This is a genomic window from Noviherbaspirillum cavernae, from assembly GCF_003590875.1.
GTDB classification, from domain to species: domain Bacteria; phylum Pseudomonadota; class Gammaproteobacteria; order Burkholderiales; family Burkholderiaceae_D; genus Noviherbaspirillum; species Noviherbaspirillum cavernae.
In genome coordinates, this window is record NZ_QYUN01000002.1 from 1952318 (window position 1) to 2009988 (window position 57671).

Below are 57671 nucleotides of genomic sequence, written 5' to 3' on the forward strand. Positions count from 1 at the left end.
GCACGGAAGGAAGCTCCGCAATGCCGGGATACACCGGCAGTCCGTCAAGCATGTCGTATTTCGGATTGACCGGCATGATGGGGCCGGAAAAGCCGCCGATCACCAGATTGTGAAGCACCGTGGCACCGACGCTGTGCGGTTTGTTCGATGCGCCGATGACGGCAATCGACTTCGGTTCGAAAAGGTGGTTCAGATTGCGTATGCTCATGAAGCTCCTTCCTGCATCGTTTCGAACAATCTAGTGTCCTGAGTTACAAATTCGCTGCATAAAAGATGACGAGAATCGCATCGATACCGCGTCAAAAATGCTCGCAAGGCCTCGGCCTTGCTGCGCTTTTTTCCTTGTCTCGTCGCGATTTCATCACTTTTATTTGCAACGAATTTCCAACTCAGGACACTAGCGCACGATCAAGACCGGCACGCTTGCGGTCGCAAGCACCTTGGTCGCGGTCGATCCCATGACGAGACTCCGGAACGCGCCGCGTCCGTGAGACCCCATCACGATCAAGTCGATACCATGCTTTTTCACGTACGCATGAATCTCTTCCGCAACTTCGCCGACCTTGTAGCCTGCCTGAAAGGGAATCTTGCCGGCTTCGCATTGCCTTTCGGCCGCTGCCAGTGCCGCATGCGACTCTTCCCGATAGTACGTTTCCAGCGCTGCGCTGCCGGCCGCCGCGCGCGCATAGCCGGTCGGGATCGGCGTTCTTACGTGCAGCAGATGCAGTTCAGGCTCGCCACGGAACCAGTCGAGATGCGAAATCACATATTGCACCGCCTTGTCCGTATAGGCGGAACCATCTACTGCGACAAGAATTTTCATAAGAGCCCCCGGGGCCGAACGGTGAATGGAGCAAGAAACCGGGTGGATGTATTGATGCGCGCGGAATGCGCGACTCTCCCGCGCAGACCGGAGATCAACGTCGCTCTGGCGGAATGAGAATCGGCGCGACAATGCTGCAGCCGGATGCTGTCCACGCCAATGAAAGGCGACCCGCCTTCATCCATCTTGCGAACGAATGTAGCAAAGCGGGCCGGAAATTCGCTTGATGTGAATCAAGCGGTGCGGAATCGACGCATGCAGGCAGGCGCAAAAGGCTCCTGCATGCGTCATCGCTCAACGAATGTTGCCAAGGATTTGCAGCGGAGATTCAATGATGCATGCCGCGATGATTGCGCGGACCGCCCTTGGCAAATTCATCATTGAAAGTCTTCTGTTGCTCCGGCGTAAGGACGGCGTAGAACTCCTTCGTCGCGACGACACGTTCCGCCATCTTCCCTTCGGCTTCCTTCATGTGAGCCAGCATTGCTTCCATGCGCTCGGGCGCGGACATGGCGGCCAGCTGCGCGCGATCCTGGCGTGCCTGCGGCGTGCCTGGTTTCATGCGCTCGTTGAACTTCGTCCATGCGCCTTCCTGCTCCGGAGACAGCTTGAGCTTGTCGTGCAGCGCGGCCTGGCGTTTCGTGAAGCGCTCCTTCATGCGCGCCTCGAATTTGGCATGATCCTCGGCAGACATCGGTCTGCCGTCCCTGTGCTCGCCCCCGGGTTTCTGCGCGTAAGCCGCGAACGATCCCGCGCCGAGAGCCAGCACCGTCACGCCGATCAACAGATGTTTGCGAAAATTAGTCATCATTACTCCTTGCTTGTGTTTGTTCAACATTGATGTGTGCCTGCATGCTCTGCACGCTTCGCATCTTGCCGCCACGATGTATCGCACAGGTGTCGGGTACAGTATCTGTTGTAGCAGCGGGTATCAACCCACGCCAGTTTTGTATCGCCCTGTATCAACGCGGCCCCGGGTAACAGCGTGATACAAATTCATCCCCATCGGGCAATTCGCCTTGCCATAATCGAAGCCATGGACAATCCCGTACATATCCTTATCGTCGACGACGACCCCGAGATCAGCACGCTGCTGGCTGAATATCTGGAGAAGAACGGCTATCGCGCCACCACCGCCGGCGACGGCAAGGCGATGTGGAAGGCGCTCGACGAAACCCGAATCGACCTGATCGTGCTCGACCTCAACCTGCCGGGTGAAGACGGCTTGACGCTGTGCCGCAACCTGCGCGTGCATTCAAGCATCCCCGTGGTCATGCTGACCGCACGCGGCGAACCGGTCGATCGCATCCTCGGTCTGGAAATGGGGGCGGATGATTACCTGCCCAAACCTTTCGAGCCGCGCGAACTGTTTGCCCGCATCCGCAGCGTCCTGCGCCGCACGCACGCCCTGCCGCCCAACCTGCAGTCGCCGGATGCGCAGCAGATGCTCTTCGCCGGCTGGACCATGGACTTCACTGCGCGCCATCTGATCAACCCCGACGGCGTGGTCGTCGCCCTGTCGGGAGCGGAATTCCGTCTGTTGAAAGTCTTTCTCGACCATGCGAACCGCGTCTTGAGCCGCGATCAGCTGCTCAACTTCACACAGGGCCGCGATGCCGATCCGTTCGACCGCTCGATCGACCTCCAGATCAGCCGCCTGCGCCAGAAACTCGGCGAAGACGCACGCTCGCCGCAGATCATCAAGACCGTGCGCAACGAGGGTTATGTGCTCGCCACTGTCGTCGCCAAGGAAAAATGAAATCGATCTTTCAATCCATGACGAGCCGCGTCTTTTTCATCCTGTTTGGCGGCATCCTCGTCGCAATGCTGCTGACAATCGGCCTCGCCCTCGGCGAACGGCAACGGATGATCGGCGAATTCAGGGATTACCACGCGGTGGAACGGGTGGCGCAATTCATCGAGTCACTGGAAACAGTGCAGCCCGAATTGCGCGCCCCGTTTCTGGCAGCTGCCTCCGGCATCGGCATGCATGCGGAACTTGCCGGCACAGAGGACTCCGCCATGGAGCAACGATCGAGCCTGGCGGCCATGCTGGGTCGGCGGATGGGAGAAGCGCATCGGGTGGTGTCAACTCCCACTCGCGCATCCGATTGTCCGGCATTCCGACCCCGCCCTCAAAGCCGGAAGGCGGCCGAACGGCGCACGACCTGCGAGGCATTGTTGATCACACTTGGCGACGGCGAGCGACTACGCCTGTCCCTTCTGCCGCCACGTCCGCCGCCATCGCCACTCCGCCCGGAATACTGGACCTATGCCGCCATTTTCCTGCTGAGTATCGCCGCACTTGCGGCCATCATCGCGCGCATGACGATGCGTCCGCTCAAGCAACTGGCGCAAGCCGCGACCGCGCTCGGCAACAACATCGAAAGGCCCCCCTTGCCGGAGCGCGGCGCGATCGAGATTCGCCAGGCCGCCGCCGCATTCAATGCCATGCAATCACGCATCCGGCATCACATCCAGCAGCGTGCCCATATCCTCGCCGCCATCACGCACGATTTGCAGACACCGATGACGCGCCTGCGCCTGCGACTTGAAAAGGTGGACGACCTCGAACTGAAAGACAAACTGGTAGGCGACCTCTCGGCAATGCAAGGGATGGTGAAGGAAGGACTGGATCTGGCCCGCAGCATGGATTCCGCCGAACCGATGCAGCCGCTGGACCTTGACTCGTTGATCGACAGCGTTTGCACCGATGCGATCGACGCCGGTCAATCCGTCACGACTTCGGGACAGATCCATGCATCCCTGCGCGCACGGCCGCTGGCATTGCGTCGCTGCCTGACCAACCTGATCGACAATGCGGTCAAGTACGGGCAATCGGCGCACGTGAGCGCAGCACGCGACGGCGCGTTTGCCGTCATTCGCATCCGCGATGACGGCCCGGGAATTCCTGAAGATGAATTGGACAAGGTATTCGAGCCGTTCTACCGGCTCGAGAACTCAAGGTCGCGACAGACCGGCGGCACCGGACTGGGACTGACGATTGCAAGCAACATCGCCGAACAGCACGGCGGCAGAATCAGGCTGGCAAATCCGCGTGGAGGCGGCTTGGAGGTGACACTCGAGCTGCCCTTGCCTGCTCTGAAAAGCTGACGTATCGGGCGCGCATCGCGTCAGTTGCTGCTTGTCTGGCTGCTCGAAGGACAGGCAGGATCCGTACCCCAAATGCCGGAGCATACGCGCATGCGGCAGAGTTCACCCTCGAAGAATCCCATCGCGCGGCAGCGCTTTACCTGCGCTTCGACGGACTCGCCGGAAGCACGCACCATGACATCACTATTCGGCTCGCCCCGTTTTTCTCGTTTCACTGTTGCAGGGTCGACGTCCGCATGTGCCCCCGGCTGCGCAGCAGCGGATTTCTGATTCGCGGTCTTGCCCACCTCGCCCGGCCGCGGCGAGTACGCAAGCAATGCGGCAATCAGTTCCACGTCGCGGTCCTTGCTCGTCGGCACCTTCGCAGCGCTTGCCGCTGCGGCGCGCTGCGCGGATTTTTCAGCCGGCTTGTTCTCGTTTTTTCGAGCCACGCCATTTTGCTTCGCCTGCGACTTGCCCTCACCCCTTGTTTTGCCTTTCTCCTTGGGAGTCGTTCGTGATCCGGACGCAGCCGCCTGTGACACCTCCATTGCCGGCTTTGCATCAAGCTCGCCACTCGATTTCATCTGTGCGCCCTGCATAACCGATTCGTCGACCGGAACGACTGCCTGTGCCTGCAACGCATCTGATGAGGCCGCTTCGGTAATGATCGTTGCAACGCTCGGTTCTTCCGGAACCGGTGCAGCGGCAGTCGGTGCAGGCTCCGATGGCGAAGACACGGTGACTACCTCCTTTCGATTGAAGACGGAATCCTGCAGCGCCACAAGCGATGCACGTTCGCGCAAGGCCGGACTGGTTATCAGCAGGTAGGCAACCGACATGGCAAGAAGCAGAAGCATCGCTGCTCCAACCAGCCATTTATGCTTTTTCCCCTTTATGCGCGCCGGCTCCAGCGCATCAAGAATGCTGACGACATCCCGCGAAGCATGCCCTGCTCCCTCGGCATATAGCGAGGGCTGACGCCCGGCATATCCGACGCGCTTTTCCATTTGAACTCCAACCATGAAATAGATTGCCACGAGTAAATTGGCAATTAATTAATTAATTGTATTTATAATAACATTCGATATTGTTTTTCAGTAATTTCCAACTGCACAAACTGCACACCGTGTTTGATATCGTTTTCTTCCTCCTCCTGTCCATCCTCTACCTCCTTGTGCTTGGTGTCGGGGGCTGGATGGTCTTGCATGCAGGCCGACGGCAGCAGTGGCGCGATCGCATGCTTTCTTCATCGCAGAAGGCGAGAATCCGGCTTCAACGCTATGTGAAATTCATGGTCATGCCCTTGCAAGTCTTGTCGCCATCACGCCTTCATGCCGTACTGGCGACAGTTTCCGACTTCCTGCGCCGCCGCAAAATCGCAACGCTGATCACAAGCACGCTGCTCGTATTCCCCTTCCTGCTGACGATGGCCTTTCTCGGCGAGAGTCGGTTGGAAGGCTTTGACGACACCCCGCGGGCAAGCGATCCGGTGATTACCACCTTGCTCCACGGCGAACAATTGGTACCGCCGCCACCTCTTCCACCCGAGTATTTCGTGTCCAGGGAAGTCGAAGCCCACCGGCAGGAACTTGGCAGTGCCAGCCGGGAATGGCTGAAGCTGGATGCCGATTTCCGCCAAAGATTGCTCACTGCGTACGAGTTGATGGTCAGACGTGGCTACCAGATGACGCTGCTCGAAGGCTACCGCAGCCCCGAGCGGCAAGCCTTGCTGGCAAAACTGGGAGCGCACGTCACCAATGCCGGCGCATATCAGAGCTATCACCAGTATGGTCTGGCGGCCGACAGTGCCTTCTTGCGCGATGGAAAGATCATCATCTCCGAGAAAGATCCATGGGCCATGGAAGCGTATCGCCAGTTCGGAGAATGTGCGGAATTGGCGGGATTGGTCTGGGGAGGACGTTGGCGAATGATGGATCTCGGTCACGTTGAACTGAGAAAGTCGAACATACTTGGGCGGCGTTAAGAGTCAATATTGTCATTTTTGCACGTTTAATGTTATCATTATTACAATATTGATCCGCAGCATACAGACAACATGACGCAAGCATTCATTGTCATCGGCGATTCCACAAGCCATGGCGGCACAGTCGTTTCCGGCGCAGCAACCACAGACACCCAGGGAAAGCGGATTGCCCGCGTCGGCGACAAGGTCACCTGCCCCATCAAGGGACATGGAGGCACTACCGTCATTGCGAGCGGCGACCCGACGGTAATCATCGATGGCAGTCCTGCGGCCCGCCATGGCGACAAGACTGCATGCGGCGCGACCCTGATCTCATCCCAGTCATCGACAGGCAGCGCGTAACGGGCTTCAGAAAATCCATTCCAATCCAGCCACGCAATCGCATTCGACGCATGTGCGTGTCAAACAAGGCTCCTTAGTCCGGATCGCTCCACTCCGTGCCACTGCTTAGCAAATGAGTAAATTTCGTCAGTATCTGAAATGGTCTTTCGCCTCGCTCGCCATCGTTGCCATGACATGGGCGCTGGTGATTTTCTGGTGGCAGACAACCCGCCGCGTCGCCACCAACGACGATACGCTGCTGTATCTGGTGATACTGCCAGCAACTGCAGTGACGGCTTTCACTTTGGCGCTATGGCTGCGCAACAGGGCAAGGGCCTCCGACACGCAATCGAATCCGCAGGCGACACCGGCGGACAGCTTCAACCTCCAGGAACCCGGCTCGGCAGACGACCACGCCCTGACCACCTCCATCATGGCCGCATGGGCCATTACAAACGTGGCATCCAATGCCGATGAATTTCCAGGCTCCCTTGCAGAGCGCAAGATTCGTCCCGCCCCCGATGAAGTGTTGACCGATGCAGATGGATATCCGCTGCTCACAGGCCGAATCGCAACGCTCGATACCGCAACTGTCGACGCGTACCTGAAAACGGCAGTCAACAGCGGCAAGTGCGACGATGTGCCTCCGCAGGACGAATGGCGGGAGGCTTTCGTGCGCACCCTTGCGCTGCTTGCCGAACTCATGGAGGCGATTCAGGACGAATGGCCATTTCCGACTGAAACCTTTTCCCGCGCAAACGCCGAGCGGACCGCCAATCAAATCACCTTGAGGGGCGCTCCAGCGAGCGCCTCCGAAGAAGAACCGGCGTTGATGCTGCAGATCAAATTGCTGGTTCCCGACCATTTCCAGCCATGGGAAAAACGGCTTGTCCTGTCGTATTTATCCGAAAAGGCAAGCATTCTGCAGCCATCCAGACAGCCTCTTCAAATCGAACTGGTTCCGGCACAGAACGATACTGTCGCTCTGCTTTTGTCGGATCAATTCAACATCAACACCAGTCGTGATTCCGTGGCCCATGCCATGCTCGTACTGGCCTGCGATTCGACGCTGTGCGATTCGGTATCCGAATCCTGGCAAGCTGATGGACGGCTTTTCAGCGCCGGCAACCCGAGCGGCTTCATGCTGGGAGAAGCGGCGTTCGGCGTCTTGTACGCAAATGAGCGCGCGCAGGATGCGATCGCCGGTACGCCGCTGTGCAAGCTGGCGCGTATCGCCACAGCCACGCGCGACTTCTCCGCGGATATGCACGGCAAGCCTTCCAGCACATCCCTGATCACGACGGTGCACGACGCGCTGATCAAAGCCGGCATTGCGGCAGAATCGATCGGCGCAGTCGCCACCGATGCCGACCATCGGACCAGTCGTGCGCTGGAATGCATGGGCGCGATGTTGAGCGCCACCCCGCACCTTGACGCCGTTGAAAACCGATTCGCAGTGAACGAAGCCTGTGGTCACCTGGGTGCCGCATCCGTCCTTGGCGCAATCGTCGCGGGAGCAATGCACGCAACCGCGGCAGCCTGCCCTGTGCTTCTGTTCAACGTCAGTCACGCCACCGAACGTGCAGCCGCCATTCTTCTTCCGCTGGAAGACACCACCACTTGACTACACCACCGCCGCCTCGCCAGGCAGCTTATGGATATTCCAATGAATCGAATCCTCGACGTCCTCAAAGATGCACGCGTCATTTCCCCGTTAGGCTTGTTGCTCACGCTTGTCGCAACGTACCTGCTTGGAACCGCTTTCCAAGTGTCTTCAACATGGATTTACCTCGCCTTCATCCTCATTCTGCTCGCCTGGACCGGTTATTGGCTGCTCAAATGGAAGAGGCAGCGTCGCGCTGTTGGCGCAATGGAAAAAATGTTCCACAGCCAGACCGATGAAGCCGTCATAACAGCGGCACCGGACAAGAAACAGGACGTCGAAATATTGCGCAAACGTCTGCTGGATGCAGTCAGCAAGATCAAGAATTCCAAGCTCGGGCAAACGACCGGCAGCGCTGCACTGTATGAAATGCCGTGGTACATCGTCATCGGCAATCCGGCTGCGGGAAAAAGCACGGCCGTGATCAATTCCGGGTTGAACTTTCCGTTTTCAGACAAGAGCGGGCAAGCTGTGCAAGGCATCGGCGGCACGCGCAACTGCGACTGGTTTTTCACCACCGAAGGAATCCTGCTGGATACCGCAGGACGATATGCCGTCCACGAAGAAGACCGCAGCGAGTGGTTCGGCTTCCTGAGCCTGCTGAAGAAATACCGGCCCAAAGCGCCCATCAACGGCATTGTCATCGTTGCCAGCATCGCCGAACTTGCCGGCAATCGCCCCGACATCACGATCAATCTGGCAAAGCAGCTGCGCCAACGCGTACAGGAATTGACCGAGCGCCTCGAACTGTTCGTGCCGGTTTACGTCATGTTCACCAAGGTCGACTTGATCGCAGGCTTTGTCGACTTCTTCGAAGATTCGGATAGCGAGGAACGCAGCCGCGTGTGGGGTGCAACCTTGCCATACGACATGGACGGCAAGGCGAATGCAGTCACCCTGTTCGATCAGCATTTCGACACGCTTGCGGATGGCATAAAAGAACTCGGCACCACTCGCATGTCGCTCAATCGCGGCGAAGCAATGAGTCCCGGTATCCTGACATTTCCCATGGAATTTGTCGGCATCAAGCATCATTTGCGCAGCTTCATCGCCACACTGTTCGAAGACAATCCTTTCCAGTTCAAGCCGATTTTTCGCGGCTTCTATTTCACGAGCGCCATTCAGGAGGGCGTCGCCTCGCACGCCACGGGGCAACGCATCGTGCAGCAGTTCGGACTTTCGGCAGGCAGAAAAATGACCGCCAGCGTCAGTTCCAACGCCGGATTCTTTCTGAAGAACCTTTTTTCATCCGTCATCTTCGCGGATCGCGATCTGGTTCGCCAATATGCCAGCCGCAGCAAATTACTATGGCGGCAAGCCATCTTCTACTGCGCAGTATTGGTTCTGGGAGTGACTCTGGCGGGATGGAGCTGGTCCTACGTGACCAATCGTCAATATGCAGCAAACATACAGGCCGATCTGGACAAGGCCGTTCAAGTCCAGGAAAGCAAGTTCGACCTGATCTCGCGACTCGAAGCACTGGGCATCCTTCAGGACCGCCTCGAGCAATTGCAGCGCTATCGCAGCGACAAACCTCTGGCACTGAGTCTGGGACTCTATCAAGGCGAGCGTATTGAAAACAAGCTTCGTTCCGAATACTTCAAAGGCATTCAGCAAGTCATGCTGTCGCCGATGACCCTCAATCTCGAAACCTTTCTTGCAGAAGTCAACAACAGTTCGGAAAAATTACTCGCAGCTGCCGCCTCGCCACAAAAGACAGGTGCGATGGCAACGGCCTCAAGCGACAGTCCTTCCGTACCAAAGTCTAACGGTACGCCATACAAGGATCTCTCCCCGGCCAATCCTGAAGATGCCTACAACGCCCTCAAGACCTACCTGATGCTGGCGAACCGCGACCGCATCGATACCAGCCATCTGAGCGACCAAATCACACGATTCTGGCGCGGATGGCTGGAAGCGAATCGCGGCAATGCAACTCGGGAACAAGTGATCCGCAGCGCAGAAAAACTGATCACGTACTATCTTGCGCAAGCGGAAGAACCCGATTTTCCCTTGATCGAGAACAAATTCACTCTGATCGATCAAACCCGTGAAACCTTGCGTGTTGTCGTCAAAGGCACGCCCGCCCGAGAGCGCGTGTATAGCGAAATCAAGATGAGGGCATCAACACGCTTTCCTGCAGTTTCGGTTGCCAGCGTGGTCGGCGACCAGAACAGGGAAATCATTGCAGGCAGCCATGCAGTCGCCGGGACATTCACCCGTGAAGCGTGGGAGCAATTCGTCGAAGGTGCGATCAAGGATGCCGGCACCAAGGAACTGCAATCCGCTGACTGGGTGCTCAAGACGACTGCGCATGATGACCTTTCACTTGAAGGCAGTCCGGAACAGATCCAGAAGGAACTTACCCGCATGTACAAGGCGGAGTACGTGAACGAGTGGAAGAAGTTCGCCCAAGGCATCACGATCGGCGATTTCGGCACCTTCGAAAATGCGGCAGCAAGCATGAACCGATTGGGCGACCCCGTCTCGTCCCCGCTGAAGAGCGTGTTGCAGACCTTGTACAACCAGACTTCCTGGGACAATCCATCGCTGGTCAATCAGGGCTTGCAAAATGCCCGCCGCGGCGTCATCGACTGGTTCAAGGAAACCATCCTCCGCCAAGCCCCTTCCCGCGTGAATGTGAACCTGAACATGAACGCGCGACAACCTGGCATGCAAATGGGCGCTGTCGGCAAGGAGTTTGCGGCCATCGCGAAGTTGACTGTGGCACACGGTGAGAACAAGGATACCTCGCTCATGAATGGCTACTTGAGTCAGCTGTCCAGGGTACGCGCCCGCTTCAATCAGATCAAGAATGCCGGTGACATCGGCCCAGCCAGCAAGCAACTGATGCAGGCAACGCTGGACGGCAGCAATTCGGAACTGGCAGAAGCACTCAAGTACGTCGACGAGAGCATGCTGACAGGCATGTCGGATTCGGAACGAACAACCATCCGTCCGCTTCTGGTCCGACCGCTGATGCAGGCATTTGCGGTCATCATTGCTCCCGCAGAACAGGAACTGAACCGTACATGGGCCGCCCAGGTTCTCGAACCTTTCGATAAATCCCTTGGCACCAAATACCCGTTCTCCCCCGATTCGCGGATCGAGGCCACCGCCCCGGAAATCGCGCAGATATTCGGCCCCGACGGCGCCATCTCGAAGTTCGTCCAGACCGGCATGGGGCCGCTGGTCATCCGACGCGGCGATACCTTGTCGACGCGGACATGGGCGGATATGGGGCTGCGTCTGAATTCGGCATTCGCAGGCAACCTCGCTCGCTACGTTACCGCGCATGGAGGCACCGCTGCCACCACTGCCGCCGTGGCAGATCAACCGCAAACCAGCTTTCAGTTACAGCCGATTCCAACAGCCGGTTTGACCGAGTACACCATCGAGATCGACGGACAAATCCTGCGGTACCGCAATGGCTTGCAGGACTGGACGAATTTCACCTGGCCAAACGCGAACGGGCAACCCGGCGCAAAAATCGTGGCAGTGACGTCGGATGGTCGCGCAGTCGAGATTGCGAATTTTCCGGGGCAGTTCGGCCTTGAAAAACTGGTGAACTCAGCCCAGCGCAAAAAACTGGACAACGGCTCCTTCACCATGACATGGATCGGCGCCGGCCATCAAGTGAGTGCAAATTTCAGACTGATCAGCGATTCGCGCGCCGGCAGCAACGCCCCAGGCGGCAACTCGAGCGCAGGCCTTCGCGACTTGAAGCTGCCGGCTACAGTGGCGGGCGTGGCAAGCGAAAATGCACAATAAGAACAAGATTCGAAAATCATCATGAGCGCACACAAGACAATAAAGCTACGCAATCCCGGCTCCGTCTATTTCGGCAAGATTTCATCGCGCGGGGATTTTGTCAAAAGCACGAGCGGCACAAAGCTGATTTCCCTCATTGACAGCTGGGCAGCGCAAGGCATGGAACTGCTCATCGCCGATCCCGATTGGAAAGCAAGGTACGACGATGGCGCAGCAATCGATTTTCTGTTTGCAGGAACGCGAAAGCACCATGCCGTCTGCGGCTCAATGATTCCGAGCTGTGACAGTTCGTCGCGACGTTTTCCGTTCATCGCCGCAACGATGTTCGAAATCGATGACGCGATGGACTTTCTGCCCCTCAGTCCGCTTTTTCTGGAAAGGCACATCAATCACCAGCGCGCCTTGATTCATCACATTGCCAAGACGCACGATGCTGCCGACGCGTTGAGCGCACTGAACGAGATTTCGCTGGAATCGGAGGTCGACGGCAACAAGCACGTCGGCAGCTATGAACATTTCCTCGCCAATACCACATTGACCAATTTGACCAACTCCCTGGCCTTCGATCGCGAGCAGGCGACGGTGCGTCAAATGATTCTGGCGATCGGATACCTGCTGCAACCGGTGTTGACGAATTATGCAATTCCTCCACAGAAGGGCCTTGCCCTGCCGATGACGCGCGATCCATCGCAAGCCGCCTTCATCAAGGCACTGTGGATCGACCTGATCAGTACATTCCTGCCACGCGCCGAATTCGAACTCAGTATCTTTTCGTGCATGCGCAGGGGAAATCCAAAGCTCATCGTGACATTGAACGGCGCAACGCCTTCCGTTTTTCAAGTCCTCTTCTCCGAACGATGCGAGGAGGATTATCTGATCAATGTCGAACATTCTGCGGCGTGGATCGAAGAATGCGCCTCACAGGAGCCCGCCACGTTCAAGCTGTCCAGTTATCTGGAGCACGACGCACTTTCCTTGCGTCAGCTCGTTGACACGTTTCGCCAAAGCTTTTCAGGTTAGCCAGACGTTTGGCAACGCCAATCACCAAGCAATCACGCCATCGACATGAATACACCGAGTCTCTTCTCTTCCATTGTCCTCTGCGGCGCGCTGACTGCCGCCACATCGACGGTCACGCACGCAGCATCCACACAGGTGTCAATACCGCCCGACCGCGTTGTCATTTCGGGAGCGGTTCCGGACGAATCGACCAAGGCAGCACTTCTTGCAAGGCTGCAGGAGGTGTACGGCACCGGCCAGGTCATCGATCAAATGACGGTCGGCGGGGTCATTGCGCCACCGAACTGGTCAACGCATGTACCGAAGCTGATAGGTCAAAATCTGAAGTCCATTGGCAAGGGACAGCTCGTGATCGAAGGGACCACCATTACCATGCGCGGAGAAGTAGGTAACGAGGCCACGCGGCAATCCATTGCGAGCGAGTTTTCCAACGTGCTGTCTCCCGGCTATGTCATCAAGAATGCATTGCGCGTCACCGCGGCCAGCCAGGCGCTGCTCGATCAAACACTTGCAAACCGTGTCATTGAGTTCGAACATGGCAGCGCCTTGCTCACAGAACCAGGAAAGCGGATTCTCGACGAAATGTCGGAAGCGCTGAGGAATATGAACGCAAAGAAGATCGAAGTCATTGGTCACACTGACAATCGGGGTGACCCGGCACTCAATCACGCCCTGTCGCGTTCCCGTGCCGACTCCGTCAAGACTTACCTCGTCGCCAAAGGCATCCCTTCAGCTCTTGTCGCAACAAGCGGCATGGGTTCCGATCAACCAGTCGTGCCGAACACTACGGATGAAGGGCGAAAACGCAACAGACGTATTGAGTTTCGCGTCGGCCAGTAAGGGGACTCCTTCAGCGCGGATCACTGAACCCGCACTTTCTCGCCGCTGCAGCAAGCCGCTCGAAAGCATGGCGGCTTGGCCCGCCTCCCAAGTTCACAGGCATACTTGTGGTGAATGCAATGATTTGAAAGTCTTTGCCGTTTCGCAGGCACTGGTAACACCCTTCAAAACGCCTGTCTTGTCGGCTGAAATTACGAGACGCATTGCAGGAAACCGACATCGGCAGTAAACGATCTCCAGCCGTCAACTCTTCTCGCCGGAGGTATCCATGTCCAATCCGAGCATTTCCTCGATATTGGAAAGCGTACCCTGATCCTTTACCACACTACGCAGCCAGGAATGCAGAGGCATGCTTCCCCAATGCGCAGCCTTGTCCGCAAGATAGGCAACCGGACTATGTGGCTCGGTATTACGAAAAAAGATAGCGACTTCCCGCAAAAGAGCAAGGGCCTGCGCCCGATTCCTGACGCCCCCGGAGATCGCATTCTGTACTGGAAAAACAGGTCCGGCATCCGTCTCGCCCCCTGAAGCGCCTCGCTCGAGAACCGTAACCGGTGCCAAGATCCCCACTTCCTTGCCAATCGTCTGCAGACGAAAACGTACCGCGTCAAGACTTTCGCTCAAGGACGTAAACGATGGCCCCTCCATACCGAAGAGTGCGTCGGACGATTGCGTCAATTGCTTCAATGCTGCGATGCATCGCTCAACATCAGCGTTCCACTGAACATAGCGGGTCTTCCCTGTCTTTTGCACTGCGCTGGAGAATTTCTCGAGTGTGATCCTGCTCTCGATATCGGAGATCGCTTCGGGATCGCGTTGCAACTGTGTCTGTAAAAGTCGCGCCGATTCATAGTCGTTCAGACTGAAGGATCCCGGCTTTGCATCCGTTATCGGCGTCTGGCGCACCAGTGCCGCCATGCGCGTCACGAACCATGAAAGATTTCCAATGCGTCGCTCCTGGTCGCCGGCTTCCGCCTGTGGATGCATGTCGTTGCCAAACGTCGCAAGCAATTGCGACATGATCTCCATGCCCAGAGCAAGACCAGACAAGCCGGAAGTCTTGATCATGCCTTCAGCAAGCCAGGCAGACAGTCGCAAATCCTTGCTGCGTTTTTTCAGCAATTCGGCGCAGCATTCGACAACCATCGGCCAGTCCGCTTGCTTCAAGGTTGTTTGCCATTCGCCATAATCAACCGTTGGATCATCTTCGCGCCGCGCTTCCTGGATTCGATCGAATTCAGGAGAAAAAGACATGTCCTCGCCGCAAGGCTGTTCAGGGGAAAGCGGCATCAGAATGCCATCAGGAATTTTTTCCATTTTCATTTATCGGCTAGCTGACCTTGTAGCTCAATTGACCGCCTTTCGTGACGGACACCTTCACTCTCTTGAGGGGTGTTCCTTCAGAAATACGCATCAGCACGCTTTCCGCAATTTCAGGAAGCACTGTTCCATTGAGAATATGGTCCACATTGCGGGCTCCGGAATCGACCTCCGTGCAACGGGCGAGGATGAGTTCCACAACATCGTCGCTGCAGATGAATTCGGCCTTGTGATTCGCTTCGACTCGCCGTTTGATACGGTTCAACTTGAGTCGGATGATGTCGGCCAGTACCGCATCCGGCAACGGGTAGTAAGGAATGACTTTCATGCGGCCGAGGAAGGCCGGCTTGAACGCCTTGTAAAGTTGCGGCCGTATGCTTTCACTCAAACTTTCGGCATCGGGCAATTCATTCGCATTCTTGTTCAGGCATGCCTGCATGATGGTTTGCGATGCGACGTTGGAAGTCAGGATGATGATCGTATTCCTGAAATCAACTTCGCGCCCTTCCGCGTCATCCAAGACCCCCTTGTCGAACACCTGGAAGAAGAGTTCCAGCACATCCGGATGCGCTTTCTCCACTTCATCAAGCAGCACGACGCTATAAGGCTTTCTCCGCACCGCTTCGGTCAGCACTCCGCCCTCGCCATATCCTACATAGCCAGGCGGCGAGCCTTTCAGGCCGGAAACCGTATGCGCCTCCTGATATTCGGACATGTTTATCGTGATCATATTGCGCTCACCGCCGTACAAGGCTTCGGCAAGCGCAAGCGCGGTTTCCGTTTTTCCCACGCCGGATGGTCCGACAAACAGGAAAACCCCCTTCGGTTTGTTCGGGTCTTCGATATTTGCCCGCGCCGTACGTACACGCCGCGCGACTTCCTCGATTGCATGCGGTTGGCCAATCACACGCTCCTCAAGCAGCGGCTTCAAGTTGAGCACGGTCGTAATCTCATCCTTGACCATTCTTCCAAGCGGAATCCCCGTCCATGCAGACACGATTTCACCAACCACCTGGGCATCAACGCAGACAGGCACAAGCGGTATTTCCTTTTGCAGTTGTTTCAGCTCGTCGCGCAATGCGGCCAATTCCTTGACTTGCAGTGTGTGTTTTCCGCTTTTCCTTGTTTTCGCGCTTGCTGAAACAGCAATGTCGCCGTCATTCGGCGTTGCCATGACCGAGGAAAGACCTCCGGTGTCACCTTCGGCGGCCCCTCCCGTTTCCAGCTGTGCGATCAATCCCTGTATCTTCTCGACCAGTATCTTTTCCCGTGCCCAGCGCTCTTCATGACCTTCGAGACAATCTCGATTTGCCGTGCGTTGTGTGCGCAACTCGGCAAGACGCTCGCCATGCGCCGCTCCCGTGGAAGCCTCCCTCTCAAGCACGGCGATTTCCTGTGCAAGCGCGGCATCCAGCCGTCTTGCATCATCAATCGTGGCCGGCGTGGATGATTGTCCCAACGCCACGCGCGCGCAGGCAGTATCGAGCACGCTGATTGCCTTGTCCGGAAGCTGGCGGCCGCTGATATAACGTGCCGATAACCGTACCGCATCAATGACAGCCTCATCCAGGATACGCACATTGAAATGGTTTTCCATTTTCGCGGCCACAGCACGCAGCATGGTGCAGGCTGCCGACTCAGACGGCTCTTCCACCTTGACGACTTGAAAGCGCCGAGCCAGCGCGGCATCCTTTTCAAAGTATTTCTTGTATTCACTCCATGTAGTCGCGGCAATCGTGCGCAACTCGCCACGCGCCAAGGCCGGCTTCAACAGATTCGCGGCATCGTTCTGCCCAGCCTGTCCGCCTGCGCCGATCATCGTGTGAGCCTCATCGACAAAGAGAATGATCGGGTGAGGATTGCGTTTCACCTCCTCGATAACGTTACGCAAGCGGTTTTCAAACTCGCCCTTTACGCTCGCTCCGGCCTGCAGTAAACCAAGATCCAGAACATGAAGCGCAACACCTTGCAACGATGCCGGAACATCATTGTCCGCAATACGTAGTGCGAGACCTTCAACAACTGCGGTCTTCCCGACTCCGGCCTCACCAGTCAATATCGGATTGTTTTGACGGCGGCGCGCAAGAATGTCAATGACCTGCCGTATCTCTTCGTCGCGACCGATCACTGGGTCTATCTTTCCTTGTCGCGCCCGCAACGTCAGATTGTCAGTGAATTGGTCCAGTGCCGGAGTTTTCTGGCGCGTAGCATCAACTTCTGCACCTGTATCTGTATGATCAGCGTGTGCAAATCCCGATTGAGCGGATGCAGCATGCGCCCTGTCCATATTCCCGATTGACTCCAGCGCCTCCGGAAAGCCCCCGATGATCTCAGCAAGATTGTGCTTCAATTCATCGACCGAAAATTTCGCAAATTGCCTGGATCCCCGGTAGGCAAGTTGCGAAAGCTCAGGTTCCGTGAGCAGCGCCAGTAACAGATGGGCACTGCGAATCCTGGTGACCTGAGCATCAAGAGAAGCCAGTAGCCACGCATGTTCAAACAGCTTTGGCAAATGCACTGAAAAGACCGGTGTGCGCGAATTGCCTTTCTTGAACTTCTCCATCTCGTCAAAAAAATCCCTTTCGAGCGCACTCGAACTGATGTCAAAACGTCGTGCAAGCAGCGCAAAATCGCTCTCGGTATTTTCCAGCAACGCAAGGAAAAGGTGCTCCAGATCGACTTCGTAATGCCCGCGCGAGACGCAGTAATTAATTGCACGCTCCACCGCCGTTTTGCTTGTGGCGTTCAACTTTCCAATAAGGACTTTCAAGTTCGCAGTCATGGTCGTCAATGAGATAAAAGAAAATCAGTTGGCATCTTCGGCCTTTATCAGATAGGCCGTATCGTGTGCATCGTGTTCGATGGGGCGAGAGGAAAGCCAGCTATTCCATCCCAGGTGCACCCCTTCATCTCCATGCAGGGATGCAATCACCACATCGCGCTTATCGAGCAGTAGTCGGACTTCGCAATCAAAGGTCGCCCCCACCATCAAGCGAAAGAGATTGCCAAGCTTCGCGCCTGCCGTGCCGGCCGGCAGGAACTCTCCGAACTGAGCCTTCGACATCGGGCCAATCGTCAGTCGGACACATGTTTGCCGATCCCACACTCTGCAACCGCAGAACGTAGTCTGCCCGAGTGTGCAATTAGCTCCCCCCAGGCGGGTTAAATCATGCGATGGAATTTCAATCCATTGCCCGACAAACTGCTTCGCCGAGCATTTGACATGGAAATAATCGGTAACCACGCGCGCGAACCATTGCACCGACTGCGGTCTTTCTCGCAGAGGGCCCGCATAGTACGCAAGCGATTCGCTTGAAAATGCACCCGGCGAGTCTATTGGTTGTTGCGCCTTGTCGGTTCCCAATCCGGCAAGACTGAGAAGCATGGGTAGGAAACGTTGCGTCCTGTCCGCTTCATACTGCAAATGCAATCGACACTTGAGCCATGCCTGATAAAAGAGCGCCACGGCACGGCTGGTAAAAATATCGAGAAACGCACGCGTGGCATGATCGCGCTGATAGGTCTCGCGTTCCGCCACTTGCTGCGTGTAGTACCTTGGCATCACCCCCATCGGCCCGATCAAGCCGATGAATGAAGGCGTTAGCGTTACGCTTTTGAAACTCAAATGCGCATTGCCAATCGTCCCGACTTCGGTTTCCTCGGTGTCATCGCTATCCCATTCGAATTCAAGCGATTCGATCTCGCTCGGGGGAAAAGCAAGAGAAACCGAATTTCGAAATCGGATCACCTGCCCCAGTATGTCCAGGTCATGGACGGTTGAATCCTTCCGATACTTGGCCAGCAATAAGCGAACCGCCTGAAAAAATTCAAAGCGGTACGGCTCATCCTTCAGGCGCTGGATCAAGCCAGTATCGATTCGCCGCTTCGTGGCTGGCATCTGACCAACTCCTGCCCGGATTGACTGGAAACAATCACGAGCTGTGTAAAACTGTTCGTGTGAACATAAAGACCAAAGAAATGATCAAGAACCTGCGCGAACATGAAAAGTCCGATACCGGCGTAATGCGCCTCATCGAGGCCGATGCGTATTTCCAGTCCACGCACGAAGGTCGGATACGGATTGCCCTTCATGCGTGCCGTCACCGGCCGGTTTTCAATCGATACGATCCCGTGAATCTGCTTGCTATTGGACGGAGACCTCGTGATGTCGTATAGCGCAAGCATTTCCTTGATGACGTCAACACCTTCGCTTGTCAGGGAGAGATGATTCAGTGAAAGACTGGAAATCAAGCGCCATTGCGCCCCCCTCCCCCGCATGAAACGAAAAGTCGGGGTGGGCTTGCGAAGAAAGCGGACAGTCTTCGCAATCGATCCTCCCTCGATAAACAAATCCCCCTCGACCAAGCCGAACGGCAACTGCGACGGCAAATCGCGATTGGTACAGGTCAGTCCCAGACTCAAGGTACTGGTCTCCGGTCGCTGCGGATTCAGTGTCTCGTCAACCAGCGATATTTCCATCAGGCAGTCGTTCGATGATTCGCCCTCTGCATAATTGACATGCCAATAACGCGCCGGATCTTCTTGCTGCGCACCGTGACGAACCGAATAGAAGGGCCGAAATTCATTCACCTCCTCGCCGTCTGTCGTCTTCTGAACCTTGAATACCCGATCGATGCTGTAGATATCGAATGCCTGAGATCTTCGGCTATCAACGATGATGGGATAGCTTGATGAGGTTTCGGTAACGCGAATCGGTTCAGGCATCTGACTGAACAAATTGACGACGGGTGTGCATCCCAATACAAAATTGTCCTTGCTGATTCGATCCAGAAGGCCGCTGGCGGGATTGTTCTGCGCCACATCGCCCTTGATCCCGATACGAATTTCAAGTTCACGCACCTGCAACGGTAAACGCGTGTACAAGCCGTCGAAGTCAATATCAATGAAATTGAATTTTTCGGGAAAGGCAAAGTATTCGAGCAGGAGTTGATACGCGTGATGCGTACGGACATCCTGATCAAGCAGAGTGTCCTCTGCCGAGAATCCGACTGGTCGAATTGCCGTCAGTGGCAGCTCGATCTTTTCCGAACTGAATGGAGTTGACACCCACAGTCCGACAGCCTTGGAAAAAATGGCTTCGCGAATCAGTGAAACGACCGAGGCATCGCCATTCAAGAAGAGTCTCAGCCTTTCCATTCCAATCCCGCCGAAGCCGACGCTCTCGGATTGACAGGCAAGATCGAGGCGAATGACCGAACTGGTCGACTTGATCAATTCGTTACGCAGTCCGGCTGAATCAATGATGGTTTCATGGCTTGCCCGAACGATACGCACCGGCAGGATATCGACGTCATAAGTCGTTCGAAAACGGCAGGAAATGCCTCGCACTGGTTGCGTATGCAGCATCGTCCCTCGCGGAATATGCGCCGACTTTGTCAGCTGTGCTGATGCGCTGCCGGCGTCGAAATGCGCGATCGATGTCGATGGAAACGGTCGTAAGTATTGAGGATATATAACGCTCAACAACGAATCCGTTATCTCCGGAAAATCATCATCAAGCTTCTTGTGAATACGGCTCGTCAGGAAAGCGAATGATTCGATCAACCGTTCCACATGCGGGTCGTCGCAGGTTTCCCCGGACAATGACAAGCGATTGGCTACCTTTGGATATCGTCTGGAAAAATCATGCGAAAGTCTTCTCAGATAGGAGAGCTCGCGCTCATAGTACGGCAGCAGGGATTCCATGGGCGTCAAGACAGCACGGTGCGTCTGGATTTACTGACCGAATACTGGAGAGTTGAGGGCTGCAGCAACGCATCAAATAATACCGGTTCGGTGGAAGGATGGACGATGAGCAGCGCATTGATCACGAACCTGAGCCGGTTCGTGCTGCCCTCGTCCAGTTCGAGCGAGGCACGAACTTCGGTCAGGCGTCGCTCGTGAATTGCGATGGTTCTCTCAAGTGAACGACAAATGAAATTCCTGTCGGCAGGACTCGCCAGGCTCAGTCCGACAAAATCACCCATGCCATAGCTGAAAATGGAATGCAGGGACTCAGGATATTTCTTGAAGGTTTCCTCGCTGAAGGCACATCTGCTGTTAAGCAGCGACTCAAGGTCTCGCGCAACAGATTCCTTCACTTCTTCAGCCGTGATCTGCCGTAATGCCTGCTTGTCGGCAGAATCGCCGAACGCATCGTCCGCCAGTCTTTCAAACAGCGTCTGAGGAAATTTGGATTTGGCAGACAGAACGGTAGGCATCAGGTAGTTTCAGAAGTGCATTAAAGCGGATTGCGGCGCATGGGGACGCCGCATTCACGTGAAGGAGGATAAAACGAAAATCAGACGGCTTCGGTCGCCTTGTTCTTCGCCAGGCTCCACATTTGAGGATTGCTGCCGCCCTTCTTGCCATCGATGCCCTGGACCGTGTATGTCCACTTCACCGACGCATACTTCAGCGCGACGGTTTCCGTCGGCAGTCCTTCTTCCCTGACGCTAGGCGTCACGGAAGAAACGATGACGTGATTGAGAACGATTTCAAGGTATTTGACCTTGTCCTTGCCGCTGGCTCGCATGAACTCGATGGTGACTTTGTTAAAGGTATCGCCCTGGCTGCAAGCCAGCCAGAGAGACGGGCTGGTCGAGTCAATGTCTTTGGTAAAGATCATGTCGCCATGTTCGCAACGCTCTGCAGTATGACCACCGGAAGTACTGGCCGTCGCGGATTTCGGCTGACGGATCAAGTGGCTCCACGACAAGGCTTCGAGCCATTTTGCATGACTTTCATCACGCGACTCGCCTTCGATTTTCGTATCACCACCCTCAAACTTCAGGTAAATATCTTTCATGCTTTAAAGCTCCTTAAAAATGAGACACGCAATGCGTGTTATGGGGGATTACAACTACTACAGCTAAAACTACGCTTTCGCCGACTGCGGAAGCTCGGCTACCAGACGCAACGACACACTTAGTTCATCCAGCTGGAAATGCGGTCTGAGGAAGGTGACCGCGCGGTACACTCCGGGCCGCCCCGGCACTTCGGAAACCTGCACCGATGCTTCGCGCAGCGGATACTGAGCCTTGACTTCCTGCGAGGCAGAGTCATCCATCACCACATACTGCGCCAACCAGTTATTGAGAAACTGTTCGACATTCGACGCCGCAGCGAAACTGCCTATCTTGTCGCGCATCATCGATTTCAAGTAATGCGCTATGCGGCATGATGCAAAGATGTATTGCAGCTGGGTCGACAGCACCGCATTCGCATTGGCGGCATCCGTGTTGTATTTCTTTGCCCGTTGAGTCGATTGCGCACCGAAGAAAGCTGCATAGTCGGTGTTCTTGCAATGAACCAGTGGAATGAAGCCGAGATCGCTGAGTTCCTTTTCGCGGCGGTCGGTGATCGCAATCTCTGTCGGGCACTTCAACGCGATTTCACCATCATCGGTTTTGAATGTATGGGTAGGCAGGTCTTCGACAAGCCCGCCGCCTTCGACACCGCGAATCGCTGCACACCAGCCGAAATGCTCGAATGCGCCTGTCAATCTTGCAGCAAATGCATATGCGGCATTCACCCAGAGATACTTGCCGTGATCCGTGCCATCGACGTCTTCGATGAAGTTGAATCCCTCGACCACCGTGCCTTCTTTCGGATGGTATGGCATGCGCCCCAGGAAGCGTGGCACGGTTAAGCCCACGTAACGGGAATCTTCGCCTTCCCGGAATGACTTCCATTTTGCATACTCGAGCGTGTCAAACACTTTGGCCATGTCACGCGGCTTGCCGAGATCGGAAAACGTCTCCAGCCCCAGAAGTTCGGACGAGGCGGACGAAATGAACGGGGCATGCGATGCCGCCGCAACATGCGACATCTGTTCGACAAAGTACATGTCTTCCGGCTGCCGCGTAACCTCATAGTCACCGATCAGCGTTCCAAACGGTGCGCCGCCGAAAGTCCCGAATTCTTCCTCATACACCTTCTTGAACAATGCGCTCTGATCAAAGTCGATCGCATTGTTGAAGTCTTTCACCAGATCTTTTTTCGATGCGTTAAGCATCTTGATTTTCATCATTTCACCGGTGGAGGTCTGCTTGCACAGATAGTGCAAGCCACGCCATGTGCTCTCCATTTTCTGGAACTCGGCAGCATGCAGAACCTCGTTGAGCTGATCGGAGATGAGCGCATCGAGTTCGGCAACGCGGGCATCGAGCGTCGCCGACAGATTCTTCGACAGGATGACCGTGCCATCGAGCACTTGCGTTGCCAACTCACCGATCAAGTCCCTGGCGCGCGCGCGTTCGCTATCCGAACGCGCAACCTTGCTTTCACTGATGACCTGGTCCAGCAACGATTCTGACGCTGGCGCATCGGCAAATGCGCTCAAGGCTTGTGCCTGTGCTCCCATATCAGTCCTCCTTGTGTTTGGTTGCAGCGCCTAACTGCTGCAAATTCTCGGTGTTGGTCAACACCTCACTCAATATGTCTTCCAGCTTGTCGTTGCCCGCAAGCTTGTTACGCAAGTCCGACAGCTTTGTTCGTGCCTCCAGCAACTTGCGTAGCGGTTCAACTTGTTGCACCACCGACTCCGGCCGGAAGTCGTCTATCGACTTGAACTTCAGGTCAACCGCGAATTCACCACCTTGTTCGCTCAACGTATTGTTCACACGGAAGACAGCTCGAGGCTCGACACCTTTCATGACGTCATCGAAGTTATCCATATCGATATTGACGAACTTGCGGTCCTTCAATTTCGGCAGCGGATTCTCGGAGTTTCCCGAGAAGTTGCCCATCACGCCAACGACGAACGGGATTTCCTTTTGTTCGATAGCATCGCCAATCTCGACGTCATAAGTCAGTTGTACGCGCGGTGGCCGGATTCGTTGGAGCTTTTTTTGTACGCTTTCTCTCTTTGACATAAGCGACTTTCTTCAATTGTCTGAAATCTGAAACGGTGCAGAACGGGGTGAGTGATACTGAATTACTTCAGAGACTTGAAGGGATCTGCGGAGCCCTTACTCGAGTTGACATTCGTCGCCGCGGCATTCGGGACCGGGGCAATGGATGCTTTTGCGCGTAGCGGCCTGGAGCGGACTGGTGGAGCCGGCTGTTTTGTTTCCGGCACGACAGCAGGGACCAAGGCTTTCTCGCCAAGGACATTGCGCAGCGAATTCGTCAAGTTTTCGGCTTCGAGGCGTGCACTTGGGTTGACCGCATTTGGCGATCGCAAACCACCTACCGCCCCCGCCGCGACCCGCAGTCCGGCAACGACAAGAAGGCTTTTCGCTTCCTGATTGGCGGGTTCGCGTTGCAGCACTTCATTCGCTGCCAATATCGATGACGGATAGTTGGCCGCATCGAACCAGATATTGGCGATCTTGAGCCACGGCACCATGCTGGTCGGATTTTCCTTCGCACTTTGGGTCAGGACTGCAACCGCCTTTTCGCGCTGACCTTTCGCCAACTCGGCTTCTGCCTCCTTGATTGCGACTTCGGGACTGTTCGGCGTCTGTCCGGTTCCGCCATTTGTCGTGGCGCAACCCACCAAGACAAACATCGCCGTCAGCAATGTAGCAGTGCTGCGTTTGCCAACAAAAAACCCTTTGATGAAATTTGCTCTACGGAAAATCATTCTTCGTTCCTGATTGTTAAAAGAGATGTTTGTGCATGCGTTTTGGCTGTTGAGATGAACAATTTCGGGCAGTCCTGCAGTCTGTTCACAAAGCCGAAATTCCCATTAGCACAGTTATCATATTTGCAACAAGTGCGTTATACTAACCGAACAATTGCTTAAACGACAATTGTTTTTTTAATATCAAAATTATCCAATGATTTTTTCAAAGCAACTTGTTCTATTCTGGAGTGGGAGGCGTCGCCAACAAGCTGGTGCGAACTTTGTCAGCCACGGACAGCTTTTTTTCAGAACATTCGCCATCAGCAGACCATGGGGCGCCCTTCCTGAACTTTCCGTATTTACGCTCTTGCTGCTTGCTCTCGCCGGTTGCGGCGTCGCCCCGATCGCTACGGGAAAGGTTGCGGAAATCGCTTTGCAGGCAGTCGGCATTGCCTTGTCCGACAGCGCCAAGGCACCACGCGGACCCAAGTACGTGCAAATTCGCCTGAAGGGTGCCGATGACATGAATGCCGGCGAAGACGGCAAAGGCCTTTCAGCCATCGTGCGGCTATACAAGCTGAAGGACCAAAACAGTTTTCAGGCAATGCCGTACACCACGTTCGGCCGTGCGGAAAAAGAAAGACTGGCGCTGGGCGATGATCTGGTCGAAGTAAAGGAGTTGATCCTTTCTCCCGGCCAGACCTTGGAATTAAAGGAAAAAGTGGAAAACGATACCGCGTATCTGGGTGTCGTCACACTCTTTCGCTCCCCGAATGCACGTCGCTGGCGCTTCTCCTTTGCCGCATCTGAAGAAACGCAAAAGACGGGCATCACTCTCGGCATCCATGCCTGCGCAATGTCGGCAACCAGCAGCGCTCCCATTGGGATGGCGCTGACGGAAAGCTCCTTGCTTTCCCCTGTCAAATGCAGCCAGGCCTGACACATCAACCAGACACTCTCGACAATAAAATGAACCGTTCATCAAAAATCCTGTGGGGCGAAGGACTTTTTCTGCGCCCCCAGCACTTCCAGCGGCAGGACCTCTATCACGAATCACGCCTTGTTGAACTTGGACGCGCCGTGCATCCATACCTTTGGGGCGTTCGCAGCCTGAAGTTCGACGTGGAAGCGCTTGCGGCAGGCATTCTGCGAGTCACACAACTCCACGCGCTGATGCCCGATGGTGAGTCGGTCAGCGCTCCGGATAGCGATGAGGCACCGGATGCGTTCAATCTTGCATCGATCGAGAATTTCGGGAACGGCGTGACTTTCCACATCGCCCTCCCCCATCTGAAGGATTTCGGGCCCAACTTTTCAACGCAACGCATGACTTCCGGCCAACTCTATCGCTACTACCAGCACGATGAAAACGCCCCGGACATGTACACCAACGCGATCGAATCAGACTTGTCGACATTGAAGAAGTCGCTGCGTCTGCTATCGGAGCGGGACAACCATGAACAGTTCGTATCGATACCGATTGCACGCGTGCGCGCCACAAGTTCGGGCGGCTACGAGCTGGACCCCGCCTTTGTGCCGCCCGCATTGACCATACGGTCGTCCGCCTGGTTGTGCTTGATGGTTCGCCGGTTGATGGAAATCCTGCAGGCCAAGGCGCAGGCGTTATACGGACATCATCGCGAACCGTCTGCCAACATCATCGAGTTCCGCTCAGGCGACATCGCGTCCTTCTGGCTTCTGCACACGGTCAATGCAGCATATGCATCTCTGCAACATCTGTTCCATCATCCTGCTTTGCACCCGGAGCGGCTCTTCCACGCCATGCTCGCTCTCGCCGGTCAGTTGCTGACCTTTTCCAAAGCATATTCGCTGTCCGATCTACCGGTTTACAACCATGCAAATCCGGGTCCGGAGTTCGCGCGGCTCGACCTGATCATTCGCGAGCTGATCGAAACAGTCATTTCTTCGCATTACTTCCTGATCGCACTGACCGAGGTCAAGTCCGCGTTTCATTTGGGCAGACTGGATTCGGAAAAGGTCACCAGCAATGCGTCGCTGTATCTTTCCGTCGCCGCCGATATGCCGCCAGCCGACCTCGTAGAAAAAATCCCTCAACGCATCAAGATCGGAGCGCCGGACGATGTGGAAAAAATGGTGTCCTCGGCACTGCCCGGCGTACGCCTGATGTCAGCACCGCAAGTGCCACCATCGATTCCGGTCCGCCCGGGCTGCTATTACTTCTCGATCGAACCTTACGGCTCCCTGTATGAACGCATGATTCAGTCGAACTCGGTCATGATCTATGCGCCCGCCGGCTTCCAGAACCTCAAACTCGAATTGTTTGCCGTAACCCAATGAACAAGAACCCACTTTTTCAGAACACCATCTCGATGGCCCCCTCCCTCTACGCAGAGGGCACACCGCTTAGGCAAGAGCAAAACCATTCGCCGCGCAACCTGATCGAGATGATGCATGACGGATTCTATTTGCTCCTGTTGCTCAAGAATCGCTATGTCCCCAGCGATGCCGATCTATTTTCCTCGCAAGTTCGCCGTTATCTCGATACTTTCGAAAAAAGTGCGCGACTTGCACACGTATCGCCCGACGATATCCATGCCGCGAAATATGCGTTCTGCGCCGCCGTCGACGAATCGATTCTTTCATCCGCCATGCCGATCAGGGAAGTGTGGGAACGCGCGCCGCTACAGCTGATGCTCTTCGGCGATCAACTCGCCGGCGAGAATTTTTTCGTGAAGCTGGAAGAAGTGCGTCATCGTGGTGCGGCCAGCGTGCAGGCGCTCGAAGTGTTTTACATGTGCCTGCTAATCGGTTTTCAAGGCAAGTACATGCTCGAAAGCAAGGAGAAGCTGAACTATCTGATCGCGACACTGGACAAGGAAATCGCGCATCTGAAAGGCAAGCGCGCACAATTCGCACCGCACTGGAAGTCTCCCGACAGCATCAAGCACTTGATGAAGACCGAGATCCCGATGTGGATCGTCTGCGCCGCATTGCTTTTGCTAGGCATCGCGACCTATTCCGGCCTTGGCTGGATGCTGGCACGCCATACCAACACGACGCTGGGCGCGTACTTTGACGTCATCAAGCTTGCGCCGAAAGTAGCCAACATCACGATCAGCCTGCCCTGATATCCGGTCAGCCATTTACTATCCATTCCAGTAAAAGATGCACAACGTACCGAGTCCGGCCTCCACGGCGGATGCCCGTCTTGCCGGCCTCATCGGCGAAGGGCGTCGCGCCTTTTCACGCAGCCTGTCGCAGCATGCCCGGCTGATTTCGATTGAAACCCCGTTAGAAACCGACGCGCTGGTCGTCGAGCGCTTCACCGGACACGAAGCGATGTCCGAGTTGTTCCGCTTCGAAGTCGACTGCCTGGCCACCACGGCGCATTACCCTATCAAGGACCTGATCGGAGAGGAAGTCTCGCTTCGGCTGCTGCTCGCCGACGGCAGTACCCGCGCGTTCCATGGCATGGCAGTGGAAATCCGACAAAAAGGCAGCGACGGAGGTCTGGCGCGCTACCGTCTGACACTCGCGCCATGGCTGCATGCGCTGACCCTGAGACGCGACAGCTACGTGTTTCAAGACAAGAGCGTGCCGGAAATCCTGAAGGATATCTTCAGCGACTATGCGCTCGCCAGCTATCGCTTCGAACTCAGTACCACCCTGCCAAGGCGATCACTGACCATCCAGTACCGCGAAACCGACTACGACTTCATCCATCGCTTGCTGGCCGAGGAAGGCCTCAATTTCTACCTCGAGCATTCCGAAGATCATGATCGTGACAAGCCCGCATCCGCGGAATGCGACGCCGCGTCGTCCGAGTCTGCCAGAGTGCAGCATGCCAGACATACGCTGGTAGTATTCGACGACAACGCCTCACTTATGCCCGGCCGGCAACCCTCTATCCGCTTTCACCGTGCTGCAGCCACCGAGGCAAGCGATACCGTCACCCTGTTTGCGCAACGGCTGCAGGTGCAGGCCAACCGGGTTGCGCTGGCCAGCTGGGACTACAAGGCGCTGACCGCCGTCGCAATCGAAGAAAGCATGGATGCCGGCACACCAGATGTGCCCATTCTGGAAACCTTCGACGGCACACGGGCGTATCGCTACACCGATACCGCCGAGAGCACCCGCATCGCCCGCGCCCGCTCGCAATCACTTGCGATGGCGCACCAGACGATGTATGGCGAGAGTTCGGTGCGCGCGCTCACCGTCGGTAGCTGGTTCGGTCTGACCGGCCATGTACATACCTCCGGCCTCGGCAACGGACCGGCAGACGCCGAATATGCCGTGCTCTCCATCGAACACAACGCCGCCAGCAATGTCACAGCCGCCATCGGCGGCACCGACGATGCCGGCATCGAGGCCGGCACTTACCGCAATCATTTCACCTGCGTGCCACGCACAATCCCGATCCGCCCCGTCTGCCGACCACCCAAGCCCGTCGCGCCCGGCGCACAGGTGGCGCTGGTGATTGGGGTGGCCGGTGCGGAAGTCACCACCGATCGCGATCACCGCATCAAGGTCCAGTTCCCGTGGCAGCGCGGCGACCGCGCCGCACCCGGCCAGCTAAACCATCCCGCCACCTCGAATGCACCGGGCAACGAGACGGCCGGCACCTGGGTACGCGTGGCCGAGCCGGCTGCCGGCGCGAACTGGGGCGGCAGTTTCATTCCGCGCATCGGCCAGGAAGTGATGGTGGGGTTTGTCGCCGGCGACATCGACCGCCCGATCATCACCGGCCAGTTGTACAACGGGTCGGATGCACCGCCGCTGCATGGCGCGGACAACCATCCCGGCGCGCTGGCCGGCATCCGCTCGCAGGAGTTCGCCGGCGGCGGCTTCAACCAATGGCTGATGGACGACACGCCCGCACAGCTGCGCACTGGCGTGGCATCGAGTCATGCCTCGAGCCAGTTGAACGCGGGTTATCTGATTCGCCAGAATGGCAACCTGCGCGGCACCTACCGCGGCACCGGCTTCGAACTTGCGACTGACGCCTGGAGTACGGTGCGCGCGCGGCGCGGCATCTTCGTCACCACCGCGCAGCGCCACGTCGCAGCCTCGACGCAGCTCGACACGAACGAAGCGCAACGCAGACTCGACACCGCCGCCGACATGGCGGGCGCGCTGTCGGACGCGGCCACCCGGCACCGGGCCCCGCCGCTGGCAACGCCACAGGGAACGCAGCAGCTGCGCGCCACGATCGACGGCGGCGAAAGCGTCGACGGACAACAGGCCGCCGCCTTCACCCAGCCGGTGACGCTGTTCGACAGCGAGGGCTCCGCCAGCCTCGCCACTCCCGCGTCCGCTGTGCTGTTTTCCGGTACAGACCTGACGCTGACCGCAGCCTCGGTCATGCGGTTCTGCGGCGGGCAGGCGGCTTCCATCGTGGCAGCGAAGGAAGCTTCGCTCTTCACGCACGCCGGTGGCGCAAAGGCGATCGCCGCCAACGCCCCGATGTCGCTGCGGGCGCACACCGGACCGATGGACGTGACGGCGGACCAAGCGCTGACGCTCACGTCCGTCAACGGCAATATCACGCTGCAAGCCAGACAGGACATCCTGCTGGCCGCCGGCGGCGGCTTTGTGCGGCTGGGCGGCGGCAACATCGACATCCACTGCCCTTCCTCCGTCTCCGTCAAGGGCGCCGCACATGACTTCCTCGGCGCGGAAAGCATTGCCGCCACGCTGGAGAAGATGCCGGATACGCGAATCAAGGCATTCGACGAACAATTCCTCGCACTTGACAAGGCGACCGGCAAACCGATTGCCGGACTGCCGTACCAGATCAAGATGCCGGACGGCAGGGTCTTGGCCGGAACAACGGATGATCAGGGCCGCACGATGCGCGTGGCTTCCGCTGATCAGGAAGCATTGCAACTATTCTTCGGGCCGATCGCCGATGAAGATTTCCTGCTGGACGAGGACAACTGAGATGGCACAACAAAAACCGGCCGCGACTGCGCAGACAAATTCCCTCGAGGGCTCGGTCGTCCAAGTGCAGGTCAGCGCCAAGCGCAAAGTCACTTACGTCTTCAACACGGCAGCCACCAAGAAGGACCTGACGCTCCCCTATGCTGTCGCCGTGAATGGAAAGGTGCTCAAAGAATTCGACGACAAACCCCGTCAATTGAAATGCAGCGGCGGCAAGATCGAACTCATGGTGAATCCGGGATCGAAGGTCGCGCTGCTGCTCAACAGCGATGCCCATCCCTCGTACCGCAAGCATCCGGTCTACGAGGTCACCCCGGATGCGCACGATGTGCTTGTCACCATTATCGAAAAACTCGGCAAGCATGGCGATCCCGATACGCCGGTGCTGTCGCCGCCGAAGGACGGAAGCAACAAGGCGATCGAATACTATGTCGCGCCGCTGACCGGCGGCATCTGGATGAAGGTGTCGCACAAATACACTACGGCTGAAGCGGCCTCTCTGATTCCGCCCGGAACCGATGCAGTCGTTCGCGACGCCGTGCTGTCCATCTACAAGGGCTTGCCGTCCAGGCAGCTTGCGGTCACGATAGCGGCCGCAGACCCGGCGCCGAAGGAGGCTTTCATGCCGGCTCCCTTCAGCATCGCGATCAACTTTGAGGACGCCGACAATCCGAAGAGCAATATCACCGGTTACACCCTGCTCGGCGAGGGCCTGCCGCGCGTGCATCCGCTGGGCTATGTCGCGCTGCTGAACGCCGCGCGGGATGCGAACGTGACGAAACTGCGGATGAATTCGGGCTGGCGGCCGTTGCTCGGGTCGATTGCGCATCGGGCTGGTCTAGGGCTGGACGTCGATTACCTGGAGGGCAAGGACGGGAAAGTGCAGGTCAACCGCCAGCAGTTGCGCGACAAAGGGCCGCAGACGGATAACGTCAGCCAGGAGGAAAAGAAGTTGTTCAGGGAGTATGAGGCGGCGAAGGTTGAGGTCGATCGCAGCAAGGCTGAGCACGTTACTGCGCAGAGCGACTACAGGAAGGGGAAAAATGATCCTGTGAAAGTTGTCGAATTAAAGCAGCAGCTAGATGCTGCAGAAAAGCGTGCGGATAATGCGTCGGCAACGAGAGACAAAGCCAAACGTGAATGGAACAAAGAACTCGACAAGAACGAGCCTGTCGCGATGCGCACCCTGCGCACAAGACTGGAACGAGCCGATGGCGTATCCCAGCTTTTTGATCCTTGGTATATGGATGCCAATACCAAGGATGACGTTCCCGCTAAACCCAATGAGCAACGCAAAGAGGGGAAAAGCGAATCCAACGAGACTTTACACGCGCATCATCTCCATATCACCGTCAACGAACCGAAAATTCTATGAGATCGAGAAACCCAATCGTCACTTTTGTCTTCTTGCTGTTCTTACCCATGCTGGTATTGGGACAAGAATCTGATCGTCAAAACATCGAATTGGACGCATCCCTTGATTGGATAGAGCGCCCTTGGAATATTCGTTATTTCCTTTCCGTCAGAAGTGAAAATAGTTTGCGAATAGCAACCGAAGCGGCGAACGAGCGACGTTTTCTATCCAAAAATAAAGAATTCCCGCCATATCGAGAGTATGAAGAAATTTTTAATGCGACATCGATCATTCCGATAAAGGGGGATGACGATCCATTTGCCGTCATCGCAATGAAATTCGACCACAACGGCGAGACGCTTACCTCGCACAAGGAACAGCAACCCTTGGTGGGAAAACGGAATCGCCTGAGAGAAATCGTCCTGACACCAAAAACTGCTACTGAAGGGCCCCTGTATCTCATCGGCTATTGGTTCATGGGCTTGCCTGGCGATGAACAGCTATTCTCACCGGCATTGTGCTCTTCATCGGACGATGACCGCTACCTCAAAAACTTCAGCCGCAAATTCGTATCGAAGCACAGCCTTGACGGAAACTTCGGTTGCCGCGAATGGACCTATCAACTCTACGACCGCGACCGCCCCTTTATCGACGTCACGTCGTATCAAAAAGACGGTACCTATATCAAGGAATTCATCGGCTGGTCGCGCTTCGAAGATCCACCCAAACCCGTCATCGGCAGGCACGAGAAAACCTGGTACTGCCTGCATGAATGCCCGAACTCCGAGGCGCCCGGCACCATCCCGGATATCGCTGCATGGACCAGAAAGCATGGCTTCCCGGTGCCCAAACGCCCGAGGAAGCAACCAATGTTTCCGAACGCGGATTTCGCCGATTATGTGAACGATTAAGGAACGAGGCAGCGGCAAGATCGAATTCATGGTGAATCCGGGATCGAAGGTCGCGCTGATGCCTGTCGCTTGCGCTTCATAAATGTGCCGACACAGCCCACGTGTTGAAGGTCATGAGCGAGCAGAAAATCCCTGAAAGCATCTCCAGCGACAATTTGTCCTTGCGCCCCTGGCAAGAAGGACGGCAGCGGAATCCTGAGCACCCCTTTCTGGAACGCGTCGAAGGCACACGGAGATACACCAGCCGCGCCCCCATTGCCAGCGCTCAGTCCTCGTTCACAACTTCCCGGCCTTCTTCAAGCGATACGTCAAGCCCTCTGCGATATCCGTATGGTTATGCATCGCAGCGATGTCGATAGCGCTCAGGCCGAGTTCGTTTCGCAACGTGGCGTCGGCACCTTCATCGAGCAGCAGCTTGACCGTGAGGATATGGCCGCCAAGCGCAGCCATCATGATGGGGGTGGTTTTATTGGGAGACGCGGCGTCGATGTAGGCGTGGTTCTCGATCAGCAGCCGGACGATGTCGTTGTTGCCGATCAAGGAAGCATAGTGCAAGGGTGTCCAGCCTGGGCGGTTGACCTGCGCGCCTTTTGCCAACAGCGCTTCGACTACCGGCTTGTTGCCTGTGAATGATGCAATCATCAAGGCGTTGTCACCGTTCCGAGCCTTGATCTCCAGGTCGATGTCTCGCGCATTGAGCAGCACGTCGAAGACCTTCATCGAATTTTCGCGAATCGCCAGGATCATTCCGGTCTCACCGCGCTGGGGCTCGATGATGTTAGGGTCCAATCCGCGTGCGAGCAATGCCTTGATTTCGCTGGCGTTGTCGACTTTCGCCGCTCGAAAAAAATCGTCGTAGGCACCGGCATGGCTCGTGACCGGGATCATCAGCATGCCAAGCACTGTCGCAATTCGCATGTACTTGCGGCGGCTTGGCAGGTGGAATTCAAATCGAGTGGTTTGCGGATTCATCACCGGAATGAAAATCTATCGTTCTATTTTGAACAGCTTGAAAAAATTATCCGTGGTCTGCTCGGCCACTTGCTCCAGGGGGATGCCTTTCAGTTCCGCCAGGAATTCCGCCACATGGCGAACCAGTCCGGGCTCATTCATTTTCCCGCGATGCGGCACTGGAGCGAGATATGGCGAGTCCGTTTCAATCAGCATTCGCTCCAGAGGAACGGCGTGCGCAACCGCTTGCAACTCTTTGGCGCTCTTGAAGGTGACGATGCCAGAGAACGATATGTAGAAGCCCAGTTCCATGGCGGCATTGGCGACTTCTAGCGACTCGGTGAAGCAATGCATGACCCCGCCCGCTCCACCGGCGTCGGTCCCCGCACCTTCATCCTGCATGATGCGGATGGTGTCTTCGGATGCCGAGCGGGTATGAATAATCAGCGGCTTGCCGGTCGCCCTCGATGCGCGGATATGGGTGCGGAAGCGTTCGCGCTGCCATTCCAGATCGCCTTCCAGCCGGTAGTAGTCCAGTCCCGTTTCGCCGATCGCGACAATCTTCGGATGTTTGGAAAGGGCAACCAGTTCATCCACGCTGGGTTCCGGCGTGTCCTCGTAGTCGGGATGTACGCCCACCGATGCATAGATGTGCGGATACTTTTCTGCCAGGGCAAGCACTTCGGGAAAATCGGGCAAATCGACGGAAACGCATAGCGCATGGCTGACGCGGTTGTCCGCCATCTTGTCGAAAATTTCAGGAAGACGGGCTGCAAGCTCGGGGAAATTGATGTGGCAATGGGAGTCGATGAACATCGGCATATTGTACGCCGACGGGCATTCTCAGGCTTCAGCCAACGCGTTTCCCGAGGATGATCAAATCGCGTTCAACGCCGTCAAGCGTGGCCACGCGCGGCAGATGCGCCCATCGCTCAAAACCGAATGCATCAAACAATTTCAGGCTCGGCAAGTTGTGCCCGAAAATGAATCCAAGCAAGGTATGGACCTTGATTCGCGGGGCGAAATCGATCGCATGTGTCAGGAAATAGCGCCCAAGGCCTTTTCCCCGCGCATCTTCGTGGATATAGATCGACAGTTCCGCCGTACCGGCATACGCTGGACGTCCGTAGAAATTCGAATAAGACAGCCAGCCGATGATGCGTCCTTGCTCTTCAGCGACCCAGAGCGGCCGCTTGTCAGCAGTATGTTCGGCAAACCAAGCGTGACGCGATTCAACCGTGACAGGTTCGGTATCGGCAGTCACTTCGCGCGAGGCAACGGTGTTGTTGTAAATGGCAACGATCGCGGGCAGATCGTCCATCGTGGCGATGCGATGGGTATACGGCATGATTGACACGAAAATCCGCTTACAAGGTATGGGTCGCACGCGTCGAGCGCAGCGCAGCGCCAAGCAATTCCTCGATCCTCAGTTTCACGCGCTGCCCGCCTTCGTCAGCGGAAAAATGGACGCCGATACCCTGTGCCTTGCCGTTGTTGGCGCCGGCGGGTGTCACCCATGCGATCTTGCCGGCGATGGGATATTTGGTCGGGTCGTCCATCAAGGTCAGGATCAGATAAATTTCATCACCGACCTTGTATGGCTTGTTGGTCGGCACGAAAATGCCGCCGTTCGTCAGGAAGGGCATGTATGCCGCGTACAGCGCCGCCTTTTCCTTGATCGGGAGAGACAATACTGAAGGACGTGCTACCGTTGCGCCGCTGTTCGATCCTTGTGCTGCCGGAGCTAGTGGTGTTTCGGCCATGACTATCCTTTGTTGGTTGCAATCGTCACGAGGAAAAAAGCGTTGAATATTCCAGCAGCATGTCTTCGATGAAAAGCCGTGCCGACAATGGGTGCTCCGCGATGGCGCGTCGCTCATTGAGCGCTTTCAAGGCCCGCAGCAGCTGTCCGGGATCCGCCTGTTCTGCCAGCGCCTCAAGCTCTTTCCGGTAACGGGGATAATACCGGATTCTGCCCGAAAATTTGAGCGAGAACACGTCATATAACCAGCGCTGCATCCATGCGACGAGATCGACGACGGGTGTTTTCTGCAGGCGCTCCGCGGTCTTCAGCGCACCCTCCGCACTCGGTCGCGCTAGCTGGCGCAGGAAATCGTCCATGATGTCGCGCGCATCGGTTTGTGCCAGGGAAAAGGCTGCAAGCGGCGCTCCGCCCTGCTCTGCCAGCCAGGCGTCCGCATCCTTGATGCCCTGCTGCTGAAGCCAGGACAAGGCTTCGTCCTGTCCTGGCATCGCAAGGGCGAATTTGCGGCAGCGCGAAAGGATCGTCGGCAGCAGGCGGTCGAGTCCGTTGGATACCAGCAGAAAGAGCGTATCGGGTGGCGGCTCTTCCAGTGTCTTCAGCAGCGCATTGGCGGCGGCGGTGTTCAATGCCTCGGCGGGATACAGCACGATGACGCGCATGCCTTGCCGATGCGTGGAGATATTCATGAAATCGGCCAATGCGCGAATCTGGTCGATCTTGATTTCCTTTGACGGCGCCTTGGCCGACTTGCCGGCCTTCTTTCCATCGCCTTCCTCGCCCCCCTCTTCTCCGCCGCCGTCTTCTTCCAGAATCTCCGGCCGCACACGGCGATAGTCGGGATGGTTGTATTGAGAAAACCAATTGCACGATTCGCACAGGCCGCATGCGTGACCGTCTGCGACCGGGGCCTGACACAGGGCTGATTGCGCAACTTGTTCCGCGAATGCCGTCTTGCCGATTCCCTCCGGGCCGTGAAACAGGATTGCGTGCGGCAAGCGTTCGCGCAATTGCTGCAGCTGTTGCCATGCCGTGTTTTGCCAGGGATAGAGAGGGCTAGTCATTCAAGTCCGCAATGTCAACGACGAAAAATCTCAAGTCGAGTCGCTCGAAGCGATCAGATACACGCAATGATCTGTCCAAGTTCGGCGTGCACGTCCGCAAATGTCCCGGTCGAATCGATGACGCGAAACCGTTCGGGAAACTGCTCTGCGCGCCGCAAATATTCGGTTCGCGTGGCGGCGAAAAAATCGGCCTTTTCGCGCTCGAATTTATCAAGTTCACGGCTTGCGTCAAGACGCGCTCTGGCGACTTCCAGCGGCACATCGAACAGCAGCGTCAAATCGGGCTGAAAGCCGGGATGCACCCATTCCTCCAGGGCTGAGAGTTTGATCAGATCGAGCTTCCGCCCGCCGCCCTGGTAGGCGAAGGTGGCATCGGTGAAGCGGTCTGAAATCACCCACTCGCCTCGCGCCAGCGCAGGTTCGATGACATGCGCAAGATGCTCGCGGCGTGCGGCAAACATCAGCAGCGCCTCGGTTTCAAGATGCATTTTTTCGTGCAGCAGCAGTTCACGCAATTTTTCGCCGAGCGGTGTGCCGCCGGGCTCGCGCGTCACGATGACCGTCTTGCCGCTCGATCTGAGCAGATCGGCAACATAGGCGAGATGTGTCGATTTGCCCGCGCCGTCAATGCCTTCAAAGGTGATGAATTTGCCTCGTGCCATGAATGCGTATTTCCGAATGGATACCTGAGCATTATCGCTGGTATTTATTCACTGCGCGATTATGGTCGCCGAGGTTGCTTGAAAACTCGCTCGTGCCATTGCCGCGCGAGACGAAATACAAGGCATCGGTTTTGGCCGGATTGACCGCCGCCGCCAGCGACTCCTTCCCCGGCAGGGCGATCGGCGTCGGCGGCAAGCCGGTACGCGTGTATGTGTTGTAGGGTGTATCGGTTTCCAGATCGCGCTTGCGGATATTGCCCTGATAGTTATCACCCATGCCATAGATCACGGTCGGATCGGTCTGCAGCAGCATCCCGCGCTTCAAGCGGTTCACGAACACGCCGGCGATCATGGTGCGCTCGGACCTCTGTCCCGTTTCCTTCTCCACGATCGATGCCATCACGAGCACCTCGTATGGCGACTTGTACGGCATCGACGGGTCCCTGCTGGCCCAGGCATCGTCCAGTTTCCTCAGCAGGAGCGCATGCGCCTGCCGGTAGATTTGCAAGTCGCTCGCGCCTTTGGCGAACAGGTAGGTATCGGGGAAAAACAGGCCTTCCGGCATCGAATAATTCGGTGCAATCTTCGCGATCAATTCCTTGTCCGACAAGTGTGCAGTATCGTGCTTCAACGCGGGATGCTCCGCAATCGCCTGGCGCATCTGCTTGAACGTCCAGCCCTCGATGATGGAAAGCGACTCCTGCGCGAATTCGCCGCGTACCAGCTGGTCGATCAGACTCAGCGGCGTGGTGCCCGGCTTCAATTCATAGTTGCCGGCTTTCAAGCGACCGCCCTTGCCTCCGAATCGCGCCAGCAGACTGAACATCACCGGGTTCAGCGGCACGCCGGCGTCAGCGATCTGCTCCGCGCTGCTTTTCACGCTGCTGCCCGATTTGATGGAGAATTCAATCGATGGTGCACCCTGCGCGATGATTGGATTGTGCGCCCAGAAATAAACGCCGCCTGCGCAAACCAGGGCAAGAGTGACAATGATGGAAAGAAATTTTTTAATCAAAACGATGTCCGGATGGTGGGTTGCAAGAGCGGACGCGCTTTCCGCGACGTCACTATAATCAAGCCGTGATGATACTGGCTAAACAAATAATTACCTGAAGATTACCTGAACTTTTATGACCGAATTCACGAGTACATGGTTGCAATTTCTGGCCCGGAATGGGGCTCTGCTCCAAGGCGAGGACGGCTCCGGAATTGTCGGATTTGCAGCCGGCGATGCATCGGACGCAGCCCTGACATCCTTTGTCGCGCCATTGCCTGATCTTGGCTTGATCGCTGCGACCGGCGAAGATGCCGCATCATTCTTGCACACGCAACTGACCAACGACGTCGAGCACCTCGGCTCCGGCGAAGCACGCCTCGCGGGATATTGTTCGCCCAAGGGACGGCTGCTGGCCACTTTCCTGATGTGGAAGACTGCAGACGCGATCATGCTCCAACTGCCGCGCGAGATTCAGCCTGCGGTGCAAAAGCGCCTGCAAATGTTCGTGCTGCGTGCGAAAGCCAAACTGAATGACGTTTCGGACAACCGTGTCATCCTCGGTCTCGTCGGCCATGCGGCGAGCGCGGCGCTGCCGGCATGGTTTCCGTCCATGCCGGCAGCGCCCTATGCGAAGATCGATTCGGCAGCCGGCACGCTGATCCGCGTGGCGGATGCATTCGCCGCGCCCCGTTATCTTTGGATCACCGATGTGGAAACGGCGCAGCAAGTCTGGCCCGTGTTGACGAAGTCACTACCGCCCGCAGGATCGCATGCATGGCAGCGCAGCGAGATTCACGCCGGGGTTCCGGCGGTGATGCAAAAAACGCAGGAACAGTTTGTGCCGCAGATGGTGAATTTCGACATCATTGGCGGCGTCAATTTCAAAAAAGGCTGCTACCCGGGCCAGGAGATCGTGGCGCGCACGCATTATCTCGGCAAGGTCAAGCGCAGGATGATGCTGGCGTCGGTCGATGCTGGTGATGTGAAACCGGGCACCGAAGTGTTCCTGAGCGCAGAGCCGGATCAGCCGAGCGGAATGGTGGTCAATGCGGCACCCAACGCGCATGGCGGGATGGATTGCCTTGTCGAGATCAAGACAGCCGCTGTGAGCGAGGGTACGGTTCATGCGGGATCGCCGGACGGAGCCGTGCTTCGTTTCGGCGCGTTGCCGTACTCTCTGCCGGATGCAGCACAAGTCGAATCGCAGATCCGATGACAACAGATTTATACATTTACTACCGCGTGCGCTGCGAGGATGCCGAGTTGCTGAAAGCAAAAGTGGGCGCCATGCAGCGATGCATATTTCAGGAATATGGTATCGTCACCGGACTCAAGCGACGTCCCGAAGAAAAGGGCGGAAGGCATACGTGGATGGAGATTTATCTTGCGGTGCCGGACGACTTCGAAGCGATACTTGAGCGTGCCGCGACCCAGGAAAAACTGGATGCCTTGATCGACGGCCAACGCAACATCGAATATTTTTTGGATTACTCCACATGTGCTTGATCGTTTTTGCCTGGCAGGTTGTTCCGGGCGCGCCGCTGGTGGCGGCAAGTAATCGTGACGAATATTACGATCGGGCCGCAATCCCCGCGCATTGGTGGAGCGAGCATCCGGATGTCTATGCCGGCCGCGATCTGCAAGGCGGTGGCACATGGATGGGGATCACGCGCAACGGCCGCTTTGCCGCGGTCACCAATATCCGTTCTCCTTTGGAAAAACGTCTCGACGCGCCATCGCGCGGTGTACTGGTTGCCGACTATCTGAAGGGACAGGCAAGCGCGGCGGAATATGTCGCTGACCTGTCCGTGCGCGCACACGAATTCAATGGATTCAACCTCGTCGTCGGCGATTCGACCCAGCTGATCTGGTACTCCAACGCGCAGATCGACGACGAGCGCAACGGAAAGCCGCTTGCTCCTGGCATCTACGGTCTGTCCAACGCGTCTCTCGATGCACCATGGCCCAAGGTGGTGCGCACCAAGGCGCAGTTTGCCAGCCTGCTGTGCCAGGGCGCACCGGAGGATGCCTATTTCGAAATGCTGACCGACACCACGCGCGCATCCGATTGCCGCCTGCCGAAGACCGGTGTCAGCATCGAATGGGAAAGAATCCTGTCGGCTGTGTGTATCGAATCGCCGGAGTACGGCACGCGCGCCTCAACCGTTGCGCAGCTCTATGCGGACAATACCGCCGCGCTGCATGAACGCGCGATACGCTGATCTTGTTCAACCGGCCCGCAGCGGTTTCCGCTAACGGCTATTCGAAGTCGTGCCGCATTTGCACATGCGGAATACCGGCTTCCATGAACTCTTCCCCCTCCTGCACGAAACCGTAACGCCGGTAAAACGGCGCGGCGTGCGTTTGCGCATTGAGCATGACGGCACGATCACCACGATCCCTGGCCTGCTGCATCAGCGCGTCAAGAATCGCACCGCCTATGCCGCTGCCGCGCGCCTGACTCCTGACCGCCATGCGCCCGATATGGCCGTCAGGCAGCAGGCGGCCCGTACCGACCGCCGCGCCCTGATCATCGTACGCAAGCGCATGCACGCATGCAGCGTCCATATCGTCCCACTCCAACTCGACCGGGACGTGCTGTTCGATCACGAATACGTCGTAGCGAATCGCCTGGGCGTCTTTCTTCTGGCTCGCCCAATCGCCAAGTGTCAGGCGGTATTTCATGCTGCGAGCGGCGCAAATTTCTCGAATCGCGTCATCACCTCACGCCAGGCTTCCGGCAGCGGCACGCTCTTGCGAACGGCGGTATCGGCGTAGACGTACACCAGTTCGCCGGAAATCAAGTGCTGCTCGCCGAGATGAATCTCGAGAATGAAGCGCACGGAAGACTTTCCGAATCCGGCGCAACGCACACCGATATCGACTACATCGTCGAAGCGGGCCGGGCTCTGATATTCGATCGTCGCCTTGCGGGCAAACATTTCGCGCCCTTCCCTGGCCTGCTCGACGACACCGGGCAATCCCGTCGCCCGCCAATACTCGGTGAAGGCAACGTCGAAATACGTCAGATAGTGCCCGTTGAACACGATGCCCTGCATGTCCACTTCAGCCCAGCGAACGCGCAATGAATGAAAAAAGTTGAAGTCTTCGCGTGCCATGAGTATCAAAAAATTTGTGATGCACAATGATGACCGGTATCCCGCGCCCCCGGTCAAAAACCTATTCGGACAGAAATCCGCGTATCAAGCGATTGATCCGTTCGGGCTGTTCATGCACAACCCAGTGACTGCCTTCCGGAATGCGTTCGACCCTGAGATCATCAACGAAATTGCCGAGGCCGTCGAGCAAGGACTTCGGCAATGCCACGTCGTTTTCACCCCAGATGACGCGGGTAGGCACCTCGACGCGGAAATCGTCCGGATTCAATTCCAGCTTGAGCGGGCCTGCATGAGCATCGGTCGGCGGATGCAGGGGTGACGCGCGGTAGTAGTTGACGCCGCCGGTCAGGCCGCGCGCCCAGCATTCATGGTACTTCTGCCGCACTTCGGATGTGAACCACGAGGTCGAGGTCTGTCCGTATCCCGTCAGGAATCTTTCCATCAGGGCAAAATTGTCCTTCGCCAGCGCCGCTTCCGAACCCGGTGCGCGCAACCAGTTCATGTACGCGCTTGCCTCTCTTTGCTTCGGGTCTGAGGTCAATGACTGTGCGAATAAATACGGATGCGGCGAATTGACGATGATGAGTTTGTCCAGCAAGCGCGGCAACGCAATCGCGAAGTTCCATGCAATCGCCCCGCCCCAGTCATGCGCCACCAGCACGAAGCGGTCGTAGCCGAGATGCTCCGCCAGCAGGCGGATATCCTCGACGATATGTCTGGCCTTGTAGGCGGACGGATCGCTCGGCATGTCGGACAGGTTGAAGCCGCGCAAATCCGGTGCAACTGCAAAACAGTCGCTGCCGAATTCCGACAGTTGCGCCTCCCATTCGTACCAAAACTCCGGGAAGCCGTGCACGAACAGGACCAGCGGCATGCCCTTCTCACCCGCGCTGGCGTAGTGCAGGCGCGTGCCGTTGGGCAGTGTGGCGAATTGATTGCTTTGGATCGTGGCTTTCATATTGTTGTCCGCTCCTCTCAAGATCAATCAAGACCGTCGACGCAACCGCTGTTCACGCCACGTTCAGCTTCGCGCGCAACATCTCGCGGATGTGCGGCGCTGCTTCGAACGGATCGCTCGGATTGCGTTGCTGCACGATGTCTTCCATGCGCGTCTGCACATTGCCCAGCGCATGCGGGTGCGAGAAGATGTAGAACTTGTTATCGCGGATTGCATCGAATGTGCGCTGCGCGACTTCCGCGGCCGAGACCTTGCCGGATGACACGGCCTTGTCGGAAATTGCCTGCGCGGCGCGCTGGCTGGCCGTCATCGTCGCATCGCCCTTCACATCATCGGGACGGCTGCGCTCCGAATTATTGATGCCGGTCGGCACGAAATACGGACACAGCACCGATGCCCCGACAGGCGCATTGATCAGCTGCAAATCCTGATACAGCGTTTCTGACAACGACACCACCGCGTGCTTCGAGACGTTATAGACCCCCATGTTGGGCGCATTCAGAATGCCGGCCATCGACGCCGTATTGACGATGTGCCCCTCGTAGCCCGCTTCCTTCTTTGCGCATTCCAGCATCAAGGGCGTAAAGGTGCGCACGCCGTGTATGACACCCCACACATTGACGCCCAGTACCCATTCCCAATCGGCGAGCGAATTCTCCCAGATCAAGCCGCCGGAACCCACGCCTGCATTGTTGAAAACCAGATGCACCGAACCGAACCGGTTCATCGTCGCATCGGCCAGCGCCTGTACCGCATCGGCCTTGCGGACGTCGCAACGCATGGCCAGGACCTGCGCGCCCTCCGCTTCGAGTTCCGCCTTCGCCTTGTCGAGTCCTTCCTGTTGCACGTCGGCCAGCACCAGCTTCATGCCCAGCTTCGCGCCGATGTTGGCGAACTCGCGTCCGAACCCGCTCGCGCCGCCGGTGATGACCGCCACCTTGTTCTTGAAATCCTTCATGTCCTGCCTCCTTTTATTTTGAATCGTCAAATCTTCTTGAGCTGAAAACCGATGCGCGGGAAATGCACGACGACGGTGCCGGCCTGCGGATCGGTGCGGCGTACTGCAAATTCATCCAGCGTCGACTGCACCAGCTCGCCCGCCACGGGGTCGAGCGCATAGTCGGTCGGCATGATCTCGACGCGGTCGCCCAAGACCGCGCCCTGCGCATCGAAAAACGGCCGATCGTCAACCGCGGCCGCGTGGCTGTTGCGCGCAATCTCCAGAGCCTGCTCCGCGCTCATTCGTTCATGATCGTGATGGCCGAACTCCGCCATGCGGCCGGACCACGTCTTCACATTCGGTGCGATGTCCAGAATTCCTGCCACCGGTTTCGCCAATTGCAGAAACCAGATGCAGTGATACACAGAGAAGTCGGCAATGCACGGCTGGCTCCCGAGCAGGAACGGCTCGTCCCGAGACAGCATGTTTTCCAGTCGATGCAGGTATTCGGTCAGCGCGCCGGTCGCTTCCGGCAATGTCATGCGAGGCGCGTTGCCGCGCATGGCGGCACGATCACTGGCAAACGCCTTGACCTGCTCCTGCGTCAATCCGTTCAGCAGATACGGCATTGACGCAGGCTGGAATACATACGCGATCACAGTCCAGAACAGCGTCGCATCGGCCCACTGCGCGAGCGTCCTGGAAAGTCCTGCCAGCGGTTCGGGATAAAGCGCGGGGGTCGGCGCAATGCGCTCCAGTACGTCGGCCATCAGCGTGGTATCGCAATAGATATCGGCACCGATCTGCATCACCGGCGTGCGGCGGTAACCGCCTGTCAGCGCCACGACATTCGGCTTCGGCATGATGGCCGGAATGATGACCGACTGCCATGCCAGTTTCTTGAAACCGAAGATCAGGCGAATCTTTTCCGAAAAAGGCGAATTCGGATAGTGGTGAAAAATGATTTCCGGCATCTCGGCTCCCGGTGAGAGTGCGTTGCAATGTCATGCAATGACAGGAAGAACATCAAGCCGAATCACCTCGCATCGTCATGCCTGGCGCAGCGGGGAGTCTGAGCCCCCCGCTGCGCCAGGCATGACAAGCAGAATGTTCTGCGAAGTCGGCGTACCGCTTGCCTAAACCAGCTTCACCAGCTGCTTGCCGAAGTTCCTGCCTTTCAGCATGCCGATAAAGGCATCGGGTGCAGCCTCCAACCCCTGCGCGACCGACTCGCGGAACTTCAGCTTGCCTGTCGCCACCAGCGTGCCGAGTTCGGTCAAGGCTTGCGGCCACAAGTCCATATGCTCGGAAACGATGAAGCCGCGCATCGTCAGCCGCATCTTGAGGAAAGCGCTGACGTTGTTGATCGGCGTCGGATTGCCTTCATAGCCTGCGATCATGCCGCATAGCGCAATCCGGCCGAAGGGATTCATGCGTGCCAGACAGGCATCGAATATCTCGCCGCCGACGTTTTCGAACACGCCGTCGATGCCGTTCGGCGTTGCCTTCGCCAGATCGGCAACCAGATTTCCCGCCTTGTAGTCGATGCAGACATCGAAGCCGAGTTCGTTGACCACGTAGGCGCACTTCTCCGCACCGCCGGCGATGCCGACCGCACGCAAGCCGCGCTGCCTGGCGAGCTGGCCGACCACACTGCCGACCGCGCCGCTGGCCGCCGAGACGACTACGGTCTCGCCCTCTTTCGGCTGGATGATCTGGGTGAGGCCGTACCACGCCGTGACGCCGGGCATGCCGACTGCCCCGAGATAGGCGGACAAGGGCAGGTTCCTGGTGTCGAGTTTGCGCAGCAGAGCACCGTCCGACACGCCCATTTCGGCCCAGCCGAGCATGCCGATGACCTTGTCGCCTGTTGCAAATTTCGGATTCTTCGACTCGACGATTTCACCGACGGTGCCGCCGATCATGGTCTCGCCGATCGCCTGCGGCGCGGCATAGCTCTTGACGTCCTCCATGCGCATGCGCATGTAGGGGTCGAGCGACAAGAAATGATTGCGGATCAGGACTTCGCCGTCTTTCAACGCCGGGACCGGTATTTCCTCCAGGCGGAAATTGGCGGGAACGACCTCGCCTTGCGGACGAGAGGCCAAAACCATGCGCTTGTAGCTTGTCATATTCTCCTCACTATTCTCTTTTGATACGACGTTCAACGACTTGTGCGATGGGTATCTACCGCCACATCTGCGAGCATCTGCCTTCTCCGTACCCTATCGGGATATCCGGAATGCTCGGGCGCTGCCGCGGCTTACTCATGCTCCATTTTCTTCATGACATCAAGACGCTTCAGATACTTGAAGGTGCCCATCGCCTTTGCCACCAGCTTGTCGCCGTTCCACACTTCGCCTTCGCAAAAACACATCGTCGTGGAACGGTGAAACGCCTTGCCCTTGGCAATCATGCGCCCGCCAGGCATGCCGCCTGGCTGCAGAAAACTGGTTTTCATTTCGACGGTCACGCCGCCGCGCGCATCCGGATCCAGCGAGCGTCCGGCCATCGACATGACGACATCCAGCAAGGTCATCGTGACGCCGCCATGCGTCACATGCCAGCTGTTCATGTGACGTGCCTGCAGATCAAGCGCCACCGCGGCTTCCCCGTTTGCCATGCCGAGAAATTCCACGCCGAGATCATGCAGAAACGGAATCTCGGCCGGAAACGGTTGCGGTTTCAAATCATTCATCAATGCACCGCCGAGACGCCGCCATCAACCGCCAGAATCTGGCCGGTCACGTGCTTGCCGGCATCGGACGCAAACAGCAGCGCCGCGCCTTTCAGATCTTCGTCGTCGCCGATGCGCTGCAAGGGCGCATGACTGGCGAGGTCGTCTTCGCCCAGCCTTTCAAGAAGTCCCTTCGTCATCCTGGAAGGGAAGAATCCCGGTGCGAGTGCATTGACGGTGATGCCGTAGCGTCCCCACTCGCCGGCCAGCGTGCGCGTGAAGTTGACGACCGCGCCCTTGGAGGTGTTATACGCGATGGTCTGCATGGAGTTCGGGCCGTTGCCGGCGAGTCCCGCGATGGATGCCACGTTGACGATGCGGCCGTACTTGCGGGGAATCATCGACTGTTTGGCGACCGCTTGCGAGAGCAGGAAGATGCTGCGGACGTTCAGGTTCATCACCTTGTCCCACGCTTCGAGCGGATGATCCTCGGCAGGAGCGCCCCAGGTCGCGCCGGCATTGTTGATCAGGATATCGATATGACCGAGCCGCTTCATCGCCTCTGCGACCAGCGGCGCGATTGCCGCTTCCTGCGATACGTCCGCCGCGATGGCGCTCGCTTCGATGCCGCGTTCTTTCAGATGGGCGACGGCTTCGTCAAGGTCGGCTTGCTTGCGCGAGGACAGCACGACCTTCGCGCCCTGCTCGCCGAGTGCTTCCGCGATTTGCAGACCGAGGCCGCGCGATCCGCCGGTCACCAGCGCGGTCTTGCCGCTCAGGTCGAACAGTTGTTGAATGGTGCGCATGTTGTCTCCTTATGGTTGGTAGGGTGCGCCACGCGCACCATGACTGGACAAATTTGCGCCGGGTACGCACAGCGCACCCGGCTGCCTCTCAGATTTCGTAATCCATGCATTGCCGCGCTTCGCGTATCGCGCCGATGAAGGGTTTCAGCGCGACATGCTGCGGGTGTTCCTGATAGGCATCGAGTGCTGCCATGGAGGCGAATTCGGAATACAGGACGACATCGTAAGTCGCCTCCAGCCCCGGCTGGGCAATGGCCGTTTCAAACTTCAGGATGCCCGGCACGATATTGGCGCAGGCGTCCAGCAGTTCTTTCATTCTTGCGGCATTGGCGGCCTTGTCCGCGCCTTCGGCATGATCCTTCAATTTCCACATGACGATGTGCTTGAGCATTTGCATTCCTCGATACTGGCTGTTCCCGCGCGGATTGCGCCGGCGAGAACAGCGGATTAAAACCACGTATCTTGCATGTCCAGCGTCGTCGTGTCGATGCTTTCCAACAAATCCAGTTGCGCCTGCACCTTCGGCAATTCCCACTTGAAGAAGAACGCGCAAGCCTGCAATTTTCCCTTGTAGAAATCCTCGTCGTGTCCGCTCTTGCCGACCGCCCGCAACGCCTGTTCCAGCCAGATCCACGCCACGACCGCATGACCGAATGCTTCGAGATACACCGATGCATTTGCCAGCGTCTTGTTCAAGTCTCCCGCGCCGTACAAGGTGCGCGTGACACTATCGATCCGCTGCAGCGCCGCGCCGAGCGCCTTGGCATGGGCTGCCAGTTCCGGCACTTCCAGCGCTTTCGCCATCGTGCGCTGCACCTCGGTGCCGAGCGCCTTGAACGCGGCGCCGTTTTGCATCGTCACCTTGCGGCCCAGCAGGTCAAGCCCCTGGATGCCGTGCGTGCCTTCGTGAATCGGGTTCAGTCGATTGTCGCGATAGAACTGCTCGACGTTGTACTCGCGCGTGTAGCCATAACCGCCATGCACCTGGATGGCGAGGTTGTTTGCCTCCAGACACCATTGCGACGGCCACGATTTGGCGATCGGAGTCAGGATGTCGAGCAGCAGCGATGCATGCGCACGCGCCTCGTCCGACTCCGCCGTCCTTTCTTCGTCGACCAGCCGTGCGCAATACAGATTGAGCGCCAGGCCACCTTCGACGTACGTCTTCTGTGCCAGCAGCATGCGTTTGACATCGGTGTGCTGAATGATCGGTATCTGCGGCTGCGCCGGGTCCTTTGCCAATGGCTGGCGACCTTGCGGCCGCTCGCGCGCATACTCCAGCGCATGCAGGTAGCCGGTATAGCCCAGCATGACCGCGCCGAGGCCGACGCCGATGCGCGCCTCGTTCATCATGTGGAACATGTAGCTCAAGCCCTTGTGCGGCTCGCCAACCAGATAACCGATCGCGCCTGCCCTGCCCTGCGGCTTGAACTTGCCTTCGCCGAAATTCAGCAGGCAGTTGGTTGTGCCGCGATAGCCCATCTTGTGGTTCAGGCCCGCCAGCACGACGTCGTTGCGTTCGCCGAGCGTGCCATCGGCATGGACCAGTTTTTTGGGCACGATGAACAGCGAAATGCCTTTCACACCCGGAATCAGCTTGCCGTTTTCATCCGGAATTTTTGCCAGCACCAGATGCACGATGTTCTCCGACAGCTCATGCTCGCCGGCGGAAATCCACATCTTGTTGCCTTTCAGCCGATAGCTGCCGTCGTCCTGCCGTTCCGCACGGGTCGTGATGTCGGACAGCGAAGAACCCGCCTGCGGCTCCGACAGGCACATGGTGCCGAAGAAGCGGCCGCTCATCATCGGCTTGACGAAGGTGTCGATCTGTTCCGGCGTGCCGCATTTGAGCAACGTATTGGCATTGCCGATCGTGAGGAAGGGATAGGAAGCGGTGCCGACGTTTGCGCCCTTGAAGTAGGCAAAACCCGCCTTTTCGAGCAGACACGGCAGTTGCATGCCACCCAGTTCAAAGTCCTGTCCGGCGGCGATCAATCCTGCTTCACAGAACGCTTCAAGCGCGATTTTCACTTCCGGAATGATGTGGACACGCTCGCCGTCGAAGTATGGCTCTTCCTGATCGTTTTTCTTGTTATGCGGTGCAAACAAATCGGTTGCGATCTGCTCGCAGGTGTCCATTGCGGCATTGAAGGTTTCGCGCGAATGGTCGATGTAGCGCTGGCGTTGCGTCAGCGCTTCTGCATCCAGCCATTCATACAACATGAACTCGAGATCGCGGCGTGACAGGATCCTGGATTGCATAGTAGCCCTCCGTTCGTGGTGAACCGCAGGTGCATCACCACGAACGAAAAAAGTGATTGACGATGTGGAAGTGGCAGCCCGGGATCAAACGACTTCGAACAAGCCGGCAGCCCCCTGGCCGCCGCCGATGCACATGGTGACCACGACATACTTGGCGCCACGACGCTTGCCTTCGATCAGCGCATGGCCTGTCAAGCGCGCGCCGGATACGCCGTAGGGATGGCCGACGGCGATTGCACCGCCGTTGACGTTCAGACGATCCATCGGAATGCCGAGTTTGTCGGCACAGTACAAAACCTGTACCGCGAAGGCTTCGTTCAATTCCCACAGGCCGATGTCTTCCACTTTCAAGCCGGCTTTCTTCAGCAGCTTGGGAATCGCGAAGACCGGACCGATCCCCATTTCATCGGGCTCGCAGCCGGCGATCGCGAAGCCGCGGAAGATCCCCAGCGGCTTCAGCCCTTTCGCTTCCGCAAGCTTGCTGCTCATAACGATGGCGACCGATGCGCCGTCGGAGAACTGGCTCGCGTTGCCGGCGGTGATCACGCCACCCGGTACGGCGGTACGGATTTTCGACACGCCTTCGAGCGTGGTGTCGCCGCGGATGCCTTCGTCGGCGGAAATCGTGACTTCCTTCGAGATCAGCATGCCGGTTTCCTTGTCGGCCACACCCATGATGGTGGTCATCGGCACGATTTCATCATTGAACTTGCCAGCGGCCTGCGCGGCGGCGGCGCGCTGCTGGCTTTGCACGCCATATTCATCCTGGCGATCCTTGCCGATGTTGTAGCGCTTGGCGACATTCTCTGCGGTTTGCAGCATCGGCCAGTAGATTTCCGGCTTGTTCTGAGTCAGCCAGACTTCCTTCATCATGTGCATGTTCATCTCCTGCTGCACGCAGGAGATCGACTCGACACCACCCGCCGCGTAGATATCGCCTTCGCCGGCGATGACGCGCTGGGCCGCGGTGGCAATGGTCTGCAGGCCGGAGGAACAGAAACGGTTGATCGTCATGCCGGCCGTCGTCACCGGGCAGCCGGCGCGCAGTGCGATCTGGCGCGCGATATTGCTGCCGGTCGCGCCTTCCGGATTGGCACAACCGATGATCACATCTTCCACCTCGCCGGACTCGATCCCGCCGCGCTCGATCGCCGCCTTGAGAGCATGACCGCCCAAGGTCGCGCCGTGGGTCATGTTGAAAGCGCCTTTCCAGGATTTCGCAAGGCCGGTGCGGGCAGTGGATACGATGACGGCGTCAGTCATTTGATGCTCCTTGAGTTGGATGATGTTGATATTGGAATGATGTTTCCTGCCGATGACCGGGCTGAATTTTCACGACACGATGAAGCAGTTGAAATACCAGAATATCATAGTTTTAGCACGATCGTTCGTAAATATTTGTGCTTCAGAAAGGCAGGCGAAACAACCTGTTTCGGTCGCAAAAAACCGGTTCCAACCATGCAAAATTTGTAAGGTTCTGTAAGTTTCAAGCAAGCGTCCCGTAAGGTTCGGGTCGCACACTCAGCCTGTGCAACAAATGGGCAAGTCACTTGCACATCAATTTAAATGAGACGAGGAGATAAGCATGGCCACAGTACAAACAACTGCTCCCAGAGCCGTTGACCGCGGCATGACAGCAGAGGAGAAGAAAGTCATTTTCGCGTCCTCTCTGGGCACCGTATTCGAATGGTATGACTTTTACCTGTATGGTTCGCTGGCGGCAATTATCGCGAAGCAGTTCTTTGCCGGCACCGATCCCAACACGGCGTTCATTTTTGCGCTGCTGGCATTTGCGGCCGGTTTCATCGTCCGCCCGTTTGGCGCACTCGTGTTCGGCCGTCTCGGCGACATGATCGGACGCAAGTACACGTTCCTGGTCACGATCCTGATCATGGGCCTGTCGACATTCCTCGTTGGTCTGTTGCCCAACTATGCCTCGATCGGTATTGCCGCGCCGATCATCCTGATCACGCTGCGTATTCTGCAAGGTCTGGCGCTCGGCGGTGAGTACGGCGGTGCCGCAACCTACGTGGCGGAGCATGCTCCTCACGGCAAGCGCGGCGCATTCACTTCCTGGATTCAAACCACCGCGACGCTGGGCCTGTTCCTGTCGCTGCTGGTGATTCTGGGCACGCGTACCGCCATGGGCGAGGAGGCATTTGGCGCGTGGGGCTGGCGCATTCCCTTCCTGGTCTCCGTTTTCCTGCTCGCCATCTCGGTCTGGATCCGCCTGTCGATGAATGAATCGCCGGCATTCGCCAAGATGAAAGCGGAAGGCAAGACCTCCAAGGCACCGCTGACCGAAGCCTTCGGCCAGTGGAAGAACCTGAAGATCGTCATCCTTGCGCTGGTTGGTCTGACTGCCGGCCAGGCCGTCGTCTGGTACACCGGCCAGTTCTACGCGCTGTTCTTCCTGCAGCAAACGCTGAAAGTCGATGGCAGCACGGCCAACCTGCTGATCGCGGCATCGCTCGTGATCGGTACGCCGTTCTTCATCGTATTCGGCACGCTGTCCGACAAGATCGGCCGCAAGCCGATCATCATGGCAGGCTGCCTGATCGCCGCGGTGACCTACTTTCCGATCTTCAACGCGCTGACGCACTATGCGAACCCGGCCCTGGAAACCGCCATCAAGACTTCCCCTGTCGTGGTCACGGCTGATCCGGCCAAGTGCCAATTCCTGTTCAATCCGACAGGCACGAAGAAATTCACCTCGTCCTGCGACATCGCTCGCACGGTGCTGGCGAATTCTTCCGTCAGCTACTCGACCGTGGAAGCCCCGGCCGGCACGCTCGCATCGATCAAGATCGGCGACAAGGTCATCCAGGGTTACGATGCAGCCGGTCTGTCCGCTGCAGACGCCGCAGCAAAAGACAAGGCATTCAAGAAGGATCTGGGTGATGCCATCAAGGCGGCCGGTTACCCGACCAAGGCTGATCCGGCCCAGATGAACAAGGGCATGGTGCTGTTGTTGCTGGTGATCCTGGTGATCTATGTGACCATGGTGTACGGTCCGATTGCGGCAATGCTGGTCGAAATGTTCCCGACACGCATCCGTTACAGCTCCATGTCGCTGCCGTATCACATCGGCAACGGCTGGTTCGGCGGCCTGCTGCCGACGACGGCATTTGCGCTGGTTGCTTACAAGGGCGACATTTACTACGGCCTCTGGTATCCGATCATCATCGCCTTGGCGACCTTCGTGATCGGCATGCTGTTCGTCAAGGAAACCAAGGACATCGACATTTACGCTGCAGATTGATGCCGCGCAAGGACCTGCCCAAGGCAGGTCCGAACTGAAGCCGCCGGACTCTTCCGGCGGCTTTTTTTGCACCTCGATGTTGCAAAATCAATAATGACTGATGCCGCACACCGCTACATGGAAATCTGACGCCGGAATCGTCCAATTTACGCTGTCCAAATGTGTCAGTATTTGCTATTGTCCCCCTGCCAATATTTTTTCCAGTTGCGACGAAACCGCACACGCAACCTGCCCTCCGGCGGATCGCCCGGCAGTCAAGCAAATGATTCAATCCCGCACTCAACACACCATGAAAACGCCTGCCCGTCTCGGCACCCCGCTGTCCCCCTCCGCAACCAAGGTCATGCTGCTCGGCTCCGGCGAGCTGGGCAAGGAAGTCATCATTTCGCTGCAACGTCTCGGCGTTGAAGTCATCGCGGTGGATCGCTACGAGAATGCGCCCGGCCACCAGGTCGCGCACCGCGCGCATGTGATCGACATGACGGATGGCGCGGCGCTGGCGGCGCTGATCGCTCAGGAAAAACCCGACCTTGTGGTTCCCGAAATCGAGGCAATCGCCACGCCCACGCTGGTCGAACTGGAAAAAGCCGGCAAGGTCACGGTGATCCCAACCGCGCGCGCAGCATGGCTGACGATGAACCGCGAAGGCATCCGCCGTCTCGCAGCCGAGGAATTGGGACTGCCGACTTCGCCCTACCGCTTTGCCGACAGCCTCGACGAGCTGAAAGCGGCCTGCGATGCGATCGGATATCCCTGCGTGATCAAGCCCGTGATGTCATCGTCCGGCAAGGGACAGTCCAGGATCGACCGGCCGGAAGAAGTCGAAGCGGCGTGGAATTACGCGGCCACAGGCGGACGCGTCGATGCCGGCCGTGTCATCGTCGAAGGCTTCATCGATTTCGACTATGAAATCACGCAACTGACCGTGCGAGCGCTGGACCGGGAAGGCAAGATCGCCACGCATTTCTGCGATCCCATCGGGCATGTCCAGGTCAAGGGCGATTACGTGGAATCATGGCAGCCTCATCCGATGCATCCCGCTGCGCTCGAAAAAACCCGCGACATCGCCGTGAAAGTCACCGGCAACCTGGGAGGTCTCGGGCTGTTTGGCGTCGAACTGTTTGTCAAGGACGACATGGTCTGGTTCTCCGAAGTCAGCCCGCGCCCGCACGACACCGGCATGGTGACGATGGCAAGCCAGGTGCAGAGCGAGTTCGAGCTGCACGCCAAGGCGATTCTCGGCCTGCCTGTCAACGTCGCATTGAAGACGCCTGCCGCGTCGGCCGTGATCTACGGCGGCCACGAAGCAAAGGGGATTGCATTCGAGGGCGTGGCCGACGCACTTGCCGTGCCGGGCACTGACATCCGCCTGTTCGGCAAGCCGGAGTCGTATGAACGCCGCCGCATGGGTGTTGCGCTGGCCGCCGCAGACGATGTGGAAACCGCGCGCAATCGCGCCAAGGAAGCTGCCGCAAAAGTCATTCCCGTGCAGGCACAATGAGACTTCCGCTGCTGCGCTTTACCGGGGTCATTACCGGCGGCGAAATATTTCGCATCGCCTCGCTGTGCCTGTATGTCACGCTGCTGTTGCATGTCGTGCTCGCAACGGACACGTTTCCTGCCGCCGGATCGGCCGCCGGCCTCGCCACCTCGCTGCCGATCATCCTGTTCCTCGCTTCGCTGGCGCGCTACCTGTGGCCCGGCATTGTCAAACATGACCGTCCGCTCCTGCTGGCGGAAGTGCTCGCCGCCGTATTCGTCGTCAGCAGCCTGACGCTGCAACAATCGGCACCGGGCCTTGCCCTGCCATGGCTGGTCGGCCTTGCCGGCATCTTTCCGCTGGCCCTTGGAACGGCAATCGGACTGATCGTCGTCCTTGCCATTGCCGTCATCGGATTTGCGCTCAACATCGCGCTGGGCGCGCCGATGCTCAACTGGCTGCCGCATTTGTTCGCGACACTCTTTACCGGATTGTCCACGATCGTGCTGTCAAATACCTTGCGCAGCAATCATGCCGCGCTGCGCCGCGCTGAAAGGGACGAACGGCGCTTTGACGCCATTGCCCGCGCCACGCGGCATGTGTTCATGATCACGGACTCCGGGTTCCGGATCAAATTCTCCAATCCGGCCCTTCACGACGTCATCGGCTACACGCAGGACGAAGTCGTCACACAGGAACTTCGCGCCATTCTGCACCCGGATGACGCGGCAGAACATCAGGAGAAGCTCCGCTACCTGCGAGACACGCCGCACAGCACCATCTTTTCCCGGCATCGCGCCATGCACCGGAGCGGTCATTGGGTATGGCTCGATACACGCGGCTACAACATGCTGCACGACGGCGCAATCGAAGGCCTGGTGTTCAGCATCGAGGATATTTCCGCCCGCAAGGATGCCGAACTGAAGCTGGAAGAAGAGCATGCACTGCTGCGCGCGGTCCTCGACCTGAATCCATCCATGATCTACGCGAAGGATGCCGATGGACGCTTCACGATCAGCAACCGGAGCTTCCAGCGTCAGTTCGGCTATGAATCGGAGGATGAAGTGCGCGGCATGACTGTGCATGAAGTGTTCATGAAGCAGGCCGAGGGCGACGGTCATGCCTTGCAGGCCATGGCCGAGCAACTGCATCAGCAGGATCTGGAGATCATCAAGAGCGGGATTCCGCTGGAGGATCTGGAGCTTCAGGGCCTCTGGGGCACGGATCCGCATAGCTGGTATCGGACGAACAAATTCCCGTTGCACGACGCGCATGGTGAAACGATGGGCATGCTCGGCATTGCGCGCGACATCACCGAACGCAAGGAATATGAAATGCGGCTCGAGTATCTGGCCCTGCACGACTCGCTGACCGGCCTGCCCAACCGCCGTTATCTGCTCAAGACCATTGCCGAGGCGATCGCACGGCCGCAGCCGGCGCGGCCGCGGATGACGATGCTGTTTTGCGATCTCGATTTCTTCAAGAGCGTCAATGACACGCATGGACATGACTTCGGCGACAAATGCCTGATGGAGCTTACACGCCGCATCCTGGCCGAGCTGCCTGCCGGGGATTTTGTCGCCCGCTTCGGCGGCAATGAATTCGCGATCCTCTCGAACGCCCCGCTGGACGAGGCAAAATCGAAGGCCGAACGGCTGCTGGCCGCAGTGGCAAAACAACTGGTGGTGGACGATGCCATCGTCAAGATCCAGACAAGTATCGGCATCGCGCTGCTGGAGCCGGAGCACAAGACTCCTTCCGAGCTGATCCGTGCCGCCGATGCCGCCATGTACCAGGCCAAGGAACGCGGCCGCAACCGCGTCGAAATCTACGACGCGTCCTTGCAGAACAACAGCATCAAGCGCGCGCAAATGGACGTTGCCCTGCGTTTCGCTCTGGAACGCAACGAACTGTCCGTCATGTATCAGCCCAAGGTGTCGGTCATCGACGGCTCGATCAAGGGCTTCGAGCTGTTGTTGCGTTGGAACAATCCCAAATATGGCCACATTCCGCCGGTCGAGTTCATCCCGGTTGCCGAAAGCTCGGGCCTGGTCGTGCCGATCGGACTATGGGTGCTGGAGGAAGCCTGCAAGCAGTACAGCCTGTGGCAGCAGCGCTGCCCGGATGCCAGCAAGGTCACCATTTCGGTCAATGTATCAATGCGGCAGTTACTGCACTCCACCTTCCTTGACGAGGTAGCCGCGATTCTTGAACGGACCGGTGTGCCACCGCAGGCGATCGAGCTGGAATTGACGGAGACTTCCGCGATGGCCAGCCCGGTGCAGACCATCGACAATCTGACGCGCCTGAAACGTCTCGGATTGCGGCTGGCGCTCGACGACTTCGGCACCGGCTATTCCTCGCTCGCCTACCTGCAAAAACTGCCGGTGGATGTGCTGAAGATCGACAAGGCCTTCGTGCAGGGACTGGACAAGAATTCCAGCGATCTCGAAATCGTGCGCATGATCCTCGCGCTGGCGCAGACACTCAATATCGAAACCGTCGCGGAAGGTGTCGAGACAAGGGAAAACGTGGTTCAGCTCAAGAAGATGGGATGCTATCTGGCACAAGGTTTCGTCTTCTCGCAAGCCGTCAACGCGGATACTGCCGAAGACATGCTGCGCTCGCCCCGGAGATTTGCGGTCGCATAAGGAAGGCCCGGCAAACGGTCAGGGCGGCGCAAAATCGGCAGCCGCCACCGGACCGACGGCATCCCGCTTCGACCTCACGGACTCAAGGTCAACGTTCCCAACCGCCCTTTCTCCACTTCCGTGCGCGCCGTTTTCATCGGCAGATAAGTGACATCGGCCCAGCGCTGCGCGTAATTCCCATATAGCGGCGACAGCACGTTTCCTGACTGTCCGGTCGAATGAATGAAACGGGAGTTTTCCGGATTCGACAAGTCATAAAGCGCCCGCAAGCTGGCCGCGTGGCGGCTGGTAAACGGCTCTTTCTCATCGCGCAGATTGTGCCGTCCCACGTTGACGGTAAATGTATCGCCCGGCGTCGGCACACGGATATCGAACAGCTTCGCCAGCGGTTCGATCTTGCCGAACGGCCGATGCTCGGATCGTGCCTGATGCGCGTCGCCCCAACGCCATTTCGACAGCTCCTTGCCGTAACGCTGCTCCAGATCTGCCAAGGCCGCCTCCAGCGATGACGACAATACGTCATCGCAGCTCTGCGATTTCCCATTCTCCGAGTTCGTCGCGTTGGCACACCATCTGCCCTGCCCATCCTTGTTCTTCAAGACGTTGACCATCGATAAATGGACATTGCGCTGCTCCCAGTAATCCTTCATCAGCGCATCGCCGAGTTCATCCGCAAAAATCTGCCGCGACGCTGCCCGCATCCACGCACTGAAAATCAGCGGCTCTGACCGGTCAACATCCATCGCGCCGTTCCATGCTGCCAATGCGCTCAACGCCCCCCTGGCTCGCTCGGAATGCGGAGCCGTCTTGCGCAAGATCGGCAGCAATTCCTGCGCGGCCAGCGACACGTGGTCCTTCTGTATCTCAGCAAAACTGTCCATGCTGTGCTTCGGCTTCGCATCGAGCAGTTCCTTGATGCGAATGGCGCGATACGGCAAGGCCCACTCGCTGGTGAGGAAATGCGGATAGGCGGCGTCGATGACTTTCTCGTTCGCGGTTGCCACACGCTGCGACGGGGGATTGAACTGGCGTGGCAATTCCTCGAAGGGGATGAATCCCGCCCAGTCATAGCGCGCATCCCAACCAGGAGCCGGCGCGAGTCCCTTCAAGTCGTTGTCCGGCTTGCGAACCGGAACCCTGCCGGGCGCGACGAAGCCGATGTTGCCATCGATATCCGCATACACGATGTTCTGCTGCGGAGAGTTGAAGTCCCTCGCTCCTTCGATAAACTCCTGCCAGTTCTTCGCGCGATTGAATTTCATGCCGGCCTGCAAGGTCAGGTCATCCGGACGCAGCGCCGTCCACGCAAACGAGACGACGTATTTCCGTGCGTCGATCGGCGCCTTGTCGATGACGGGCAGCGCACCCGTGATCACAGGACCGTGCCGCGTTTGCCGCACTTCCAGCGTGACATCGGGCTGCCCCTTGACCTTGATCGTTTCCATGTGCGCGGTGAAATCCGCCCAGCCATCCGGCGTCTGATA

Annotated in this window: 53 protein-coding genes (2 of these 53 running past the window's edge); 21 read left to right on the forward strand and 32 right to left on the reverse strand. The window is 57.5% G+C overall.

Annotation, left to right across the window (positions count from 1 at the left end; all coding sequences use genetic code 11):
- From D3870_RS09015 to D3870_RS09025, 3 genes are all read right to left on the reverse strand, one after another.
- Positions 1-208, reverse strand: the beginning of a protein-coding gene (locus D3870_RS09015; RefSeq protein WP_119738414.1) for a bifunctional acetate--CoA ligase family protein/GNAT family N-acetyltransferase. Its footprint begins 2480 nt before the window's first position; the window shows 208 of its 2688 coding nt (coding positions 1-208); the start codon lies at positions 206-208; the stop codon falls past the left edge of the window.
- 189 nt (positions 209-397) lie between these two features.
- Positions 398-823 carry a universal stress protein gene (locus D3870_RS09020; RefSeq protein ID WP_119738416.1) on the reverse strand — a complete coding sequence of 142 codons (426 nt, stop codon included), beginning with the start codon at positions 821-823 and terminating at the stop codon, positions 398-400.
- Between the two features lie 328 nt (positions 824-1151).
- The gene (locus D3870_RS09025) at positions 1152-1631 is read right to left on the reverse strand and encodes a Spy/CpxP family protein refolding chaperone (protein ID WP_158590419.1); all 480 of its coding nucleotides are present in this window, start codon (positions 1629-1631) and stop codon (positions 1152-1154) included.
- 228 nt (positions 1632-1859) lie between these two features.
- On the opposite strand from D3870_RS09025, the gene D3870_RS09030 reads away from it, so the two are divergent.
- Together D3870_RS09030 and D3870_RS09035 are read left to right on the forward strand one after the other, a co-directional pair.
- Complete coding sequence (locus D3870_RS09030) at positions 1860-2582, forward strand: response regulator (protein ID WP_199710586.1); 723 nt, start codon at positions 1860-1862, stop codon at positions 2580-2582.
- On the forward strand, positions 2579-3937 hold the full coding sequence (locus D3870_RS09035; RefSeq protein WP_119738420.1) for an ATP-binding protein: 1359 nt from the start codon (positions 2579-2581) through the stop codon (positions 3935-3937). Before D3870_RS09030 ends, D3870_RS09035 begins: the two co-directional genes overlap by 4 nt.
- Positions 3938-3957: 20 nt before the next feature.
- On the opposite strand, the gene D3870_RS09040 is transcribed toward D3870_RS09035, so the two are convergent.
- Positions 3958-4926 carry a hypothetical protein gene (locus D3870_RS09040; protein ID WP_119738421.1) on the reverse strand — a complete coding sequence of 323 codons (969 nt, stop codon included), beginning with the start codon at positions 4924-4926 and terminating at the stop codon, positions 3958-3960.
- Between the two features lie 230 nt (positions 4927-5156).
- On the opposite strand from D3870_RS09040, the gene D3870_RS09045 reads away from it, so the two are divergent.
- The 6 genes from D3870_RS09045 to D3870_RS09070 all read left to right on the forward strand — a co-directional run bounded on the left by D3870_RS09045 (position 5157) and on the right by D3870_RS09070 (position 13518).
- Positions 5157-5903 carry a M15 family metallopeptidase gene (locus D3870_RS09045; protein WP_242489916.1) on the forward strand — a complete coding sequence of 249 codons (747 nt, stop codon included), beginning with the start codon at positions 5157-5159 and terminating at the stop codon, positions 5901-5903.
- Positions 5904-5975: 72 nt separating this feature from the next.
- Entirely contained in the window at positions 5976-6245 is a 270-nt protein-coding gene (locus D3870_RS09050) for a PAAR domain-containing protein (RefSeq protein ID WP_119738423.1), read from the forward strand.
- Positions 6246-6357: 112 nt separating this feature from the next.
- A complete protein-coding gene (locus tag D3870_RS09055; RefSeq protein ID WP_147375754.1) occupies positions 6358-7848 on the forward strand; it encodes a hypothetical protein in 1491 nt (496 codons plus the stop codon).
- Positions 7849-7992: 144 nt separating this feature from the next.
- Positions 7993-11658, forward strand: a complete 3666-nt coding sequence (gene tssM / locus D3870_RS09060; RefSeq protein ID WP_158590420.1) for a type VI secretion system membrane subunit TssM — start codon at positions 7993-7995, stop codon at positions 11656-11658.
- Positions 11659-11679: 21 nt separating this feature from the next.
- The gene (gene tagF, locus D3870_RS09065; RefSeq protein ID WP_119738429.1) at positions 11680-12678 is read left to right on the forward strand and encodes a type VI secretion system-associated protein TagF; all 999 of its coding nucleotides are present in this window, start codon (positions 11680-11682) and stop codon (positions 12676-12678) included.
- A 45-nt stretch (positions 12679-12723) separates the two neighbouring features.
- Positions 12724-13518, forward strand: a complete 795-nt coding sequence (locus D3870_RS09070) for an OmpA family protein (RefSeq protein WP_119738431.1) — start codon at positions 12724-12726, stop codon at positions 13516-13518.
- Between the two features lie 243 nt (positions 13519-13761).
- Here D3870_RS09070 and tssA read toward each other — a convergent pair whose 3' ends face one another.
- From tssA to D3870_RS09115, 9 genes are all read right to left on the reverse strand, one after another.
- Positions 13762-14841, reverse strand: a complete 1080-nt coding sequence (gene tssA / locus D3870_RS09075; protein WP_119738433.1) for a type VI secretion system protein TssA — start codon at positions 14839-14841, stop codon at positions 13762-13764.
- A gap of 7 nt (positions 14842-14848) precedes the next feature.
- A complete protein-coding gene (gene tssH, locus D3870_RS09080; RefSeq protein WP_119738435.1) occupies positions 14849-17620 on the reverse strand; it encodes a type VI secretion system ATPase TssH in 2772 nt (923 codons plus the stop codon).
- A 24-nt stretch (positions 17621-17644) separates the two neighbouring features.
- Entirely contained in the window at positions 17645-18736 is a 1092-nt protein-coding gene (gene tssG / locus D3870_RS09085; protein WP_119738437.1) for a type VI secretion system baseplate subunit TssG, read from the reverse strand.
- Entirely contained in the window at positions 18700-20544 is a 1845-nt protein-coding gene (tssF, locus tag D3870_RS09090; protein ID WP_119738439.1) for a type VI secretion system baseplate subunit TssF, read from the reverse strand. The genes tssG and tssF overlap by 37 nt, the downstream gene beginning before the upstream one ends.
- Before the next feature lie 5 nt (positions 20545-20549).
- Complete coding sequence (gene tssE / locus D3870_RS09095; protein WP_119738441.1) at positions 20550-21059, reverse strand: type VI secretion system baseplate subunit TssE; 510 nt, start codon at positions 21057-21059, stop codon at positions 20550-20552.
- A gap of 80 nt (positions 21060-21139) precedes the next feature.
- Positions 21140-21646: an Hcp family type VI secretion system effector gene (locus D3870_RS09100; protein ID WP_119738443.1), complete on the reverse strand. Its 507-nt coding sequence runs from the start codon at positions 21644-21646 to the stop codon at positions 21140-21142.
- A 69-nt stretch (positions 21647-21715) separates the two neighbouring features.
- Positions 21716-23203: a type VI secretion system contractile sheath large subunit gene (gene tssC, locus D3870_RS09105; RefSeq protein ID WP_119738445.1), complete on the reverse strand. Its 1488-nt coding sequence runs from the start codon at positions 23201-23203 to the stop codon at positions 21716-21718.
- Position 23204: 1 nt separating this feature from the next.
- Entirely contained in the window at positions 23205-23714 is a 510-nt protein-coding gene (gene tssB, locus D3870_RS09110; protein ID WP_119738447.1) for a type VI secretion system contractile sheath small subunit, read from the reverse strand.
- Positions 23715-23776: 62 nt separating this feature from the next.
- A complete protein-coding gene (locus D3870_RS09115; protein ID WP_147375755.1) occupies positions 23777-24190 on the reverse strand; it encodes a hypothetical protein in 414 nt (137 codons plus the stop codon).
- Positions 24191-24623: 433 nt separating this feature from the next.
- Between D3870_RS09115 and tssJ the strand changes: the two genes are divergently transcribed.
- The 6 genes from tssJ to D3870_RS22025 are packed head-to-tail and all read left to right on the forward strand — an operon-like array spanning position 24624 to position 32596.
- Positions 24624-25349, forward strand: coding sequence for a type VI secretion system lipoprotein TssJ (gene tssJ, locus D3870_RS09120; RefSeq protein ID WP_119738451.1), 726 nt, complete (start codon positions 24624-24626; stop codon positions 25347-25349).
- Positions 25350-25378: 29 nt separating this feature from the next.
- The gene (tssK, locus tag D3870_RS09125) at positions 25379-26728 is read left to right on the forward strand and encodes a type VI secretion system baseplate subunit TssK (RefSeq protein WP_119738453.1); all 1350 of its coding nucleotides are present in this window, start codon (positions 25379-25381) and stop codon (positions 26726-26728) included.
- Between the two features lie 26 nt (positions 26729-26754).
- Positions 26755-27519 carry a type IVB secretion system protein IcmH/DotU gene (icmH, locus tag D3870_RS09130; RefSeq protein ID WP_119741898.1) on the forward strand — a complete coding sequence of 255 codons (765 nt, stop codon included), beginning with the start codon at positions 26755-26757 and terminating at the stop codon, positions 27517-27519.
- Between the two features lie 37 nt (positions 27520-27556).
- Complete coding sequence (locus D3870_RS09135) at positions 27557-30331, forward strand: type VI secretion system Vgr family protein (RefSeq protein WP_119738455.1); 2775 nt, start codon at positions 27557-27559, stop codon at positions 30329-30331.
- Between the two features lies 1 nt (position 30332).
- Positions 30333-31706 (forward strand): hypothetical protein, encoded by a 1374-nt coding sequence (locus D3870_RS09140; protein WP_119738457.1) that lies wholly within the window; start codon positions 30333-30335, stop codon positions 31704-31706.
- On the forward strand, positions 31703-32596 hold the full coding sequence (locus D3870_RS22025; protein ID WP_147375756.1) for a hypothetical protein: 894 nt from the start codon (positions 31703-31705) through the stop codon (positions 32594-32596). Before D3870_RS09140 ends, D3870_RS22025 begins: the two co-directional genes overlap by 4 nt.
- A gap of 276 nt (positions 32597-32872) precedes the next feature.
- On the opposite strand, the gene D3870_RS09150 is transcribed toward D3870_RS22025, so the two are convergent.
- The 7 genes from D3870_RS09150 to mltG form a co-directional block, all read right to left on the reverse strand.
- Positions 32873-33514 (reverse strand): ankyrin repeat domain-containing protein, encoded by a 642-nt coding sequence (locus tag D3870_RS09150; protein ID WP_242489919.1) that lies wholly within the window; start codon positions 33512-33514, stop codon positions 32873-32875.
- A 69-nt stretch (positions 33515-33583) separates the two neighbouring features.
- Positions 33584-34363, reverse strand: a complete 780-nt coding sequence (locus tag D3870_RS09155; RefSeq protein WP_119741900.1) for a TatD family hydrolase — start codon at positions 34361-34363, stop codon at positions 33584-33586.
- A 34-nt stretch (positions 34364-34397) separates the two neighbouring features.
- Positions 34398-34895, reverse strand: coding sequence for a GNAT family N-acetyltransferase (locus D3870_RS09160; RefSeq protein ID WP_119738463.1), 498 nt, complete (start codon positions 34893-34895; stop codon positions 34398-34400).
- A 19-nt stretch (positions 34896-34914) separates the two neighbouring features.
- Complete coding sequence (locus D3870_RS09165; RefSeq protein WP_119738465.1) at positions 34915-35310, reverse strand: PilZ domain-containing protein; 396 nt, start codon at positions 35308-35310, stop codon at positions 34915-34917.
- Positions 35311-35335: 25 nt separating this feature from the next.
- The gene (locus D3870_RS09170) at positions 35336-36373 is read right to left on the reverse strand and encodes a DNA polymerase III subunit delta' (protein ID WP_119738467.1); all 1038 of its coding nucleotides are present in this window, start codon (positions 36371-36373) and stop codon (positions 35336-35338) included.
- Between the two features lie 53 nt (positions 36374-36426).
- Complete coding sequence (tmk, locus tag D3870_RS09175; protein ID WP_119738469.1) at positions 36427-37035, reverse strand: dTMP kinase; 609 nt, start codon at positions 37033-37035, stop codon at positions 36427-36429.
- A gap of 31 nt (positions 37036-37066) precedes the next feature.
- On the reverse strand, positions 37067-38050 hold the full coding sequence (mltG, locus tag D3870_RS09180) for an endolytic transglycosylase MltG (RefSeq protein WP_119738471.1): 984 nt from the start codon (positions 38048-38050) through the stop codon (positions 37067-37069).
- A gap of 115 nt (positions 38051-38165) precedes the next feature.
- Between mltG and ygfZ the strand changes: the two genes are divergently transcribed.
- Genes ygfZ through D3870_RS09195 form a run of 3 tightly spaced genes read left to right on the forward strand, consistent with a single transcriptional unit; the run spans position 38166 to position 40254 of the window.
- Positions 38166-39248 (forward strand): CAF17-like 4Fe-4S cluster assembly/insertion protein YgfZ, encoded by a 1083-nt coding sequence (ygfZ, locus tag D3870_RS09185; protein WP_119738473.1) that lies wholly within the window; start codon positions 38166-38168, stop codon positions 39246-39248.
- The gene (locus tag D3870_RS09190) at positions 39245-39538 is read left to right on the forward strand and encodes a DUF4936 family protein (protein WP_119738475.1); all 294 of its coding nucleotides are present in this window, start codon (positions 39245-39247) and stop codon (positions 39536-39538) included. The genes ygfZ and D3870_RS09190 overlap by 4 nt, the downstream gene beginning before the upstream one ends.
- Positions 39529-40254 (forward strand): NRDE family protein, encoded by a 726-nt coding sequence (locus D3870_RS09195; protein ID WP_119738477.1) that lies wholly within the window; start codon positions 39529-39531, stop codon positions 40252-40254. The genes D3870_RS09190 and D3870_RS09195 overlap by 10 nt, the downstream gene beginning before the upstream one ends.
- Positions 40255-40291: 37 nt before the next feature.
- Here the strand turns inward: D3870_RS09195 and D3870_RS09200 are convergent, their stop codons facing one another.
- From D3870_RS09200 to D3870_RS09250, 11 genes are all read right to left on the reverse strand, one after another.
- Positions 40292-40717: a GNAT family N-acetyltransferase gene (locus tag D3870_RS09200; RefSeq protein ID WP_119738478.1), complete on the reverse strand. Its 426-nt coding sequence runs from the start codon at positions 40715-40717 to the stop codon at positions 40292-40294.
- A complete protein-coding gene (locus D3870_RS09205; protein ID WP_119738480.1) occupies positions 40714-41151 on the reverse strand; it encodes an acyl-CoA thioesterase in 438 nt (145 codons plus the stop codon). The genes D3870_RS09200 and D3870_RS09205 overlap by 4 nt, the downstream gene beginning before the upstream one ends.
- 61 nt (positions 41152-41212) lie before the next feature.
- Positions 41213-42109, reverse strand: coding sequence for an alpha/beta fold hydrolase (locus D3870_RS09210; protein WP_119738482.1), 897 nt, complete (start codon positions 42107-42109; stop codon positions 41213-41215).
- Positions 42110-42161: 52 nt separating this feature from the next.
- Positions 42162-43067: an SDR family oxidoreductase gene (locus D3870_RS09215; protein WP_119738484.1), complete on the reverse strand. Its 906-nt coding sequence runs from the start codon at positions 43065-43067 to the stop codon at positions 42162-42164.
- A 26-nt stretch (positions 43068-43093) separates the two neighbouring features.
- Positions 43094-44023: a glutathione S-transferase family protein gene (locus D3870_RS09220; RefSeq protein ID WP_119738486.1), complete on the reverse strand. Its 930-nt coding sequence runs from the start codon at positions 44021-44023 to the stop codon at positions 43094-43096.
- Between the two features lie 162 nt (positions 44024-44185).
- On the reverse strand, positions 44186-45181 hold the full coding sequence (locus tag D3870_RS09225) for an NADP-dependent oxidoreductase (RefSeq protein WP_119738487.1): 996 nt from the start codon (positions 45179-45181) through the stop codon (positions 44186-44188).
- 131 nt (positions 45182-45312) lie between these two features.
- Positions 45313-45747: a PaaI family thioesterase gene (locus D3870_RS09230; protein ID WP_119738489.1), complete on the reverse strand. Its 435-nt coding sequence runs from the start codon at positions 45745-45747 to the stop codon at positions 45313-45315.
- Positions 45747-46532: an SDR family oxidoreductase gene (locus tag D3870_RS09235; RefSeq protein ID WP_119738491.1), complete on the reverse strand. Its 786-nt coding sequence runs from the start codon at positions 46530-46532 to the stop codon at positions 45747-45749. Before D3870_RS09235 ends, D3870_RS09230 begins: the two co-directional genes overlap by 1 nt.
- Positions 46533-46620: 88 nt before the next feature.
- Positions 46621-46923, reverse strand: coding sequence for a Dabb family protein (locus D3870_RS09240; RefSeq protein WP_119741902.1), 303 nt, complete (start codon positions 46921-46923; stop codon positions 46621-46623).
- Positions 46924-46979: 56 nt separating this feature from the next.
- Positions 46980-48794 carry an acyl-CoA dehydrogenase gene (locus D3870_RS09245; RefSeq protein ID WP_119738493.1) on the reverse strand — a complete coding sequence of 605 codons (1815 nt, stop codon included), beginning with the start codon at positions 48792-48794 and terminating at the stop codon, positions 46980-46982.
- Positions 48795-48878: 84 nt separating this feature from the next.
- Complete coding sequence (locus D3870_RS09250) at positions 48879-50057, reverse strand: acetyl-CoA C-acyltransferase (protein ID WP_119738495.1); 1179 nt, start codon at positions 50055-50057, stop codon at positions 48879-48881.
- Here D3870_RS09250 and D3870_RS22540 point away from each other — a divergent pair.
- From D3870_RS22540 to D3870_RS09265, 4 genes are all read left to right on the forward strand, one after another.
- Positions 49959-50267: a hypothetical protein gene (locus D3870_RS22540; protein WP_199710803.1), complete on the forward strand. Its 309-nt coding sequence runs from the start codon at positions 49959-49961 to the stop codon at positions 50265-50267. The genes D3870_RS09250 and D3870_RS22540 overlap by 99 nt on opposite strands.
- Positions 50268-50379: 112 nt before the next feature.
- Entirely contained in the window at positions 50380-52056 is a 1677-nt protein-coding gene (locus tag D3870_RS09255; RefSeq protein WP_199710588.1) for an MFS transporter, read from the forward strand.
- A gap of 289 nt (positions 52057-52345) precedes the next feature.
- A complete protein-coding gene (purT, locus tag D3870_RS09260; RefSeq protein ID WP_119738499.1) occupies positions 52346-53557 on the forward strand; it encodes a formate-dependent phosphoribosylglycinamide formyltransferase in 1212 nt (403 codons plus the stop codon).
- Positions 53554-56187 (forward strand): bifunctional diguanylate cyclase/phosphodiesterase, encoded by a 2634-nt coding sequence (locus D3870_RS09265; RefSeq protein WP_119738501.1) that lies wholly within the window; start codon positions 53554-53556, stop codon positions 56185-56187. Before purT ends, D3870_RS09265 begins: the two co-directional genes overlap by 4 nt.
- 74 nt (positions 56188-56261) lie before the next feature.
- Here the strand turns inward: D3870_RS09265 and D3870_RS09270 are convergent, their stop codons facing one another.
- Positions 56262-57671: the 3' portion of a penicillin acylase family protein gene (locus D3870_RS09270; protein WP_119738503.1), read on the reverse strand. It continues 1023 nt past the right edge of the window; only the last 1410 of its 2433 coding nucleotides appear in the window; the start codon falls outside the window, past its right edge — the gene reads right to left on this strand; the stop codon is at positions 56262-56264.

What these genes read in the sequence shown, in the direction of transcription:
- D3870_RS09210 (WP_119738482.1), bottom strand. Translation starts at nt 42,109, where the DNA reads ATGAAAGCCACGATCCAAAGCAATCAATTCGCCACACTGCCCAACGGC.
- D3870_RS09200 (WP_119738478.1), bottom strand. Translation starts at nt 40,717, where the DNA reads ATGAAATACCGCCTGACACTTGGCGATTGGGCGAGCCAGAAGAAAGAC.
- D3870_RS09225 (WP_119738487.1), bottom strand. Translation starts at nt 45,181, where the DNA reads ATGACAAGCTACAAGCGCATGGTTTTGGCCTCTCGTCCGCAAGGCGAG.
- D3870_RS09255 (WP_199710588.1), top strand. Translation starts at nt 50,380, where the DNA reads ATGGCCACAGTACAAACAACTGCTCCCAGAGCCGTTGACCGCGGCATG.
- D3870_RS09025 (WP_158590419.1), bottom strand. Translation starts at nt 1,631, where the DNA reads ATGACTAATTTTCGCAAACATCTGTTGATCGGCGTGACGGTGCTGGCT.
- D3870_RS09055 (WP_147375754.1), top strand. Translation starts at nt 6,358, where the DNA reads ATGAGTAAATTTCGTCAGTATCTGAAATGGTCTTTCGCCTCGCTCGCC.
- tagF (WP_119738429.1), top strand. Translation starts at nt 11,680, where the DNA reads ATGAGCGCACACAAGACAATAAAGCTACGCAATCCCGGCTCCGTCTAT.
- D3870_RS09170 (WP_119738467.1), bottom strand. Translation starts at nt 36,373, where the DNA reads ATGACTAGCCCTCTCTATCCCTGGCAAAACACGGCATGGCAACAGCTG.
- tssK (WP_119738453.1), top strand. Translation starts at nt 25,379, where the DNA reads ATGAACCGTTCATCAAAAATCCTGTGGGGCGAAGGACTTTTTCTGCGC.
- D3870_RS09230 (WP_119738489.1), bottom strand. Translation starts at nt 45,747, where the DNA reads ATGAATGATTTGAAACCGCAACCGTTTCCGGCCGAGATTCCGTTTCTG.
- tssB (WP_119738447.1), bottom strand. Translation starts at nt 23,714, where the DNA reads ATGTCAAAGAGAGAAAGCGTACAAAAAAAGCTCCAACGAATCCGGCCA.
- D3870_RS22025 (WP_147375756.1), top strand. Translation starts at nt 31,703, where the DNA reads ATGAGATCGAGAAACCCAATCGTCACTTTTGTCTTCTTGCTGTTCTTA.
- tssF (WP_119738439.1), bottom strand. Translation starts at nt 20,544, where the DNA reads ATGGAATCCCTGCTGCCGTACTATGAGCGCGAGCTCTCCTATCTGAGA.
- D3870_RS09265 (WP_119738501.1), top strand. Translation starts at nt 53,554, where the DNA reads ATGAGACTTCCGCTGCTGCGCTTTACCGGGGTCATTACCGGCGGCGAA.
- D3870_RS09140 (WP_119738457.1), top strand. Translation starts at nt 30,333, where the DNA reads ATGGCACAACAAAAACCGGCCGCGACTGCGCAGACAAATTCCCTCGAG.
- D3870_RS09135 (WP_119738455.1), top strand. Translation starts at nt 27,557, where the DNA reads ATGCACAACGTACCGAGTCCGGCCTCCACGGCGGATGCCCGTCTTGCC.
- purT (WP_119738499.1), top strand. Translation starts at nt 52,346, where the DNA reads ATGAAAACGCCTGCCCGTCTCGGCACCCCGCTGTCCCCCTCCGCAACC.
- ygfZ (WP_119738473.1), top strand. Translation starts at nt 38,166, where the DNA reads ATGACCGAATTCACGAGTACATGGTTGCAATTTCTGGCCCGGAATGGG.
- D3870_RS09035 (WP_119738420.1), top strand. Translation starts at nt 2,579, where the DNA reads ATGAAATCGATCTTTCAATCCATGACGAGCCGCGTCTTTTTCATCCTG.
- D3870_RS09195 (WP_119738477.1), top strand. Translation starts at nt 39,529, where the DNA reads ATGTGCTTGATCGTTTTTGCCTGGCAGGTTGTTCCGGGCGCGCCGCTG.
- D3870_RS09205 (WP_119738480.1), bottom strand. Translation starts at nt 41,151, where the DNA reads ATGGCACGCGAAGACTTCAACTTTTTTCATTCATTGCGCGTTCGCTGG.
- D3870_RS22540 (WP_199710803.1), top strand. Translation starts at nt 49,959, where the DNA reads ATGACCGCCCAAGGTCGCGCCGTGGGTCATGTTGAAAGCGCCTTTCCA.
- tssG (WP_119738437.1), bottom strand. Translation starts at nt 18,736, where the DNA reads ATGCCAGCCACGAAGCGGCGAATCGATACTGGCTTGATCCAGCGCCTG.
- D3870_RS09160 (WP_119738463.1), bottom strand. Translation starts at nt 34,895, where the DNA reads ATGCCGTATACCCATCGCATCGCCACGATGGACGATCTGCCCGCGATC.
- D3870_RS09070 (WP_119738431.1), top strand. Translation starts at nt 12,724, where the DNA reads ATGAATACACCGAGTCTCTTCTCTTCCATTGTCCTCTGCGGCGCGCTG.
- D3870_RS09240 (WP_119741902.1), bottom strand. Translation starts at nt 46,923, where the DNA reads ATGCTCAAGCACATCGTCATGTGGAAATTGAAGGATCATGCCGAAGGC.
- D3870_RS09020 (WP_119738416.1), bottom strand. Translation starts at nt 823, where the DNA reads ATGAAAATTCTTGTCGCAGTAGATGGTTCCGCCTATACGGACAAGGCG.
- D3870_RS09245 (WP_119738493.1), bottom strand. Translation starts at nt 48,794, where the DNA reads ATGCAATCCAGGATCCTGTCACGCCGCGATCTCGAGTTCATGTTGTAT.
- tmk (WP_119738469.1), bottom strand. Translation starts at nt 37,035, where the DNA reads ATGGCACGAGGCAAATTCATCACCTTTGAAGGCATTGACGGCGCGGGC.
- D3870_RS09190 (WP_119738475.1), top strand. Translation starts at nt 39,245, where the DNA reads ATGACAACAGATTTATACATTTACTACCGCGTGCGCTGCGAGGATGCC.
- D3870_RS09040 (WP_119738421.1), bottom strand. Translation starts at nt 4,926, where the DNA reads ATGGAAAAGCGCGTCGGATATGCCGGGCGTCAGCCCTCGCTATATGCC.
- D3870_RS09150 (WP_242489919.1), bottom strand. Translation starts at nt 33,514, where the DNA reads ATGCGAATTGCGACAGTGCTTGGCATGCTGATGATCCCGGTCACGAGC.
- tssH (WP_119738435.1), bottom strand. Translation starts at nt 17,620, where the DNA reads ATGACTGCGAACTTGAAAGTCCTTATTGGAAAGTTGAACGCCACAAGC.
- D3870_RS09115 (WP_147375755.1), bottom strand. Translation starts at nt 24,190, where the DNA reads ATGGTGCCGTGGCTCAAGATCGCCAATATCTGGTTCGATGCGGCCAAC.
- D3870_RS09250 (WP_119738495.1), bottom strand. Translation starts at nt 50,057, where the DNA reads ATGACTGACGCCGTCATCGTATCCACTGCCCGCACCGGCCTTGCGAAA.
- D3870_RS09235 (WP_119738491.1), bottom strand. Translation starts at nt 46,532, where the DNA reads ATGCGCACCATTCAACAACTGTTCGACCTGAGCGGCAAGACCGCGCTG.
- tssE (WP_119738441.1), bottom strand. Translation starts at nt 21,059, where the DNA reads ATGCCTACCGTTCTGTCTGCCAAATCCAAATTTCCTCAGACGCTGTTT.
- D3870_RS09050 (WP_119738423.1), top strand. Translation starts at nt 5,976, where the DNA reads ATGACGCAAGCATTCATTGTCATCGGCGATTCCACAAGCCATGGCGGC.
- tssJ (WP_119738451.1), top strand. Translation starts at nt 24,624, where the DNA reads ATGATTTTTTCAAAGCAACTTGTTCTATTCTGGAGTGGGAGGCGTCGC.
- D3870_RS09220 (WP_119738486.1), bottom strand. Translation starts at nt 44,023, where the DNA reads ATGCCGGAAATCATTTTTCACCACTATCCGAATTCGCCTTTTTCGGAA.
- D3870_RS09165 (WP_119738465.1), bottom strand. Translation starts at nt 35,310, where the DNA reads ATGGCCGAAACACCACTAGCTCCGGCAGCACAAGGATCGAACAGCGGC.
- D3870_RS09045 (WP_242489916.1), top strand. Translation starts at nt 5,157, where the DNA reads ATGCTTTCTTCATCGCAGAAGGCGAGAATCCGGCTTCAACGCTATGTG.
- D3870_RS09030 (WP_199710586.1), top strand. Translation starts at nt 1,860, where the DNA reads ATGGACAATCCCGTACATATCCTTATCGTCGACGACGACCCCGAGATC.
- D3870_RS09215 (WP_119738484.1), bottom strand. Translation starts at nt 43,067, where the DNA reads ATGAAGGATTTCAAGAACAAGGTGGCGGTCATCACCGGCGGCGCGAGC.
- tssC (WP_119738445.1), bottom strand. Translation starts at nt 23,203, where the DNA reads ATGGGAGCACAGGCACAAGCCTTGAGCGCATTTGCCGATGCGCCAGCG.
- D3870_RS09155 (WP_119741900.1), bottom strand. Translation starts at nt 34,363, where the DNA reads ATGTTCATCGACTCCCATTGCCACATCAATTTCCCCGAGCTTGCAGCC.
- D3870_RS09100 (WP_119738443.1), bottom strand. Translation starts at nt 21,646, where the DNA reads ATGAAAGATATTTACCTGAAGTTTGAGGGTGGTGATACGAAAATCGAA.
- tssA (WP_119738433.1), bottom strand. Translation starts at nt 14,841, where the DNA reads ATGAAAATGGAAAAAATTCCTGATGGCATTCTGATGCCGCTTTCCCCT.